Consider the following 45000-nt stretch of genomic DNA (forward strand, 5'->3'; position numbering starts at 1 on the left):
CCTCCTCAAAAAGATGAATCACACCGCCTCCCTCATGGGAATCCCCACGATTCAAGTTTCGGCCGAAAAGCTCTAGGGTGCGGTCGGGAGCTGCCCGGCGTGCCGCCGGGCGGAACGGGCTCGCAGGTCGCCCCGTCTTCATTGTCCATAGTCGCGGCGGAGAAAGTGGAGACGCGACGCGCCATTCTTTCGCCCGGCCGCGAGGTCGGGAAACCCCTACCATTGGACGAGGGCGGCCCTTTCCGTAATGCATCAAGGTGGCAAGGTTATCGTCCACCGCTCCGAGGAACGCCTTTCGGCTTCGCGCGGCCGGTGGCAACGGTGACAGGGTGACCGCCCTTCAGGCTTCCACCCGGCCGGGGATGGCGTCGCGGCGGGTGCGGGGCAGGGGCCAGTCGTCCATGTAGCCCATCGCCTGCTCCGCCGTCTCCACAAAGCGGAACAGCTCGAGATCGTCGGCGCCTATCGTGCCCGCCGCCTCCAGCGCCTCCCAGTTCACGACGCTACGCCAGAACGCCTCGCCGAAGAGCAGGAACGGCACGCGCTTCATCCGGCCCGTCTGGATCAGGGTCAGCGCCTCGAAGAGCTCGTCGAGCGTGCCGAACCCGCCGGGGAAGACGCAGACGGCCGCGGCGCGCATCAGGAAATGCATCTTGCGGATCGCGAAGTAGTGGAAGTTGAAACTGAGCTCCGGCGTCACAAACTCGTTCGGCGCCTGTTCGTGCGGCAGCACGATGTTGAGCCCGATCGACCGCCCGCCCGCATCGGCCGCGCCGCGGTTGCCCGCCTCCATCACGCCGGGCCCGCCGCCGGTGACGACGACGTTCTCGCGTCCGCCGGTCTCCGCGAGCGACCTCTCCGTGACAAGGCGCGCGAAGCGGCGGGCCTCCTCGTACTGCCCGGCCAGCTCCCGCAGCGTCTCGGTACGGGCGCGCGCTGCGTTCTCGGGCCGGGGAACGCGGGCGCCGCCGAACATGACGACGGTCGAATCCACGTCAGCCGCATCCATCACCTGCGTCGCCTTCATCAACTCCAGCTGCAGGCGGACGGGGCGCAGTTCGTCGCGGCACAGGAAGTCGTCGTCGGTGAAGGCGAGCCGGTAGGCGGGCGAGCGGGTCTGCGGCGTGTCGGGAACGGTGCGCGCGGTCTGCCGGTCCTCGCGGGCCTCGCGCAGGGGGTGGTTGCGGCTCTCTTGGGTCATCGGCTCGTCCTTGCGTCCACGTCTCGCCGCCGCTCTAACAGCCCCGAAGGCGAGGTGCGACATGGAACGACCGATGGATTGGCGGGCGGAGATCGGCGCGGCGCGGGACCGGATCGCGGGGCACGCCCGCGTGACGCCGGTGGCGCGGCTGACGCTCGGCGGGTTCGACGTCGAGGTGAAGCTCGAGCAGATGCAGCATACCGGCAGCTTCAAGGCGCGGGGCGCGTTCAACACGCTGCTGTCGTCGGACGTGCCCGCGGCGGGGATCGTCGCGGCCTCCGGCGGCAATCACGGGGCGGCGGTGGCCTATGCAGCCTCCGAACTCGGTCATCCGGCACATGTCTTCGTGCCCGAGGTGGCGGGGCCGTCGAAGATCGGACTGATCGAGCGGGCCGGCGCGACATGCCACGTCGTGCCCGGCCTCTATGCCGACGCGCTGGCCGAGGCGCGGGCCCACGAGGCCGAGACGGGCGCAATGCAGGTCCATGCCTACGACGCTGTGCCCACCGTGGCGGGGCAGGGCACCTGCTTCGCGGAATGGGAAGCGCAGGGCCTCGCGGCGGACACGGTGCTGGTGGCGGTGGGCGGCGGCGGGCTGATTGCCGGAGCGCTCGGCTGGTTCGGGGGCGCGCGCAAGGTCGTGGCGGTGGAGCCCGAACAGGCCCCCGCCCTCCACGCGGCGCTGGCGGCCGGTGCGCCGGTCGATGTCGAAGTGTCCGGCGTGGGGGCGAACGCGCTCGGAGCGCGGCGGATCGGGGAGATCTGCTTCGGGCTGGCGCAAGGCATGGCGAGCGTGACCGTGACCGACGCGGCCATCCTCGAAGCGCAGGCCGTGCTCTGGCGCGAGGCGCGGCAATGGGTGGAGCCGGCGGGGGCCTGCGCGCTGGCCGCGCTGCTTTCGGGCGCCTACGTCCCGGCGGAGGGCGAACGCGTCGCGGTGCTCGTCTGCGGGGCGAACCCGGCACCGGACCCGTTGGCCTGAGCCGCGTGCCCCGCGGCCGCGCGGGGCTATGTGCAAGCCGGACTTGCAACGAACGGAGACCCTGACATGGCCACGAGCGAGATCGTCGACACCGCCTTCGGCACGCCCTGCCCCGATTTCGTCCTGCCCGATCCGGAGGGGCGGACCTACACGCGCGACGATCTGAAGGGGCAGAACGGATTGGTGATCGCGGTGATCTGCAACCATTGCCCGCACGTGCGAAAGCAGATGGCGGCGCTGGCCGAGGACCTCGCCGCGCTTGCCGCGGAGGGGATCGGGGCGTGCTGTATCATGCCGAACGACTGGTCCGTCTATCCGTCGGACGCGCCCGACCACATGGACGCCTTCGCCGCCGAATACGGCCTGACCGTGCCCTACCTCGTCGACGAGACGCAGGCGGTGGCCCGGGCGCTCGGCGCGGTCTGCACGCCCGACCTGTTCGGCTACGGTCCCGACCTCACGTTGCGCTATCGCGGGCGGCAGGCGGAATTGCGCGCGGCGATGCGGGCAGTGGCTGCCGGGCGGGACGTGCCGGACCAGGTTGCCGGCATGGGCTGCTCCATCAAGTGGCGAGCCTGATGGTCTGAGGTCGTGGACAGTTCGCGTCGCCCGGCGGAACGCAGGGGAGCCTCACCGCGCATCTGAGAGCGAATTGACGTCAGAACCGCGACAGGACCAGTCCGCCCCCGACCATCAGGCAGGCCAGCACCCGCGTCGGCGTCACCGCGTGGATCGGCAGGCCGAACGCCCCCGTCGCGTCGAGGACGAGGCCCGAGGCGAGCTGACCCAGGATCAGCGCGGCGAGCGCGGTGAGGATGCCCACCGTCGGTACCGACCACAGCATCGCCCAGACGACCAGCGCCCCGAACAACCCGCCGATCCAGTAGATCGGGGCGACGCCGCCCGCCCGCGCGAGCGCGCCGCCCTGTCCGAAGGCGAAAGTCATCGCGAGGAGGGCCACGAAGCCGACCCCGAAGGAGATGGCCGCCGCCGCCACGCCGCCGCCGATGAGCCGGCCGAGCGCGGCGTTGAGCGGGGCCTGCACGCCGAAGCCGAGCCCGGCGGCGAAGACGACGATGACGGATACGAGAAGGGGATTGGGCATCGACGGGCTCCGGCGGCGAGAGGGCGGGATTGCCCCGTCGCGGGCTGGCCGATATGAGCGCCGCAATCAAGCCCGACACCCGGAGTCCGCATGCCCTACCAACAGCTCGAAGCCGTCATCGACGCCGCCTGGGAGGCCCGCGACACCGTCACGCCGCAGACCACCGGCGAGACGCGCGAGGCGATCTCCGCCACGCTCGACGCACTCGATTCCGGCGAGCTGCGCGTGGCCGAGCGGGGGGCGGACGGTACCTGGCACGTGAACCAGTGGGCCAAGAAGGCCGTCCTTCTGGGCTTCCGCCTGAAGGACATGGAAGTGCAGACCGGCGGGCCCCAGGGCGGGTCCTGGTGGGACAAGGTCGACAGCAAGTTCCACGGCTGGAACTCTGCCAAATGGGACAGCGCGGGTTTCCGTGCCGTCCCCAACTGCATCGTGCGCCGCTCGGCCTATATTGCGCCGGGCGTGGTGCTGATGCCGTCCTTCGTCAACCTCGGCGCCTATGTCGACAGCGGCACGATGGTCGACACCTGGGCCACGGTCGGCTCCTGCGCGCAGATCGGCAAGAACGTGCACCTTTCGGGCGGCGTCGGCATCGGCGGCGTGCTGGAACCGCTGCAGGCCGATCCGACGATCATCGAGGACAATTGCTTCATCGGCGCCCGCTCGGAGGTGGTCGAGGGCTGCATCGTGCGCGAGGGCTCGGTCCTCGGGATGGGCGTCTTCATCGGCAAGTCGACCCGGATCGTGAACCGCATCACGGGCGAGATCACCTACGGCGAGGTGCCGCCCTATTCCGTCGTGGTGGCGGGCTCGATGCCGGGCAATCAGACGATGGGCAACGGAGAGGCCGCGCCGAACCTCTACTGCGCGGTGATCGTCAAGCAGGTCGACTCGCAGACCCGGTCGAAGACGGCGATCAACGAGTTGCTGCGCGCCTGAGGCCGCCAAGCGTCCGTCACGGCCCGTCGGCATCGGGCGGCGCGTAGGGCAAGCCCTCCCGCGCGATCCGATCCGCCTCGAGCGCGTCCATCATCTCGAGCGCGCGCCGCTTCCGTCCGAGGCTCCGCCACATCGCCCGCCGCCAGGCGCGCGCGGCCGAGCGGGGGGCCCATTGCAGCTTCGCGGTAGCGAGCCAGGCCCGCAGTTCGGCGGGCAGGTGATCGTACTCGTTCATCAGCTCACGCCGCGCGTGCGACGCGCGCAGCTCGGCCGACGGATTGGGGCGTTCCGACGTCATGTCACCTCCGATGCGGAAGGATGGTCCGCCTGCCGGCCCTGTCAAACAGGCGCGGGGAGGGGGGAACCGCCGGGCAGGGTGCGACGTTCCGTCACCGGAGCACAACCTGAACGAAGGATCGATTCTATGGCTGGTATCGGCTGGATCATGAGCATTATTCTGGGCGGCCTGGCCGGCTGGATCGCCGAGAAGATCATGCATTCCGACATGGGTCTTCTCATGAACATCATCCTGGGCATCGTCGGCGCCCTGGTCGCGAACTTCCTGCTGGCGCTCGTCCTCGGCGACACGGTGGGCGAGGGGAGCTGGCTCATCCAGCTGATCGTGGCGGTGATCGGCGCCTGCCTGCTGATCTGGGTCGTCCGGATGGTGCGCGGGCGGACCTGACACGGGTCGCGAGCGTATTGGAAGGGCGTCGCATCGCGGCGCCCTTTTTCATGTGCGTTGATGCCGCGGCGCTTGGTTGACACGAGGCCCGAGGGAACGGAGACGACGCGTATGTCCGAGAAGCCCAAACGCCCGCACCACGTCTATACCCTCCTGGTCGAAGTCGGCCGCCGCAAGGAGGACGGCCTGCCTGAGGGCGCGTCCGGCGCGGCGCTGATGTGCTACGCGAGCGGTGTCGACGAGGACGAGGCGGTGCGGGAGAGTGTCGCCGTCCTCAAGACCGCCGGGATGAACGTGCTCGAGGTCACGGGCTACGGCACCCTCGAGGAGCGGGAGGCGGACGGCCACGACATCGAGGCCGACGAACGCACGCTGATGGCCCGCGCGCTCGAGGAGAACGCGGTGATCGTGGCGCAGACCACCGTGTTCCGCGAGGACGACGCATGATCGACCCGGTGGACCTGACCGCGCGGCTCGTCCGCTGTCCCTCGGTCACACCTGAAGAGGGCGGGGCGCTCGCGGCGTTGTCGGAGGTGTTGTCGGCCGCGGGCTTCGCGTGCACGCGTGTCGACCGGGACGGCGTGCCGAACCTCTATGCCCGCTGGGGCGCGAAGGGCCATCCGCGCACGATCGGGTTCAACGGCCATACCGACGTGGTCCCCGAGGGAGACCGTGCCGCCTGGACCCATGACCCGTTCGGCGCGGAGATCGAGGCGGGATGGCTCTACGGGCGGGGCGCGACGGACATGAAGTCGGGTGTCGCCGCCTTCGCCGCCGCCGCGGTGGATTTCGTGACCGCGACGCCGCCCGACGGCGCGGTCGTGCTGGCCATCACCGGCGACGAGGAGGGGTCGGGGACGGACGGAACGGTCGCGCTTCTCGACTGGATGGCCGAAACGGGCGAACGCATGGACGTCTGTCTCGTCGGCGAGCCGACCTGTCCCGAGCGGATGGGCGAGATGATCAAGATCGGCCGCCGCGGCTCGCTCTCGGCCTGGTTCACCTTCCGGGGCGTGCAGGGCCATTCCGCCTACCCGCATCTCGCGCGGAACCCGCTGCCGGCGATGGCGACGCTGATGGCGCGGCTCGCGGCGTACGAGCTCGACCGTGGGACGGACCATTTCGATCCATCCACGCTCGCCGTCGTGACGATGGACACCGGCAACGGGGCGACCAACGTGATCCCGGCCGAGGGCCGTGCGACGGTCAACATCCGGTTCAACGACGTGCATACAGGGGCGAGCCTGATCGCCTGGCTCGAGGACGAGGCCCGCAAGGTCGCCGCCGAGACCGGAATCGAGATCGGCGTCGAGGCCAGGATCTCCGGCGAGTCCTTCCTGACGCCGCCCGGTGCGCTCTCCGATCTCGTCGCCGGCGCGGTCGCGGCGGAGACGGGCGTGACGCCGGTCCTGTCCACCACCGGCGGCACCTCGGACGCGCGCTTCGTGAAGGACCACTGCCCGGTCGTGGAGTTCGGCCTGGTCGGACACCGGATGCATGCGGTGGACGAGCGGGTGCGGGTGGAGCAGATCGAACAGTTGAAGGCGGTCTACGCCCGCGTGCTGCGGGACTATTTCGCGGCCGGGTAGAGTATTTGGACCAAGAAGAAGCTCAGGCGGCTTCTCTGGCCTGGTCGGGGCGAAGGAAAACCGGCGTCTCGCGCGTCGAGCGGTCGGGTTGGTACTCGTAACCGCCCGACGCGAAGGCGCGAAGGTCGGCGGGGTCGTCGATCCGGTTCTCCAGCACGAAGCGCGCCATCGCGCCGCGCGCCTGCTTGGCGAAGAAGCTGACGATCTTCGGTCCGCCCGGCTTGTCCTCGAGGAAGACCGGCGCGACGACCGGCAGCGCGAGCGCGTCCCGGTCCACGGCAGCGAAGTATTCCCGGCTGGCGCAATTCAGGAGCATGCGCGCGCCGACCGCCTCGGCCTCCGCGTTCAGCGCTCGGGCGATCCGGTCGCCCCAGAAAGCGTAGAGGTCGCGCCCCCAGGGCCCCGCGAGACGTGCGCCCATCTCAAGCCGGTAGGGGCGGAGCGCGTCCATCGGACGAAGCAGGCCATAGAGCCCGGAAAGAATGCGCAGATGCCCGTTAGCGTAGCGCACCGCGTCGTCGGAGAGGGTCGCGGCGTCGAGCCCGGTATAGGTGTCGCCGGCGAAGGCATGGATCGCGGGCGTCTCAGGCGCCGCCTCCCAGTCACGGAACCGGTCGCGGTTCAGGCGCGCGAGCGGCTCGCTGATCGACATGAGCCGGCGCAGGTCGTCGACCCCGAGGGCGCGGGCGGCCGCCACGAGCTTGGCCGTCGCCTCGGGAAAGCGCGGAGCGGTCGTCCGGGCCGCCACGGGGGCGAGGTCGAGCTTCTTGGCGGGAGAGAGGACGGTCAGCATCGGGTCATTCCTGCCGCAGGATTTCGAGGAAGGCGTCGCCGAACCGCTCGGCATGGCGCGTGCCGAGGATCCGGGCGATGTCGTCCGCATCGGGCCGGGCGCGGGCGACCTTGGCGAGCTGCGACGAGGAGCAGGACATCGGCTTCTCCAGCCCCGTCGCCCCCCGCGCGAGGTCGTTCTGCACCGACAATAGCCGGTCGTAGACCGCCGCCTCGCCGCGCCCGGCGAGCTTGCGGCGCGCGGGGTGAACCTCGTCCGGCGTCTCGCCGGTGATCACCGCGAGGAAGTCCGCCCCGTAGCGTTCGAGCTTGGTCGCGCCGACGCCCGAGATCCGCGCCATCGCGTCGAGCGTGTCGGGGCGCGTCTCGGCCATCTCGATCAGGGTACGATCGGTGAAGACCACATAGGCCGGCACGCCCTGCCGTTCGGCCAGGGCGCGGCGCTTGGCCTTGAGGGCCGACAGGAGCGGCGCGTCCTCCTCGGCGACGAGTTGCTTGACGGCGGGGCGGCGCTCGGCCCGGCGGATCGTGTCGCGACGGAGCGTGACCTCGGCCTCGCCGCGCAGGATCGGGCGGGCGGGCTCGGTCATGCGAAGCGCGCCATGCCGCGCGGGGTCGGGGCGCACGAGGTCGAGGCCCATCATCTGTCGGAAGATCGCCTGCCACTGGGGTTTGGCCACGTCGGACCCCACGCCCCAGGTCGGCAGGCTCTCGTGGCCGAAGCGGCGGGTCTTGTCGGTTTCCGTCCCGGTCAGCACGTCGATCAGGTGGCCGGTGCCGAACCGCTCCTCGGTCCGCAGCATCGCCGACAGCGCCTTGCGGACTTCCGTCGTGGCATCGAAGAGCTCGGGCGGATCGGCGCAGAGGTCGCAATTTCCGCAGGGCTCGGTCGCCTCGCCGAAATAGCGAAGTAGCGTCACGCGGCGGCAGACCTGCGCCTCCGCCAGCCCCAGAAGCGCGTTCAGCCTGCCGTGATCTGCGGCCTTCATCTCCGGCGGGGCCAGCCCCTCGTCGACCTGCTGGCGGCGGTAGCGGATGTCGTCGGCCCCGAACAGCGTCAGCGTGTCGGCCGGCGCCCCGTCGCGGCCCGCGCGGCCGATCTCCTGGTAATAGGCCTCGATCGATTTCGGCAGGTCGGCATGGGCGACCCAACGGATGTCGGGCTTGTCGATCCCCATGCCGAAGGCCACCGTGGCGACGACGATCAGCCCGTCCTCGCGCTGGAACCGCGTCTCGACCAACCGGCGGTCGTCGGCCTCCATGCCCCCGTGGTAATGGCAGGCGGCGTGGCCGTCGTCGCGCAGCGCCTTGGCGAGCGCCTCGGTCTTCGCACGGGTGCCGCAATAGACGATGCCGGACTGGCCCTTCCGCGCGGCGGCGAAGGACAGGATCTGCCGGCGCGGCCCGTCCTTCGGCTGGAACGCGAGCGCGATGTTCGGGCGGTCGAATCCGTGGAGGAAGGTCTCGGGCGTCCCGTCGAAAAGCCGGGCGGCGATCTCCGCCCGCGTCTCGGCATCCGCGGTCGCGGTGAAGGCGGCGAGCGGCACGCCGAGCGTCCGGCGCAACTCGCCGATGCGAAGATAGTCGGGGCGGAAGTCGTGGCCCCACTGGCTCACGCAATGCGCCTCGTCCACGGCGATGAGCCGGGTGTCGGCGCGCTTCAGCATCCGCTCCGTCGCGGTGGAGGCGAGGCGTTCCGGCGCGATGTAGAGGAGCTTCAGCCGGCCATCCTCGATCGCCTGCCAGACGGTTTCCGTCTCCTCCTCGGTATTGCCGGAGGTGAGCGCCCCGGCGCAGACGCCCGCCGCCTGCAGCGCCCGGACCTGATCGCGCATCAGCGCGATGAGCGGGGAGATCACCACGGTGAGACCCGGGCGGCAGATCGCCGGCAGCTGGTAGCAGAGCGACTTGCCGCCGCCCGTGGGCATGATCGCGAGTACGTCACGCCCCGCCATCACGGCCTCGACGATCTCCGCCTGTCCGGGGCGGAAGGCGTCGAACCCGAAGACGGATTTGAGGAGGTCGACGGGCGCGGCCGCGACGGGAGTGCTTTCGTCCTGCATTCGGGCGAAATCCCACATGGCTTCGCGCGGGACAAGGGGGCGGACGCCGCCCTCGGAGACCCGGCGCCCTTGGCACGAGCAAGACCTCGTGATAGCCGAGACACCCTGTCGCAACATATGGGGACGCGCCCATGTCGCTTCTTCGGTCAACCCTGCTGGTGCTGGTCCTTGCCGCCCCGGCCGCGGCGCAGGAGGTCACGCTCCGGTTCCAGCATTTCGTGAACCCGGCCTCGGCCAATCCGACCTACTTCATGCAGCCCTGGGCCGACGCCATCGAGGCGCAATCCGACGGACGGATCGCGGTCGAGATCTACCCGTTCATGCAGCTCGGCGGCTCGGCGGCGAACATGTACGACCTGATCGCGGACGGCGCGGTCGACGGCGGCTGGGTCATTCCCGGCTACCAGCCCGGCCGCTTCCCCGAGGCGGAGGCGCTGGAGCTGCCCTTCATGACGCCGAAATCGGCGGAGGCGGCCTCGGTCGCGGCGTGGGCGTTCACGCAGGACCACCTGATGGACGATTTCGCGGATGTCCACGTGATCGCCGCGCACATGCACGGGCCGGGGCTCGTCCACCTGAAGGGCGACGCGCCGGAAAGCGTGGGCGATTTCCGCGGCCTCAACCTGCGCGGGCCGACCCGGATGGGCACGCTGCTTCTGGACGAGCTCGGCGCGAACCCGATCGGCATGCCGGTCCCGGCCTTCCCGGAAGCGCTGGCGAAGGGCGTGCTCGACGGGGGGCTGATCACGTGGGAGCAATCGCCGTCGCTGAAGCTCGACGAGCTGGTCGACAGCCACACGGACGTCGCGGGCGAGGACGCGCTCTACAACCTCTATTTCCTCTGGGCGATGAACAAGGACGTCTACGAGGGCCTGCCCGACGATCTGCGCGCGGTGATCGACGCCAATTCCGGTGCGATGGCGGCGGCCTGGGCGGGGCGGGCGCATGATACGGGCGATGCCCTGGGGCGTGAGATCATGGCGGCGTCGGGCAACCAGATCGCGGAGCTTTCGCCGGAGGTGACGGCGGAGATCCGGGCGCTGGGAGACGCGGTACGGGACGCGTGGATCGCGGAGATGGACGCCAAGGGCTTCGACGGCGCGGCGCTGGTCGAGGATGCCGGGGCGGCGATGGCGGCGGCAGCGCAGTAGCCTTCCGCGTTTTTCCGACTTGCCGCCCGGGCGAGAGGTTCGTGCTGTCCACTTTGGAAGGAGGGCGTGATGTCCGTCACGCCCGCGCGAGCGTCACGACCGTGTCGCCGTAACGGCGCTGGTCCAGGACGGTCAGCCCCTCGGTGACCGGCGGTCGCCCCTCCTCCCAGACGATCAGTGCCCCCGGTGCGATCCAGCCTTCGGCACGCAGCGCGGCCATCGCCGCCTCGCCCAGTCCCTGTCCGTAGGGCGGATCGAGAAACACGAGGTCATGCGGGGCGCCGGGCCCCGGGCGACGGGCGTCGCGGGCGACGATCCGTGCGTCGGCCTGCAGGAGCGCCACGTTCTCCCGCAACAGGACCAGCGAAGCCCGTCCCCATTCGAGGAAGGTCGCCCGCGCCGCCCCCCGGCTCAGCGCCTCGAGCCCCAGCGCGCCGGTCCCGGCGAAGACGTCGAGCACCGCCGTTCCGTCCAGCGCCTCCGCGTATCCCCCGTTCAGCAGCAGGTTGAAGATCGATTCCCGCACCCGATCCGTCGTGGGCCGCAGATGCGCCGCCGCGTCGCCCTTTCCGACCGAGGCGAGTCGCCGCCCGCGCCAGCGCCCTCCGACGATCCTCACCTGCTGCGCCCCATAGGCGACGGTCGCGGCGTCGCGATCCGCGCGTCGCATCCGGGGTCGTTCACGATAAAAGCCATGGCGTCTCCACTGGAGCCTGCGGCTTCGACAGCTATAACTCGGCCACACGCGTTGCAAACCCCCGAGGAGTCCGACCATGTCCATCACCACCGGCGACAAGCTGCCCGAAGCCGACCTCCTGCGCATCGGGGCGGACGGCCCCGAGACGGTTCCGCTCCGCGACCTCGCCGCGAGCGGCAAGGTCGCGCTTTTCGGCGTTCCGGGCGCCTTCACCGGGACCTGCACCACCGCGCACATGCCGAGCTTCGTGCGCAACAAGGACGCTTTCGCCGAGAAGGGCGTCGACACGATCATCTGCGTCGCGGTCAACGACCCGTTCGTGATGAAGGCCTGGGGCGAGCAGACCGGCGCGGCCGAGGCGGGGCTGCACCTGCTGGCCGATGCGGACGGCGCCTTCACGCGGGATCTAGGATTGCAGTTCGACGCGCCCGCCGCCGGCTTCCACGGCCGGTCCCGGCGCTATTCCATGCTGGTCGAGGACGGCGTCATCAAGGCGCTGCATGTCGAGGATTCGCCGGGCACCTGCTCCGCCTCGGCCGGCGAGGCGCTGCTCGAGGACGTCTGACCACGGGGTTCGCGCCGGCCGACCATTCGTGTCATCAGGGACGCGAACGGCATTCGGAGGCCCCATGACCCGACCCATCACCCTGATCGGCGCGCCGGTGCAGACCGGCGCGTGGCGGCGCGGCTGCCTCATGGGGCCGGACGCGCTGCGCACCGCCGGGCTCGGCCGCGCGCTGCGAGAGCTCGGTCACGAGGTGCGCGACCTGGGCAACCTTGCGGCCGAGGAGATGCAGGTCCCGCCGGCGCCCAACCCCGCAATACGCGACCTCGACCTTTGCGCCGGCTGGGTCGCGGCGCTGCAGGCGGGGGCGGGGGCGCTCGACGCCGAGACATTCCCGATCTTCATGGGCGGCGATCACCTGATGGCCGCGGGCACCGTGCCCGGAATGGCGCGTCGCGCCGAGGCGGCTGGGCGGCCGTTCTTCGTGCTCTGGCTCGACGCCCATTCCGACATCCACGATCTGGAGAGCACCGAGAGCGGCAACCTGCACGGCACGCCGGTCGCCTACTTCACCGGACGGGCCGACTTCACGCCGCACTTTCCGGCACCGGTCGCCACGGTGGACCCGGGCAACATCTGCATGATCGGCCTGCGCTCCGTCGATCCGCACGAGAAGCAGGCGCTGAACGCGGCCGGGATCGACGTGGCCGACATGCGCGCCATCGACGAGCACGGCATCGCCACGCCGCTGCGCGTCTTCCTCGAACGGGTCGCGGCGGCGGAGGGGCATCTGCACGTGAGCTTCGACATCGACTTCCTCGATCCCGGCATCGCGCCCGCGGTCGGCACCACGGTCCCGGGCGGCGCGACCTTCCGGGAGGCGCATCTGGTGATGGAATGGCTCCACGATTCCGGCCTCGTCACCTCCCTCGACATCGCCGAGCTCAACCCGTTCATGGACGAGCGCGGGCGCACGGCGACGCTGATGGTGGATCTCGTCGCCTCGCTCTTCGGCAAGGCCGTGCTCGACCGGCCGACGCGGGCGCGGACATGAGGGTCGCGCCGCACGACCTCGCCCCGTCCGAGCTGGCGTTCGTGCCCTTCGTCTCGGTCGAGAACATGATGCGGATCGTCCACGACGCGGGCGTGGCCGAGACCATCGCCGCCATCGCCGACCGGATCGAGGCGGACTTCCTGCGCTGGGAGAGCTTCGACAAGACCCCGCGGGTCGCCGCCCACAGCGAGGAGGGGGTGATCGAGCTGATGCCGACCTCGGACGGCGAGTTCTACGGCTTCAAATACGTGAACGGCCATCCCGCCAACATGGCCCGCGGCTTCCAGACGGTGACGGCCTTCGGCGTGCTGGCCCGCGTCGACAACGGCTATCCGGTGCTCCTGTCGGAGATGACGGTGCTGACCGCGCTGCGCACCGCCGCCGCCTCGGTCGTGGCCGCGCGGCACCTCGCGCCGGAGGACGCGCGCGTGATGGCGATGATCGGCAACGGCGCGCAATGCGAGTTCCAGGCGCTGGGCTTCCGTCACTGCCTCGGGATCGAGGAGGTGCGGCTTTACGACATCGACCCGGCCGCGACCGCGAAGGCGGCGCGTAATCTCGCCGGAACCGGCCTGACGGTCACGTCCTGCGACAGCGCGGAGGCGGCGATGGAGGGCGCGCAGATCGTCACCACCTGCACCGCCGACAAGAAGCAGGCGACGATCCTGACCGACAACATGGTCGGCGCGGGCGTGCACCTGAACGCGATCGGCGGCGATTGCCCGGGCAAGACCGAACTGCACCGCGACATCCTGCTGCGCTCGGACATCTTCGTGGAATATCCGCCGCAGACGCGGGTGGAGGGAGAGATCCAGCAACTCGACCCCGACCATCCGGTGACCGAGCTCTGGCAGGTGATCGCGGGGAAGGCGCCGGGCCGGACGGGGCGGGACCGGATCACCCTGTTCGACAGCGTGGGCTTCGCGACCGAGGATTTCAGCGCGCTGCGCCATATCCACGCGGAGGCGCTGCGGACCGGGCATTACGTCGATCTCGACATGCTGGCCGATCCCGACGACCCGCGCGACCTCTTCGGAATGCTCGCGCGGGCGAAGGGCTGAGGTCAGTCCTCGCGGATGACGTGGACGGAGCGCTGCGGGAAGGGGATCTCGATGCCGGCGGCGTCGAGGGCCTGCTTCACCTCGCGGTTCATGTCCTTCCAGAACCCGAAGAACTCGGTTCGGGGAACCCAGGCGCGGACCAGGAAATCGACGCTGGAGGCGTTCAGTGCGTCGACCTTGATGGTGGGCTCCGTGTCGCCCATAAAGCGCGGATCGGCGGTGATCGTGTCGCGGATCACCTGCTCCGTCAGGCCGAGATCGGCGCCGTAGCCGACGCCGAACACCCATTCCGCCTGCCGGGTGTCGTAGGCCGAGTAGTTCGTGATCGTGTTGCCCCAGACTTCCGAGTTCGGAATGATGATCTGGACATTGCCGATGCTGGCCAGCTCGGTGAAGTTCAGGTTGATGGCCTTCACGGTCCCGCTCTCGCCGTTGATCGTCACGTAATCGCCGACCTTGAGCGGGCGGAAGAAGATGAGCATCACGCCCGCCGCCACGTTCGACAGCGTTCCCTGAAGCGCCAGGCCGATGGCGAGGCCGGCCGCACCGATCACCGCGACGAGCGAGGTCGTCTGGATGCCGAACGTGTTGAGCACGATCAGGAAGCACAGGCCCAGGATCGCGTAGCGGGCGAGGTTGGCGAGGAAGTCGAACAGCGTGTCGTCGAGCCTGGCGTGACGCTTGGACAGCGCCTCGATCCGCCGGGCGACCCAGCCTGAGATCACGAAACCGGCGATGATGACGAGGACGGCCGAAAGCAGGCTCCCGAAGATCGCCACCAGGAACTCCAGCGACACGAAATCGCCGAGCGTGCGTCCGTCGTAGATCGGGGCGTCGAGCAGGTCGTCCATATTCGTCTCAGGCCAGTTCGTTGATCCGCAGGGCGAGGGCGGTATCCCGCTCCGTCAGGCCGCCTGCATCATGCGAGGTCAGCCGGATGTCCACCCGGTTCCAGCTGTTCGACCAGTCCGGGTGGTGGTTCGCCGCCTCCGCCAGAAGCGCCACGCGCGACATGAAGGCCCAGGCCTCCGAGAAGTTGCGGAGCTTGAACCGGCGTTCGATGCCGCCGTCGCGTTCGGTCCAGCCGTCGGGTATGGTCATTCCTGTTCCTCCACGTCCGCGCGTCGGAACGGGCCGAACGCGGTCAAGACCTCGATATCCTGCTCCACCGCCCGCGCCTCCGCCTCGAGGAATTGCGCCACGGCGCGGCGGAACCCCTCGTTCGGGATGTGGTGCAGGCTGTGGCAGGTCACCGGGAGGTAGCCGCGCGCGAGCTTGTGCTCGCCCTGCGCGCCGGCCTCGACACGGCTCAGGCCGCGGGCGATGGCGTGGTCGATGGCCTGATAGTAGCAGACCTCGAAATGCAGCATCGGATGGTGCTCCACGGCGCCCCAGTAGCGCCCGTAGAGCGTGTCGCGACCGATGAAATTGAGCGCCCCCGCCACCGCGCGCCCGTCGCGCTCGGCCAGGACCAGCAGGACGTCGTCGCGCATCGTCTCCTGAATCTCGTCGAAGAAGGCGCGGGTGAGGTAGGGACGGCCCCATTTCCGGGCGCCCGTATCCTGATAGAAGCGCCAGAACGCGTCCCAGTGTTCCGGCCGGATGGCGTCGCCGGTATAGGCGTTGATCGTGCCGCCGAACTCGGCCGCGACCTTGCGCTCGCGGCGGATGGTCTTGCGCTTGCGGCTCGACAGCGCGGCGAGGAAGTCCTCGAAGCTGCCATAGCCGTCGTTGACCCAATGGAATTGCTGGCTCGACCGGGCCATCAGGCCCATCCCGGCGCCCGCCTCCCGCTCGGCCTCGGTGCAGAATGTTATGTGCAGCGAAGAGAGGTCGTTGCTCTCCGTCACGCTGACCGCGCCCTGCACGAGGGCGGAGAAGCCGACCTCCTCGTAGCCGGGCCGGACGAGGAAGCGCCGGCCGGTGGCGGGGGTGAAGGGCACGGCGATCTGCAGCTTCGGGTAATAGTCGCCGCCCGCCCGTTCCCAGGCATGCGCCCAGTTGTGGTCGAAGATGTATTCGCCCTGGCTGTGGCCCTTCGCGTAGAGCGGCGCGCAGGCGATGACCTCCCCGTCCGCCCGCGCGACCAGGTATTGCGGCTGCCAGCCGGTGCGCCCGCCGACGCTCTCGCTCGTCTCCAGCGCGCGCAGGAAACGGTACGTGGTGAACGGATCGTCGGGCGGCCCGCCATCCGCGGCCTCGGGGCAGGCGCAGGCATCCCAGGTCGCGGCGTCGAGGCCCGACAGGCTCGGAAGGATGCTGATCTCGACTTCCGTGGTGTCGAGGTCGGGGGTGATGCGCTCATTCATGGGGGACAGGTGGGGCCATCCCGGGCTCGGGCAAGTAGCCCTCGAAGGTCACGCCGTCGGCAATCCGCCGCACCATGGCCTCCTGCGCGGCCGAGCGGACGGTCCAGCACAGGACCGGCAGGCCGGCGGCCTTGATCTCCGCGATGCGCGGCATGTCGAGCGCCTCGGCCTCGTGGCTGACGAAGCCGGCGCCGACGCGGTCCAGATCGGGGATGCCGGCGAGCCGTTCGCGCGTCGCCTCGGTCAGGTGCGGCCATGTCCGGGCGTGGAAGGCCGCGGTGACGAGGCCGCGCGGCAGATGGGGGGCCTCGTCCTGGAAGCAAGCGACGGAATGCGGGTTGAACGACATCACCGCGACATCGCCGGCATAGCCGTCGAGCGCGGCGATCACCGCCCGTTCCAGCGGGCCGACATCCGGCCCCATGTCGCCGTCGCGATCCTTGATCTCGATGAGCAGCGGCACACGGCCCGCCACGTGATCCAGCACCTCCGCCAGCCGGGGGATGCCATCCCGGCCGCCACGCAGAGGCAGGCGGGACAGGGCGTCGGCTGTCAGGCGGTCCACCGGGCCGGTCGCGTCGGTCAGCCGGTCGAGCCGGGCGTCGTGGAACGCCATCGGCACGCCGTCGGCGGAGAACTGCGTGTCGAGCTCGATCGCATAGCCACGCGCCAGCGCCGCCTCGTACGCGGCGATCGAGTTCTCGATCCGCCCCGCGCTCCGGTCGTGCAGGCCGCGATGCGCGATGGGCCTGGTCAGAAAGCCCTGCGGAAGCCTCATCTCAGGCGGAAGATGCCTTCGATCTCGACCGCGACGCCGAAGGGCAGGTTGGCGCCCACGGCGGAGCGGGAATGCCGCCCGGCCTCGCCCAAGACCTCCACGAGGAAATCCGACGCGCCGTTCACGACCGCGGGCATGTCGCCGAACTCCGGCGTGCAATTCACGAACCCGGTCAGCTTCACCACGCGGTCGAGCCGGTCGATGTCGCCGTCGCAGGCCGCGCGGACCTGCGCCAGTAGCGAGATCGCGCAGGCACGCGCGGCGGCCGCGCCGTCCTCGACGCTCATGTCGGCGCCGAGCCGTCCCTTGATGAGGCCGTCCGCGCCGCTCGACACCTGTCCCGAGACGAAGAGCAGGTCGCCCGAACGCACGCTCGGCACATAATTGGCGGCGGGCGCGGGCGCGTCGGGCAGGGTGACGCCCATCTGGGACAGTTTCTCGGCAATCGACATGGGACAGGCCTCCGGTTCGGGTCCGGGCCTAGCTGCCATGTCCGCCCACCGGTGCCAAGGCGGGCAAACCCGACCCTATTCGCGGAACGCCCGGGTGAAGTAATCCGTCAGCGGCTTGGTCAGATAGGCCAGCGGCGTGCGGTCGTCGGTGCGCAGGAACGCCTCGACCGGCATGCCGGGCAGCAGGTTCTGACCCTCGAGCCGGTCGACCTGCCCCTCGTTGAGCAGGATCTCGGCCTGGTAGTAGGTCTGGCCGGTCGCTTCGTCCGTGAACGCGTCGGGCGAGACGCGGGCAATCTCGCCGAAGAGCTCGGGCGTGGTGCGCGCATCGAAGGTCGGCAGGCGCAGCGTCGCGGGCTGGCCGGGATAGACCGTGTCGATATGGATCGGGTCGACGCGCGTCTGGATCACCAACGGCTGATCCTGCGGAACGATGTAGAGGACGGGCTCGGCCGCGCGGATGACCGAGCGGTTGGCGAAGACCTGCATGTCGTAGACGACGCCCGCGACCGGGGCGGTCACGTCGAGGCGGCCCATCCGGCCGGTGATGGCGCGGTACTGCTCGGCCAGCTCCAGCTCCCGGAAGCGCAGGTCGCGGAGTTCCGAGATGGCCTCCTCCCGCGCGCGGTTGCGCAGGTTCAGGATCTGCAGGTCGATCTCGGTCGCCCGGCCCTCGAGCTCGGCCACGGTCGCGGCGAACTCGCCGACCTGACCCAGAAGCCCCGCCTCGTCGCGCTGCAGCGCCAGCACGCGGGGCGCCTGCGCCAGACCGCGGTCGAGCAGGCTCTGCTGCGCGCCCATCTCCTCGCGGATGAAGGTCAGCTGCTGGTCGACCGCCTCGGATTGCGCGCCGATCCCGTCGACCTGAGAGGAGATCTGGTCCTTGCGCCGGTCCAGCTGGTCGACCTCGCGGGCACGGGATTCGCGACGAGCGTCGAACAGGTTGCGCTGTCCCTCCAGCATCTCGGCCACGTCCGGCGTGTCGGCCTGCAACAGTTCCTCCGGGAAGGCGATCTCGTCGGCATCGTCGCGCTCGGCGATCAGCCGGGCGGAGCGGGCCGCGATCTCCTGCAACTGGCCGCGCAGGATCTCGGCTTCGGAGCGCAGATCCGTCGGGTCGAGCCGGATCAGCGTCTCGCCGGCCTCGACCTCGTCGCCCTCGCGCACGAGGATCTCGGTCACGACGCCGCCGTCGGGGTGCTGCACGACCTGCCGGTTGCTCTCCACCGCGACGCGGCCCGAGGAGATGATCGCCCCGGAGATGTTGGCGAGCACCGCCCAGGATCCGAAACCGCCCACGAGGAGCGCCAGTCCGACCAGTCCGAGGAGGATCGGTTTGCGCGCCGACCAGCCACGGCCGGAGACGGGCACCGCGGCGGGCTTCGCCACCTCGGCCGGCAGCTTGGCGGGGCGGGCCTTGCCCAGGGGAGTTCCCGACTGCTTGTTCATGTCACGCCTCCGGGCGCGGGTTCGCGCGTGATCTCGGAATGGTTGCGCACCATCTTCTTGAGGACTTCCTCACGGGGGCCGAAGGCCACGCGCGCGCCGGCCTCTAGCATCAGCAGGGTGTCGCATTCCTGGATCGCCGCCGGCCGGTGCGCGATGATGATGACCGAACGGCTTTCGTCCTTCATCGTCCGGATGGCCTGATTGAGCGCCTGCGTGCCGATATTGTCCAGGTTCGAGTTCGGTTCGTCGAGGACGAGGATGGCCGGGTCGCCGAACATCGCCCGCGCGAGGCCGATCCGCTGGATCTGTCCGCCGGAAAGCCGCCCGCCCACCGCCGAGACCTTGGTGTCGTAGCCCTGCGGCTGCTCCAGGATCATCTCGTGCGCGGCGGCCTTCTTCGCGGCCTCGACGATCTTGGCGGGATCGGCATCCTCCTGCAGGCGGGCGATGTTCTCCGCGATGGTGCCGTCGAACAACGTCACCGTCTGCGGCAGGTAGCCGATATAGGAACCGAGCACGTCCGGATCGTACTGGTCGAGCGTCGCGCTGTCGAGGCGCAGGCGGCCGCCCGCGGGCATCCACGCCCCCGTCACCGCCTTGGCAAGCGAGGTCTTGCCGGCCCCGGACGCGCCGATGACGCCCATCGCATGGCCGGGCTTCAGGACGAAGGACACCGCGCGGAGCGAGGCCTGCTGCGCGCCGGGTGGCACGATCGTGACGTTCTCGGCCACCAGCATCGCCTGCGGGCGCGGCAGCGGGGTCCGTTCCGTCTCGGGCGGGATCTGGTCGAGCAGGGCGACGACGGCGGCGCGGCCCCGCATTGCGGCGACGACGAGTTGCCATTGGCCGATGACCATCTCGATCGGCGCGAGCGCGCGCCCCAGCAGGATGGAGCCCGCGATCATCGCGCCAGCCGTGAGCTCGTTCTGCAGCACGAGCCAGGCGCCGAGGCCCAGCATCGCCGATTGCAGGAACAGCCGCAGCGTCTTGGTCGTGACGGTGTAGAAGCCCGACCGGTCCGAGAAGGCCATCGACTGGCTGAGCGAGACGCTTCTCGCCTTCATCCAGCGGGCGAAGGCCGCGCCGCGCATGCCGAGCGACTGCACCAGTTCCGCCTCGGAGGCGAGCTGCTGCGCGGTCACCTCCGACTGCGCGGCGGCCTGGTTGGCCTGCGCCATCGGCCCCGAAGTCGTCCACTGGTTGAGGAGCGCGATGCAGACGAGGACCGCCCCGCCGCCCACGGCCAGGAGGCCGAGATAGGGATGGAAGATGAAGATCGCGCCGATGAAGAACGGCGTCCACGGAACGTCGAACAGCGCGAGGAAGACGGGCGAGGCCAGCAGCCGCTGCACTGCCTCGACGTCGCGCAGCGGGTTGCGCCCGCCCGCGCCGCCGGGCGTGGCGGCCGCGCGGCGCAGATGCGCGGAGAAGACCCGGCCGTCGAGGGCCGACTGGAACCGCGCGCCGACCCGCGCCATCACCCGTCCGCGCGCGTGGTCGAGGACGCCCATCATCAGGAACAGGAACGTGACCAGCACCGACAGCGCGATCAGCGTCTCCTCCGAGCGCGAGCCCAGCACACGGTCGTAGACCTGCAGCATGTAGAGCGGCCCGGTCAGCATCAGCAGGTTCACGAAGACCGAGAAGACGAAGGCCATGGTGAGCAGGCCGTTCATCTGGCTGCGTACCTGCGTCACCTCCTCCTTGCCGGAGGGTCGGTTCGTGGGGCGGGGAAGTCTCATTTCGCGGCGATGACCTCTTGGATGCGTCCGCGTGGCATACAGAACGTGAAGATTGCGTCAATTGAGATGCAATCACGTCTCAGTTCCGGCGGAAAATCCCCCCCAGCACGTCCATCAGGACCCGTTCGGCGATGTTGGGCTCATCCTCTCGGGGCGGCGACGACCGCGGCGCGATCTCGCGCCCGGCCACCTGCGGCGCGGGACGTGTCTCCAGCGCCGGATCGATCATCGGCAACGGCGTCACCGGCAGGCCCTCGTGGACGCGCGCCATCGTCTCGCGCCAGATCTCGGCCGGGAGCCCGCCGCCGGTCACGCCGGTCAGCGGCGTGTTGTCGTCGTAGCCCATCCAGACGCCGGCCACGTAATCGCCGGTGAAGCCCACGAACCACGCGTCGCGGGCCGCCTGCGTCGTGCCGGTCTTGCCGGCGGCGGGCCGGCCGCTCGGCAATTGCGCGCGGGTGCCGGTGCCGCGCTCGATCACCTGGGACATCATGTAAACGAGCTGCCGCGCGGCGCCGTCGGTGATGACCCGCTCGCCCAGCCCGCTGTCGTGATCGAGAAGCGCCCGGTCGTCGCCCCTGAGCGACAGCGACGACAGGCCGTAGGGCGTGACGCTCGTCCCGCCGTTCAGGATGCCGGCATAGGCGCCCGTCATCTCGAGAAGCGTGCTCTCGGACACGCCGAGGGCGAGCGCCGGCCCCTCGGCCAGATCGCTCTCGATGCCGAATTGCTGCGCCACGTTGCGCACGACGTCGCGGCCCACGTTCTCCGACAGGCGAACGGTCGCGGCGTTGAGCGAATGGGTCAGCGCGTCGGTCAGCGTCACCTCGCCGTAGAACCGGTTGGTGTAGTTGCTGGGCGAGTAGATGCCCGAGCCCGGCACGTCGATGGCGAGCGCCGAGTCGAGGATGATCGAGTCGAACCGCCAGCCGAGGTCGAGCGCGGCGGCATAGACGAACGGCTTGAAGCTCGACCCGGTTTGCCGCACGGCCTGGACTGCGCGATTGAACTGGCCGCCGCCGCGGGTATTGCGGCCGCCCACCATCGCGCGGACCGCGCCGTCGGCGGACATCACCACGATCGCCGCCTGCGCCTCCGAACCGGCGCTCACCTTGGTCTCGAACACCTCCTGCAGCGCGCTCTCCGCCGCGCGCTGGATACGCTGGTCGAGCGTGGTGCGCACGATCACGTCCTCGGTCGTGTCGCCGGTCAGGAAGTCCGGCCCGTCCGACATGACCCAATCCGCGAAATAGCCGCCCGTGTCCTCCCGCGCCGCGGGCGACAGCGTCGCGGGGCTCGCCACCGCAGCCGCGAAGTCCGTGTCGCCCAGCATGCCCTGGTCGTGCATCAGCGTCAGCACCGTCCGCGCGCGGTCCTGCGCGCGTTCGAGGTTGCTCGTCGGCGCGTAGTAGCTCGGCGCCGGAAGCAGGCCGGCCAGCATCGCCGCCTCCTGCGGGTTCACGTCCGCCACCGACGTCCCGAAATAGCGCTGGCTCGCCGCCGCGAAGCCGCGCGCGCCCGCGCCCAGATAGGCGCGGTTGAGGTAGATCGAGAGGATCTCCGCCTTGGTGAACTTCATCTCCAGCGCGAAGGCGTAGGGGATCTCCTTGACCTTGCGCCAGACCGACCCGGCCCGGCAATCGGCTTCGAACGCGGCCTCGGAGATGCCGGTGGCGGGGTCCCAGTCCGTGCCGAGGCAAAGGAGCTTCGCCACCTGCTGTGTGATCGTCGACCCGCCCGAGCCGGAGAAGGGCGAGCGTCCGGCCTGCACGTTGTTGCGCATCGCGCCCAGGATGCCGCGCGGGCTGACGCCCAGATGGCTGTAGAAACGCTTGTCCTCCGAGGCGACGACGGCGTTCTCGAGATACGGCGAGACGCCGTCGAGCGTGATCAGTCCGCCGAAATTGTCGCCGCGCCAGGCGAAGGTCCGACCGTCGCGGTCCTGCAGCGTGACCGATCCGCGGGCGCGCCCGTCCGACAGGCTCGCCATGTCGGGCAGCCCCGCATAGTTGTAGATCGTCGCAAGGGCGAGGAGCGCCGCGATCGCCACCGTACCGCGCCAGGCCACGGCCCAGAAGATGCGTGCCGCCAGCCGGAACGGCCATGTCAGCCAGGACCCGGGCCCCCGACGGCCTGTCGCTGCGGCACGGGGCTTCGCGGTCTTGGACTTCGCCCGAGGGGCAGACGCGCGTCGCCTGTCGGCCACCAGCCGCGTCTTCGTGGGTTTCGCCATGACTGCCCGTCCCGTCTGGGGAATGTTTTGCGCGCGAAGATAGGCGCTGCCGACTCGCTTGTGGACCCCACCTGACGAACGGATGTCCGAATACCCGCTTAACGTTCCGCCTATTAATGAGGCGGTGCCTGCATTTTAGGCGAAAAACGCGGCAAACGCTTTTTTCGTCGCGGCGGAAAGCGGTTCCCGGGCCGTCCTCCCCGTGGCCACCCCCCTCGAATCCCGGCATCCGAGATCGAAAGACCGCTACGACGAGGGGGATTCTGGTGAAACTCATTATTGCAGCCATCAAGCCGTTCAAGCTCGAGGAGGTGCGCGAGGCGCTCACCGCGCTCGGCGTGCGCGGCATGATGGTCACGGAGATCAAGGGCTTCGGCAGCCAGTCGGGTCATACCGAGATCTATCGCGGTGCCGAATACGCGGTGAACTTCGTGCCGAAGGTCAAACTCGAGATCGTCGTGTCCGCCGCGATGGCCGACCAGGTCGTCGAGACGATCGCCACGACCGCAAAGACCGACAAGATCGGCGACGGCAAGATCTTCGTGCTCGACGTGCAGCAGGCCGTCCGGGTCCGCACCGGCGAACTCAACGACGACGCCATCTGATTGACGAGGGGACAGGACAAATGAAATTGCACAACATTCTCGCCCTGGGGGCCGCGCTCGCCGTGCTCCCGCTCGCGGGCTTCGCACAGGAGGCGGCCGAGGTCGTCGAGGAGGTGGCGCCCACCTTCGACGAGATCGGCCCCTACATCATGACGACGCTGCTGTTCCTCATCGGCGGCTTCCTCGTCATGTGGATGGCGGCCGGCTTCGCCATGCTGGAGGCCGGGCTCGTCCGCTCCAAGAACGTGACGACGCAGCTGACGAAGAACATCGCCCTCTTCTCGATCGCGGCGATCATGTACTGGCTCGTCGGTTTCAACCTGATGTATCCGGGCGACGGCAACTGGCTCAGCGACGGCTATCTCGGGCCGCTCTTCGCGATCACCTCGCTCGAACCGGTGGGCCTCGCGGCCGCGGACGCCTCGCTCGACTACGCCTCGGTCGCCTCGGACTTCTTCTTCCAGCTGATGTTCTGCGCCACCACCGCGTCGATCGTCTCGGGCACGCTGGCCGAGCGCGTCCGGCTCTGGCCCTTCCTGTTCTTCACCGTGATCCTGACCGGCTTCATCTACCCGATCGAGGCGTCGTGGCAGTGGGGCGGCGGCTGGCTCTCGGAGGCCGGGTTCTCCGACTTCGCCGGCTCGACCCTGGTCCACGCGGCGGGTGGCTTCGCGGCGCTGGCCGGGGCCCTCGTGCTCGGCCCGCGGATCGGGAAGTATGCCCGTGACGGCCGCGTCGTGCCGATGCCGGGCTCCAACCTTGCGCTGGCCACGCTCGGCACGTTCATCCTGTGGCTCGGCTGGTTCGGCTTCAACGGCGGCTCGCAGCTCGCCGCGGGCACGGTGGGCGACATCACCGATGTGGGCCGGATCTTCGCCAACACGAACATGGCCGCCGCGTCGGGCGCCGTCGCCGCGCTGATCCTGACGCAGGTGACCTACGGCAAGGTCGACCTGACGATGGTGCTGAACGGCGCTCTGGCGGGTCTCGTCTCGATCACCGCGGGCCCGCTCGACCCGACGCTCTTCGGTGCGCTGTGGATCGGAGCCGTGGGCGGCGTGATCGTGGTCTTCGCGGTGCCGCTCCTCGATCGCCTGAAGATCGACGACGTGGTCGGCGCCATTCCGGTCCACCTCGTCGCGGGGTTCTGGGGCACGCTGGTGGTGCCGGTCTACACCGAGGGCACCTCCTTCGGGACGCAGATCCTCGGCTTCGCGGCCATCGGCGCCTTCGTCTTCGTCGTGAGCCTGATCGTCTGGTTCATCCTGAAGGCCCTCGGCGGCATCCGCGTCAGCGAGGAGGCCGAGATCAACGGGCTCGACATGGCCGAACTCGGCATGGAGGCCTATCCGGAGTTCGCGCGAGGCTGATCCTCCTCCCTTGAGGTCTCGTGCAACACGGCCCCGGGCAATTACGCCCGGGGCCGATATCTTTTCCGGCTTACGGATATGCCGGGTGCGCAAAAGAAACGGGCGGGGTTCCTGCGAACCCCGCCCGTTGCATGTCGTCGACGAAGTGCGGTCAGGCGGCGCCTTCGATCCAGTCCTTCAGCGCGGCCTTCGGCGCGGCGCCGATCTTCTGATCCACGGCCTCGCCGCCCTTGAACAGGAACAGGGCCGGAATGCCGCGGACGCCCATCTGCGCGGGGCTCTGCGGGTTCTCGTCAACGTTGACCTTCACGATCTTCACGCGGCCCTCGTACTCGGTCGAAAGCTCTTCGAGCGCCGGACCGATCTGCTTGCAGGGGCCGCACCACTCGGCCCAGAAATCGACGACGACGGGGATGTCGGACTGCTTGACGACCTCGTCGAAGGTGGCGTCGGTGGCGGAGATGGTGGCCATGGGAAACTCCTGTGCGTTTGCGTCCAGCGCGGGCACTCAGAGCTAGGCACCCGGCCCGACCGGGTCAATGGCCGGCGGCAGTGCCGCGATCACCTCCTCGGGCACCTCCATCAGATGCGGCCCCTTCGTCCACAGGATGGCGAGCGTGACCGCCCGCCCGGGCCAGATCGCCGCCGCCGCTTCCCCGTAGGCCGCCATCTGCCGCAACACGCCGTCCGGGATGTCCTCGGCGCGGTCGGGCAGGGTGGCGTTGGTCTTAAAGTCGACGATCGTGACCTGGTCCGGCGCGACGATCAGACGATCCATCGTGCCGACGATCGCGGGTCGTGCGGCCGTCGCCGGCAGCGCGAAGGGCACTTCGGCCAGCGTGCCGGGCGCGAAGACCTGCGCGAGGTCGGGGGCGTCGAGCACGGCCATCGCTTCCGCGATCTGCGGGTCGGCGTCGAAGTCCGGCGGCAGGTCGGCATGGGCCGCGAGGATCGCCGGTGCGCGGGCGCGCCGCTCCGCCGGGGGCAGGCCAGGCAGATGCTCGAGCAGGGCGTGGACCGCCGTGCCCACGCGCATCGCCAGTTCCGTGTCCAGACCGCTCTCGCCGGGCAGGGCCTTCGCGCCGGGCAGTTGCGACGGCGCGATGCGACCGATCGCGCGCGCGGGCTTCGGCGCGGCCTGTCCGAGCCAGTCGGGCGCCTCGGCCATCTCCACCGCGTGTACCGGTACGGGCGCGGCGGCGGACCAGTCGCCCCGTTCGAGCCGCAGGCCTCGGCCGCCCGCGAAGTCATGCGGCACGGCGTCCCACGCCGTCATCCCGGCTTCGACCGCCCGGTACCAGCTTGCATTCGGCGCGTCGCCGACCTCGCCCGCCGCGGCGACGATCAGCCAGCTCTCCGCCCGCGTGAGCGCGACGTAGAGCAGGCGGTCGCGTTCCGCGCGGGTGGCGGCCACGGCGCGCTCGTTCGCCGCGTGCATCGCGGGCGACCAGTTCGCCTTGACCGGCATCCAGACCGGCACGCCGTCCGGCAGCCGCTCGACCCCTGACAGGGTGCGTGGCTTGCGCGTCGCGGTCTCCGGCAGGATGACGACCGGCGCCTCGAGCCCCTTCGCGCCGTGGACCGTCATCACCCGGATCGAGCCCTGGCCGCCCTGCCGCTTCAACTCGACGGCCGCCGCCTCGATCCAGCACAGGAACCCGGTCAGGCTCGGCACCTCGAGCTGTTCGTAGTCCAACGCTTGCCGCAGGAGCGCGTCGATCGCCTCCGCCCGTTCCGTGCCGAGCCGCGCCAGCAGGCGGCGGCGCCCGTCGTGGTGGATCAGGATGCGCTGCAGGAGCTCGTAGGGCCGCTCGTAGCCGGACGCGCCCAGAAGGTCGGACAGCATCGCCTCCGCCGTCCGGTCCATCCCCGTCGCGCGCAGCCGCGGCCAGAGCCGGCCCTCCCGGCCATGCGCGAGCGCGAAGATCCCGGCCTCGTCCAGATTGCCCAGCGGCGAGCGCAGCACGGTGGCGAGCGACAGGTCGTCGTCGGGCATCGCGACCCATTTCAGGAGCGCGATCAGGTCGCGCACGGCCAGATCCTCGGTCACGACGAGCCGGTCGGCCCCCGCAAGGTCGAGGTCGCGCCGCTTGCAAGCCCGGATGATGTGATGGAACAGCGCGTCCCGCCGCTGGACCAGCACGAGGATGTCGCCCGGCTGGACCGGACGCCGGCCCGCGCCGCGCCCGACCGGCACGCGCTCCGCGATCATCGCGCTGATCCCCTCGGCCACCTGCTCGGCTAGCAGGACTTCCGCGTCGTTCGGCGCGGGCCGGTCGACGGGCTCGAACCACTCGCGGTCGGATCGGTCCTCCGTCTGCTTCGGGACAACGGGCCAGAGATCGACGCGCCCCGGCATGTCGGGGTGGAAGGCGATGTGTTCGGGCGCGTCCCCCAGTCCCCCGCCCTCGGCGAAGACGGCGTCCACGAGGTCGAGGATCACGGGCGAGGAGCGGAACGAGAACAGGAGCGCGTGGTCCTTGAACGGCATCCCGCCCTCCGGATGCATTGCCGCGAAGGTATCGCGGATGCGTCCGTAGGCGTCGAGGTCGGCGCCCTGGAAGGCGTAGATCGACTGCTTGCGGTCGCCGACGACGAAGATCGTGCGGTGCGCGTCCGGCCGCGCGCCCTGACCCGCGCCGAACTCGGCGGCGAGCCGGGTGATGACCTCCCACTGGTCCGGCGAGGTGTCCTGCGCCTCGTCCACGAGGATGTGGTCGATCCCGCCGTCGAGCTTGAAGAGCACCCATTGCGCCATCGAGGAGGTGGAGAGCAGGTGCCGCGCCCGGGCGATCTGATCGTCGAAGTCGAGCCAGCCGCGCGCCGCCTTCTCCGCCGCCACCCGTTCGATGAAGGCGGGCGCGAACGCGTGCAGCGCCTCGGTCTGCGCCAGCGCCTCCAGCGCGGCGATACGGGTCACGCCATCGGCGATGCGGGTCGCCAGCTCGGTGTAGATCTCGACCAGGTCCCCGTGGTCGCCGGCCAGCACCGCCTTCGGCCAGCGCCCGGTCGAGCGCGGCGCGTCGGCGCTCGTCAGGCAGGCCGCGCGGAGTTGGTCGAACCGGTCCCGCGGCGCGCTGTCGAGCGCCGCGTCGAGTGTCTCGACGATTCCCGCCAGCGTCTTGCCGGGGGCCGTCCGCGCGCCGTCCAGGAAATCCACCATCAGTTCGCGCGTGGACGGGCCGAGGACGTCGGCCAGAACCTCCTCGGCATCGCGGTCGGCGATGCCCAGGGCCGGGCGCAACGCCTCGACGGACATCGCCGCGAAACCGGGGCCGAGCCGGGCCACCGCGGCAAGGAACTCGGTCGGCTCGTTCCCCGTCAGGCGGCGGGCGACGCCGTCGACCAAGGGTTGCGTCGCCGGGTCAGCCGCCATCGCGTCGAGAACCTCGGCGTGCAGCCGCGCGGTCGCGATCTCGTCCATCTCCGAGAAGTTCGGCGACACGCCCGCTTCGAGTGGAAAACGCCGCAGGAGCGAGGCGCAGAAGGCGTGGATCGTCTGGATCTTCAGTCCGCCCGGCGCCTCGATGGCGCGGGCGAAGAGCGTGCGGGCGTGGCGCAGCCGCTCGGGCGAGATCGTGCCGCGCGCCGCGCCGAGCCGGGTGATCGCCGCGCGAAGCGCGTCGTCGGGCAGCATCGCCCACTCGCTCAGCCGCTTGAACAGGCGGTTCTGCATCTCGCCCGCCGCGGCCTTGGTGTAGGTGAGGCAGAGGATGCGCTCGGGCGACGTCCCCTCGAGCAGGAGCCAGGCGACGCGGTCGGTGAGGACCCGCGTCTTGCCGGAGCCGGCATTTGCGGCGAGCCAGACCGAGCCCGACGGATCGGCGGCGGCGATCTGCGCGGCACTGGCCGGGTCGGGGCGCATCATCCGGTTCACGGCCGGCCCACCGGGATCACCGTCGCGGGCTGGGTGTCGTCCCATTCGCCGTAACGGGCGAGATGGTCGTAATCCCCGTCATAGGTCAGCAAATCCGGCGCGAGCCGCGCGATGAAGGGCGTGCCGGTCGCGTAGCCCTGCATCAGCCGGACGAGCTGGTCGCGGGTCGCGTCGATCGCTTCCGCGTCGAGAGCCGCCGGCGCGACCTCGCCGTAGGTGTTGCCGACCCGCAGGTAGGCGGCCTCCTCCACCGGCAGGTCGGGCACGCCCTCGAACGCGCCGTCGGCGACCATCATCGCTTCGAGCAGGAGCTGCTTGGCATAGGCGTTCTGCTGCTTGGGGGAGGGCGGCGTGCCGGTCTTGTAGTCGTAGATCGCCACCGCGCCGTCGCGTAGGTCGATCCGGTCGGCCCGCGCGGTCAGCGTGAACCCCGCGCCCTCGAACCTGCGTCGGCCCTGCCCCTCGACGAGGAGGGGCGTGCCGAGGCCGCGACGCGTGGTTTCCGCCGCGAGGAAATCCGGAATGACGCGGTCGAACTTGCCCAGCCACATCCGCCGCATGCCGGGCCAGGGCGCCGTCTCCTCCAGCGTCGTCTCGAAGGCCCGGCGCAGGAGGTCCGCGGCGTCCGGGGGAAGGTCGCGGCCGTACAGCCGCCGGGTGAACCGCTCCATCGCGTCGTGCACCGCCGAGCCGCGCAGGGCCGCGTCGGGGCCCTGCCGCAGCGGGGCCAGCGGACGCAGGCGAAGGATGTCGCGCGCGTAGATGTGGTACGGGTCGCGGATCAGCGTCTCGACCGCGGTGACGGAGATGCGGTCGAGACGCACCCCCGCGGGAAGCTTCGGTGCGGGCCGCGGGGCGGGCCCGGTCGGCAGGCCCGCCGGTTCGTCGAGCAGGGCCGCGACGCGGAGCCAGTGCGCGCCGCGCGCCCGCATGCCGGCGAGCGCGGTTTCCCCCTCCGCGCCGATGCCGCCCAACAGCCCGACGATCCGGTTGAGCCACCGGGCGGGCACGGTCTCCGTCTCCGCCGTGCGCGCGGCACGGCTCAGCCAGATCTCGGGCGCGGCGGCGGCCTGCTGGAAGTCGTGAGCCGAGAGGCCGACCGTCCGCTCCGGCGGGCGCAGGCCGCAGGAGCGGCGCATCGCGCGGTTGAGCCACGGGTCGGGGCTCGGCTGGGCGGGCCAGACATCCTCGTTCAGCCCCCCGAGGATCACGAGGTCGGCATGGCGCACCCGAGCTTCCAGCGCGCCCCAGATCATGATCCGGTCGGACGTGCCGTAGGTGTCGCGCACCTCCTCGCCCGAAAGCATGGTCTGGAGGATGCGGTTGAACTCCTGCGCCGGGACCGGCTCGCCGCCGCGCTCCCCGGCCCCCGCCTGTATTTGCTCGATCACACGCAGCGCGGCCTGCCCGGCGGGCCCCTCCCAGACCGCGTCTGCGGAACTGCCGGTGCCCCGGGCGGCGCGTTCGACGAGGGCGAGATGGCTTCGCGCGTGTTCGGCCAGCGGCGCCATGCGCGGCTGCGACAGCAGGTCGTCGACGAGGCCGCAGAGCCAGTGGCTCCAGACTTCGTCGGTTTCCGGCGTGGACGGGTCTTCACACCAGACCTCGATCGCGTTGCGGTTCGGAAAGGGCAGGGGGTCGCGACGCAGCAGCGCGACTTCCAGCAGGCGCGCCTGCCGCAGGTGCTCGGCCCGGTCGCCGCCGATCTGCGTGAGCGGGTGGTTCAGCAGGATCGCCAGCCCCTCGGCCTCCACCGGCCGGCCCCGCATCCCCGCGAGGTGCAGCAGAAGGCGCCCCGGTGCGCTCTGGTTGAGCGGCTGGCCGGCGGATTCGTCGGGCAGGATGTCCCAGCGTTCGAGCTGCGCGCGCACCTCCCGCGCCAACGTCCGGTCCGGCGTGATCAGCGCCGCTCGCTTGTCCTGCGCCAGCGCGTCGCGCAGGCCGCAGGCGATGGCGGTGGCCTCCGCCCCGGGCGAGGGCGCGGTCAGGAGCGTGACGTTGCGACAGGCGCCGGCGACATCGGTGAGCGCCGGCCCCTCGGCGAGCCAGGCATCGGTCGCGGGGGCGGGCCGCAGCGCGAGCGAGACGAGCGCGTTGCGCGCCGGCACGGCCGGTTGCACGCTGTCGTCCCAACGGCGGATCGCGTCGCGCGGCACGTCCAGCATCTCGAGAAGCGCGGCGTGCCTGTATTGCGGGTGGTCGTGATGCGCCGCGCCGGGCGTCAGGTCCGCCCAGGCGTCGTGCGGCATGTCGGAATCGAGCCCCGGCAGGACGACGACGCCCTGCGGCAGTGCCAGGACCTCCCGGATCAGCCGCCGTGTCGGCGCGCGCGAGGCGGTGGAGCCGGCGACGATGACCGGATCGGTCGGCGGGGTCGCCGTCCAACGGGCGCAGAGGCGGTCGAGGGCGCGAATCTGCGCGCCGACCGGCGTCAGTTCGCCGATATGTTCGAGCCAGTTCGTCGCGATCCGCAGGAACTCGAGATTGCGCTGCCAATGCTCCGACAGATCGCCCGTCTCCATGCAGTCGAGCGCGTCGGGCAGCATCTCCTCCTCCTGCATCTCGGAGAGCAGGGTTTCGAGACCGCAGGCGAGGTCGAAGGCGGCGGCGCGCGGCGACAGGTCGGGCCGGACGCGCAGCAGGCTTTCGACCAACTGCGTCAGTCGCAGGCGGATCGCCAGCTTGGACACGCTCGCCACCGGCATGTCCCCCGGCGGCAAGAGCGGGGCGAAATCGGTGACGAGGCCGATCTTGGGCAGGAGCGTCGCCCCGTCCGCCATCAGCGCGGCCTCCAGCCGGCGGGCCATGCGCGAGGTGTTGACCAGCACGGTGACGCGCGCCAGCGCCTCCGGCGGCGCGTCCGCCATCCGCGCGCGCAGACCGCGGGCGAGCGCGACGCTGAAATCGACGCCGAGGGGCTCGTAATAGAGGCCGTGCATCAAACCCGCGCCGCCAGCATCGCCTCCGCCGCGGCGATGCCGTCCGGCGTTCCGACATCGGCCCAGCGTCCCGGGTGGAGGACGCCATGCAGCCGCCCCCGAGCGGCCATGTCGAACCACAGGTCGCGAAGCGAGAACACCTCGCGCGAATCGTCGGCCAATGCGTCGGTCTTCACGATACCCGCTCCCGTATAGACGTGCCCTTCCGGGTCGCGCTCGAGCCTCCCACCCGCGCGCATCCCGAAGCTGCCCTTGGCCGGTCCGACGGCGCGGGACAGGGGCACGAGGAGGAGGAGTCCATCCATCCGGTCCGGCGCCCAGGCTGCCGAGAGCGTGGCGAATGCGGTCGGTCCAGTCCAGACGGCATCGGCGTTCATCGTTAACGCTGGTCCAGCGCCCAGATGCGGCAGCGCGTTGCGAAGGCCGCCCCCGGTGTCGAGCAGCGTCGGCGTCTCGTGCAGGATCCTGACGCCGCGCGGGGCGAGGTGGGCGATCAGCCGGTCCGCATGGTGATGGGCGTTGACGACGATCGGCCGGGCGCCCGCGACCTGCTCGAGCGCATGATCGACGAGCGCCCGGCCCGCGACGTCGACGAGCCCCTTCGGTCGGTCGTCCGTGAGCGGCCGCATCCGCGTGCCGAGCCCGGCGGCGAAGACCATCGCCCCGATCATTCGGCCCCCGCGTGATCGCGTCCGTGCAGCGTCCCGGCCCGCGCTTCGACATCCGCGAGCCAGCGCGCATCCGGTTCCGGCAGCAAGCCGTCCAGAGCCCGGCGGACCGGTGCGAGCGCGGGGTGGCGAAGCTCGCGCTGCAGCGCGGCCCAGGTGGGCGGGATGAAGCGAAGATAGGAGGTCCGGCCTGAATGCAGGCAAAGACGGGTGAAGACCCGCCCGATGATCCGGAGCGAGCGCTGCACGGAGCAGATCGCGATCCGCGTGGCGGTCGTCTCGGCGTTAGCGCCGCTCGCGTCCAGATACGCGCGGGTCGCTGCGGCGACGGCCGCTTCGGCGACCGTCCGGCGCGGATCGTGGATCAGCGAGGCGAGGTCGTATTCGGCGGGCCCGCGCATCGCGTCCTGGAAGTCGAGCACGCCGATCCGGGCGGTTCCCCTGCGATCCGGCAGCCAGAGCAGGTTCTCGGCGTGGTAGTCGCGGTGGACGAAGACCTCGCTTCCGGTCAGATGCCGGTCCACGACGTCGGCCAGCGCGTCGCGAATGACGCCACGATGCGCACGGGCGTCCGGTGCGTACCAGTCCACCACGGTCGCGGCCAGCTCGGGCATCTCGTCGAGATAGGAGGGCCGGTCCGGCGGGTCGGGGCGGTGCAGTTCGACGAGAAGCCGTGCCGCCTCGGCGTAGAGATCCGGCTCCTTTTCCGGGGATCGCGTCGCGCGTCGAGCGAGCAGGTCGTCGCCCAGATCCTCCAGAAGCAGGAGGCCGGCCTCGATGTCGCTGGCAAGGATTCCGGGCGGGGAGGCACCGTTCCGGGCCAGCCATTCCGCGATCTCGAGAAAGGGTCGGACGTCTTCTCCGGTCTCTGGCGGTGCGTCCATCAGGATCGCACGGGCATCGCTGCGAACGAGCCGGACATAGCGGCGCAACGAAGCGTCGCCCGCGAGCGGCACACGCGCCGCGTCTTCCCAGCCGGCTCCGTGCAGGAACGCCGTGATCTCTGTCGTGCGATCCGTCATGCCGTCACCCCGAACGCAGGCGCCAACCGCCCGGCCAATGCCGGCTGGGCCTCCACAGACAAGTGGCGCGTGTCGCCGTCGTCGGCGGTGAAGGTCAGCGTTGCCGCGCCCGGAGGCCGATCGCGCCCCAGCCGGTCTGGCCATTCGACGAGGCAAAGCGCCTCGCGAAACGCGTCTTCGAGCCCGAGTTCGAGCACTTCGGCCGGATCGGTGATCCGGTAGAGATCGGCGTGCCAGGTCTGGAACGATCCGGTCTCGTAGGTTTGCACGAGGGTGAAGGTCGGGGACGGGACGTCCTCCGGCGGCAACCCCGCCCGCTGACGAAGGGCACCGATCAGGGCACGGGCGAAGGTCGTCTTGCCGGCCCCGACCGGACCATCGAGCAAGAGCACGTCCCCCGGGCCCAGGCATGGCGCAAGCCGGGCGGCAAAGGCTTCGGTCGCTTCCGGTGTCGGAAGGGTCAGGGCGAACGGCGCATTCGGCATCGGCGGACGTTAGCCACGCCGTTCGTCCCCGTGCAAGGGGCGGCTCAGGCCTGCAGCGCCTGCCGTATCTGCGCCGGACCCAGGGCGACCACACCGTTGTCGTCAGGGAACGAGAAGGTTACGGAGACGCGGCGCTTGGGCACGGGTTTCACGACCATCTCCAGACTCCGTCCGTTCGGCAATCCCAGCACTGCGGACCATTCGGCCCGAACGCTTCGCGTGCGCGCCTCTCTCTGCAGATCGGCCCAGGCCGAATTCGGTGCCGTCCTCGCGGACCAGAGCCGGATGCACCGTTCGAGCGTATCCGGCAGATCCTCGGTCTTGTCGTCGAGCCACAGCGACTTCAGCGCCGCGTTCGCGAGCAGAAGGCTGCCATCCGTGTCGAAGATCGCCATGCCGGACGACATGTCCTCGAACATTCCGAGCAACACGTTCTGGCAGTCGCGATCGGATCGTGCGTTCGTCAGTTCGTCCGTGATGTCCTCGAGCATGAGCGTGATGGCACCATCGCCCTGTGACCGCCCGGTCAGTCGGTACGTCGCGTTCCCCGGCATCGTCCAGGTCTCGACGTAGGGCTCGGATTTTCCGTTCTTCCCCAAAGTCGCAATTGCATCGCGCCAAGCCTTGTAGTCGCGCGGCTCCGGCATCTTGCGCGCGTCGCGAAGGGTGTCGAGAAACTCCTTCAGGCGCGGTCGGCCGGAGAGCCACGCCCCGTCGAGACCGGTCATGTCCAGCAGGGTCGGATTAAAGAGGGCAAGCTGTCCGTTCTTGTCGAAGATCGCGATGCCAGTCGTCAGGAAGGCGAAGCTGGTCGTCAGCGTCTGGTTGAACCCACGCAGGGATTCCTCGGCCTTGATCACCGCGTCGAGCGACAGGGCGTGCATCAGACGCAGCTTGTTGTCGCTTGCCGGCGAGGACGTGACCTCGAACCAGTGTTCCTGCCCGCCGCCATCACGGACCTTGCGGCGCGTCCGCACGGGTCCGACGCCCTCGTCCTCCGCGAAGAGGGGGTGCAACGGCCAGCCCCGCGCGGCATCGGTGCCGACGAAGCGTTCGACGACCGCAAGATAGGCGGCATTGCACCAGACGATCCGGCCTTCGGCGTCCACGGCCCAGCCGAGCGCCGGGCTCGTCTCGTTCGCACGCGAAAGCATCGCAATCTCGTCCTCCATCGCCTGCAGGCTGGACAGGTCGATGCGGACGGCGGTCTGCTGCTCGCCGGCGGCCGAAACCGTGATGCGAAGGTCCAGACCGTCGCGGCGGCCCAGGATCACGACCTGATCCGTGCCGAAGGTCCCGGTCAGTCTGAACGGTTGGCCCGTCTCCTCGAGCGCCCGAAGCGCCGCTGGTGCGCCTTCGTGGATGTCGCCGAGCGAGTCGCGGAGGTCGTTCCACGCCGTCAGATTGTCGATCGGCGAGGATATCAGGAACGAGACGTTGTCCGAGTGTTCCGTCAGATACCCGTTGCGGAACTGAAAAATGCGCGGCTCCGAGAGGAATTCCGCATTCGTGATCGGCGGTTGCGTGCGTGGACGCGGTCCGAAGAAAAGGACGGCAACTAAGGCTCCGATGCCGGAAGTGAGACCGACGAAGAAGGGCACGGCGACCGACAACATCGCGAACATGGCGACCTCTTTAGGATTTGTCGCAGGGTGTCGCATTTTGGTTAAGTTGCCCTTAACGCCGTCCGTTCGTGCCGCCGTCTCAGGGCATGATCGGTAGGTTTTCGCCGAGTGATCCTGTCTCGGGCGCCGCGATGGCGGCGCGGGGCCAGACGACCTCGGCAATCGCTCCCCCGCGCGTGCGGGGCCGATGCCGACCGGATTGCGATCCGTTGCGGAAATCGATGCTGGCACCGGTCCGTTCGAGGAGCGTCTTGGCGATGAACAGGCCGAGCCCCATCCCGTCATAGCCCCGGCGCCGTCTTGTCCGGACGAAGGGGCTGCCGAGGCGATGAAGCACGTCAGGCGGATAGCCGGGCCCGTCGTCGAGCACGCGCACGACGATCTCGCCCTCCGACCAGCGCAGGTCGATCCAGACCTCGTTCGCCGCGAAATCCACGGCGTTCTGGATCAGGTTGCGAAGTCCGTGGATGATTTCGGGGGAACGGCGCACGAAGGGACGCCGGGACACGCCGCCGTCGAGCGAGGCGAGGTCGTAGTGGATCGTCGTTCCACGACCTTCGTGCGGTTCGGCAGCCTCGCGCAGGACGGCTTCGAGAGGGGCGGCGCGGAGATGCTGATCCGACTTGCCGGCCCGGCCCATCGAACGCAGGATGTCGCGGCAGCGATCGGCCTGTTCTCGAATCAGCTTCGCGTCGTCGAGCAGATCCGGGCTGCCCTGCAATTCCTCGGCCAGCTCCGACGAGACGAGCTTTATCGTCGCCAAGGGCGTCCCCAGTTCGTGTGCGGCCGCCGCGACGACGCCGCCCAGATCGTGAAGCTTCTGTTCGCGTGCCAATGCCGTCTGCGTGGCGAAAAGCGCATCGGACATTCGCTGCGTCTCGCGCCGAAGCCGGAAGGCGAAGCTCGACAGGAACAGCATTCCGAACAGGATCGCGAGCCAGAAGCCGACCATTTGCAGATCGGACAGGAGAAGCGTCGTTCCGTCCGACAAGCGGAGCGGCAGATTGTAGCGGGCGAGCAGGCTGACCAGAATGGCGGCAAGCGCGGCATGTGACAGTGTGGAACGAAGCGACAATGCGGTGGCCGAGATCGTCACCGGCGCGAGGATCAGAAGCGCGAACGGATTGTGCAATCCGCCCGTCAGGAACAAGAGGGCCGCGAGCTGGACCAGATCGAAGGTGATGATCCCGAACGCCGCGCGCTCGGTCAGCCGCGCGGTGGCCGGATATGCGATCATGGTCGTAAGGTTCGCAACCATGCCGGCCCCGATCACCAGCAGGCACAGGCCGATCTCCAGCGTCAGCGAGAGCACGGTGCCGACGACGATTACCGCAACGGCTTGCCCAAGCAGGGCCAGCCAGCGCAGGTTGACCAGCGTCACGATCCGCACCCGGGGGCCGGTCGTCTCGGGCGGCAACAGGGTTCGCGTCGGCTGGGTCGGCATTCGGCAGCGTCTCCGCGCATTTGACGAGGCAGGGTGGCGAGTTATCTCCTTGCGAGCAAGCATGTCGCGGAGAGCACGGATGGTGGATAACGAGGCCAGGATCGGATCCGATCCCTCCCTTCTCCTCGTCGATGACGACGAGCCGTTCCTGCGTCGGCTGGAACGCGCGATGGAGAAGCGCGGCTTCGCGGTCGAGGGCGCCCAGTCGGTTGCGGAGGGTATCGCCAAGGCCACGGCGCGTCCGCCTGCCTACGCTGTCATCGATCTCCGCCTGCAGGATGGCAATGGCCTCGACGTCGTGGAGCGCCTGCGCGAGAAGCGTCCCGACGCACGGATCGTGGTGCTGACCGGCTACGGCGCGATCGCCACGGCGGTGGCCGCGGTCAAGATCGGAGCGACCGACTACCTGTCGAAGCCTGCGGACGCGAACGATATCACCACCGCGCTCCTCAACCGCGAGGAACGTCTGCCGCCGCCGCCCGAGAACCCGATGTCGGCGGACCGGGTTCGCTGGGAGCATATCCAGCGGGTGTTTGAGCTCTGCGATCGCAACGTATCCGAGACGGCACGGCGATTGAGCATGCATCGGCGCACGTTGCAGCGCATTCTCGCGAAGCGCTCGCCGCGTTGAGGCAGGTCGTGACGCTCGTCATGATCCTGGGTGGATGCCAAGCCGCAACGCCGACCGTCCCGCCCGCGAATGATCTGTCGCTCGTTCCTGCGCCTGGTGGTCTGGACGTAGCGGGATCGGGTGGGCGCGAAATCGGGTTCGGTCGGGATCGTATCGGCGTCCTGGAAAGCGTGACGCGTGTCGAGGCGCGGCATCCTCGGTCGGTTCCCTGTTTGCCCGGGCGGGACGCGTTCGAGACCGCGAGCGGGTTGAGGCTGGTCTTCGCGGGCAACACGTTCGTGGGGTGGGAGAGTCCGGCCGGTAAGGCCGGACGCGGTTGTGTCTGACAGTCTCGTGCGGGTGTCTGCGGAAGACTCGTCACAGGCGGTGTATCAGGACGCTCTGACCTGTTCCGGGCGCGACCTCCGAGGCGTCCTCGAACCCGCGTGACCGGTAGTAGATGTGTGCGCCTTCGTTTCCGATGGCGGTTCGAGCGACGATCCAGCGAAGCTCCAGTTCGCGTGCCGCATGGCGCGTTGCGTCGAACAGGGCGGAGCCGACCTGCAAGTCGTGTCGTCCTGGCGGTACGAAGGTCGCGATCTCACAGGTATGCGGTGGCATATGCGTGGCTGAACCGCACCATTGGAAGCCCTCTATACCGGTGTCGACCTCTGCCACGACCCAGATGTCACCTGTCCCCGCGATCCAGCCGCGCAGAAAGCCCGGTGTGAAGTCAGGTTCGGGCTGCGCGAGCTGTCCGACGATCGCCGCCATCGCGGCGGCATCGAAGGGGCGGGCCCGTCGGGTCATGACGCGCCGCACGTCGCGTCAGGGGCTTCGGGCGGCCATCAAGTCGCGGTGCCGCGCGAGATACGCCGCTCGAACCTCGGCCGGCGGGCGGAGCGTCAGTGCCAGATCGTCCAGAACGCCCGGGGGCGGCCGGCTGAAGAAACGGTTGGCCTCCGAAACGGAGAACCCGGCGATCCGCGTCGCCTCGAGCCAGGCGGAAAGACGGTCGGCGCGCTTGATCAGCCGCTTGAGCCTGTCGGGCGTCTTCGCGGGAAGGCCGAAGCGGAGGTTGATCGCCGTCTGCAGCTTTCCATCGAGCTCACCATAGGAGGGGCCGACGGCCGCCTTCACCGGCGAGATCATGTCCCCGATCACGTATTCGGGCGCATCGTGGAGGAGCGCGCAGAGCCGTGCGGCGGGATCGGCGGCCGGATCGAGACGGCCCAGCAGGTGCTCGACCAGCAGCGAATGCTCTGCCACGGAATAGGGCCAGTCGCCATGTGTCTGTCCGTTCCAGCGTGCGACGAAGGCGAGGCCGTGGGCAATGTCCTCGATCTCGATGTCGACCGGAGTCGGGTCCAGCAGGTCCAGCCTGCGGCCCGAGAGCATCCGTTGCCATGCGCGCGTCTGCCTCATGCCCGCTGTCCTAGCGGCCCGGCGCGGCGATGCAAGCCGCGCGCCGCCGCGGCCGTTGTGCGGGCAGGTGACGGCTGCTAGATCGCCCAAAACGGGCTTCGGCCTGATACAGGATCAGGAGATGCCGGGATGAAGGACTACGTCGTCAGGGACATTTCGCTCGCGGCCTACGGGCGCAAGGAACTGGACATCGCCGAGACGGAAATGCCGGGTCTGATGGCGCTGCGCGAGGAATACGGCGCAAGCCAGCCCCTGAAGGGCGCTCGGATCGCGGGCTCTCTGCACATGACGATCCAGACCGCCGTTCTGATCGAGACATTGGTGGCGCTTGGGGCCGAAGTGCGCTGGGCGTCCTGCAACATCTTCTCCACGCAGGACCACGCCGCGGCGGCCATTGCCGAGGGTGGTACGCCGGTCTTCGCCGTGAAGGGCGAAACGCTGGAGGAATACTGGGACTACGCCGACCGCATCTTCTTTTTCGGTGGCGAAGACGGCACGGCGAACATGATCCTCGATGACGGGGGCGACGCGACGATGTACGTCCTGCTCGGTGCGCGGGTCGAGGCGGGGGAGACCGACATCCTCGACGTTCCGACCTCGGACGAGGAGACGGCGCTCTTCGCGCAGATCCGCAAGCGGCTCGATGCATCGCCCGGCTGGTTTACCAGGCAGCGTGACGCGATCCGCGGTGTTTCCGAGGAGACGACGACGGGCGTGCATCGCCTTTATGACCTGCACAAGCGCGGCCTGCTGCCGTTCCCGGCGATCAACGTCAACGACAGCGTGACCAAGTCGAAGTTCGACAACAAGTACGGCTGCAAGGAATCGCTTGTTGACGGCATCCGCCGGGCGACCGACACGATGATGGCCGGCAAGGTCGCCGTCGTCTGCGGCTACGGCGACGTGGGCAAGGGTTCCGCGGCGAGCCTGCGCGGCGCGGGCGCGCGGGTGAAGGTGACCGAAGTCGATCCGATCTGCGCGCTGCAGGCGGCGATGGACGGGTTCGAGGTGGTCCTGCTCGAGGACGTGGTCGACAGCGCCGACATCTTCATCACCACCACCGGCAACAAGGACGTCATCCGGCTCGAGCACATGCGCGAGATGAAGGACATGGCGATCGTCGGCAATATCGGCCACTTCGACAACGAGATACAGGTCGCGAGCCTGAAGAACCACAAGTGGACGAACATCAAGGAGCAGGTGGACATGATCGAGATGCCTTCGGGCAATCGGATCATCCTGCTTTCCGAGGGCCGCCTTCTCAACCTCGGCAATGCCACCGGGCATCCGTCCTTCGTGATGAGTGCGTCCTTCACTAACCAGGTGCTGGCGCAGATCGAGCTCTGGGCCAAGGGTGAGGACTACGCGCCGGGCGTCTACATCCTTCCCAAACATCTCGACGAGAAGGTGGCGCGACTGCATCTCGGGCGGATCGGCGTGAAGCTGACGGAGCTTCGCAAGGAGCAAGCCGATTACATTGGTGTGACCGTGGACGGCCCGTTCAAGCCGGAGCATTATCGCTATTGAGCGGACGGGGAAGGTCCGCTCACAGACAGGCTGTGCCGACGATCATCCGTCGCCGGTCGCGGATGACGAAACGGACGGGAGGATGAGGATGAGCAAGCGCGACGAACTGATCGGGCATTACGCCCACGAGATCCGGGGCAAGCTGGGCGACGAGCCCGATATGGACCTGCTGCGGAAGGTGACGATCGGCTGCGGCCCCTCCATCTATAATCGGGACAGCGCCACCGTCGCGACAAGCCAGCCCAAGGAGATGGAGGCGGTCAAGAACAACTTCCTCATCAGGAAGCTGGGCCTGTCGGACGGACCGAAACTGAACGAAGGAATCGAGGCCGTCACGGAGAAGTACGGGCGGTCGAACACGACAAAGTACCGGGCGGTCTTCTACTACCTTCTCGTGAGGCATTTCGGAAAGGAAAGCGTCTACAAGTGACGCGGCTTCGGTTCGGGGGAGGGTGCCTTAGGGCGCCCTTTTTCGTGTCCGGGGAAGGGTTGCAGATAAGCAACAGCCTGCCCATCTCCTTCTCCGTAGGCCCGCCGAGGGACCGTGCCGATCCGGGCGGTTCGAATGGCGGGCGCTTGAATGAAGGAGACGGGGCATATGAACCTGGAGAAATTCACGGAACGCGCACGGGGCTTCCTGCAGGCCGCGCAGACGATCGCGACGCGCGAGGGGAACCAGCAACTGGTTCCAGAGCATTTGCTCAAGGCGATCATGGACGACGACGAGGGCATGGCGGCCAATCTGATTGCAGCCGCCGGAGGCGCGCCCGATCGGGTGAAGCAGGCCGTTGATGTGGCTGTCGCGAAGTTGCCGAAAGTGTCGGGTGATGCGGGGCAGGTCTATCTGTCGCGTGAGCTGACGCGCGTGTTGGACGAGGCGGAGACGGTCGCGAAGAAGGCGGGCGACAGCTTCGTGCCGGTCGAGCGGGTGCTGATGGCGCTGGCGATGGTCAAGTCGAAGGCCAAGGACGCGCTGGATGCCGGGGCAGTCAACGCGCAATCGCTGAACGCGGCGATCAACGAGGTCCGGAAGGGTCGGACGGCGGACTCGGCCAATGCCGAGGAAGGCTACGAGGCGCTGAAGAAGTATGCCCGTGACCTGACCGAGGCGGCGCGGGACGGCAAGATCGACCCGATCATCGGGCGGGACGAGGAAATCCGTCGCGCCATGCAGATCCTGTCGCGGCGCACGAAGAACAATCCCGTCCTGATCGGCGAGCCGGGCACCGGCAAAACCGCGATCGCGGAGGGCCTCGCCCTGCGGATCGTCGACGGCGACGTGCCGGAGAGCCTGCGCAACAAACGGCTGATGGCGCTCGACATGGGCGCCCTGATCGCCGGCGCGAAGTATCGCGGTGAGTTCGAGGAGCGGCTGAAGTCCGTCCTGAACGAGGTCACTGCGGCCGCGGGGGAGGTCATCCTGTTCATTGACGAAATGCACACGCTCGTCGGCGCCGGGAAGTCCGAAGGCGCGATGGATGCGGCGAACCTGATCAAGCCGGCGCTGGCGCGCGGCGAGCTGCATTGCGTGGGTGCCACGACCCTCGACGAATACCGCAAGTATGTCGAGAAGGACGCGGCCCTGGCCCGGCGCTTTCAGCCTCTGATGGTGGAGGAGCCGACGGTCGAGGACACGATCTCGATCCTGCGCGGCATCAAGGAGAAGTACGAGCTGCACCACGGGGTGCGGATCAGTGACTCCGCCCTCGTCGCGGCAGCGAGCCTATCGAACCGCTACATCACCGATCGCTTCCTGCCCGACAAGGCCATCGATTTGGTCGACGAGGCGGCGTCGCGGTTGCGCATGGAGGTCGATTCGAAGCCCGAGGAGCTGGACGCGCTCGATCGCGACATCCTGCAGAAGCAGATCGAGGCCGAAGCGTTGCGTCGCGAGGACGACCAGGCGTCGAAGGATCGACTGGAGCGGCTCGAAAAGGAGTTGTCCGAGGTGCAGCAGCGGAGCGCCGAGCTGACGGCGCGCTGGCAGGCCGAGCGTGACAAGCTGGACAGCGCGCGGAACCTGAAGGAACGTCTGGATGCGCTTCGGATCGAACTCGATCAGGCAAAGCGCGACGGTAATTTTGCTCGCGCGGGCGAGCTGCAATACGGCACGATCCCGGGTCTCGAAGCGCAGCTTGCCGAGGCGGAAGCCGAGGACGGCGACGTGATGGTCGAGGAAGCCGTGCGGCCCGAGCAGATCGCCAGCGTTGTCGAGCGGTGGACCGGCATTCCGGTCGCGCGGATGCTCGAGGGCGAGCGGGAGAAGCTCCTTCGTATGGAAGACGAACTCGGGCGTCGCGTCGTCGGGCAACGGCAAGCGGTGACGGCCGTGGCCAACGCGGTGCGCCGCGCCCGTGCCGGGCTCAACGACGAGGCACGCCCGCTGGGCAGCTTCCTGTTTCTCGGCCCGACCGGCGTCGGCAAGACGGAGTTGACGAAGGCGCTGGCGGAGTTCCTGTTCGACGATGACGGCGCGATGGTGCGGATCGACATGAGCGAGTTCATGGAGAAGCATTCCGTGGCCCGCCTCATCGGCGCACCCCCGGGCTATGTCGGCTACGACGAGGGGGGTGTCCTGACGGAGGCGGTCCGGCGCAGACCCTATCAGGTCGTGCTGTTCGACGAGGTCGAGAAGGCACATCCGGACGTGTTCAACGTGCTGCTGCAGGTCTTGGACGACGGTGTCCTGACCGACGGGCAGGGGCGCCGGGTCGACTTCAAGCAGACGCTCATCATCCTGACGTCGAACCTCGGCGCGCAAGCGCTCAGTCAGTTGCCGGACGGTGCCGATGCGAGTGACGCGAAGCGCGACGTCATGGACGCGGTCCGCGCGCATTTCCGGCCGGAGTTCCTGAACCGGCTGGACGAGACGATCATCTTCGATCGGCTGGCCCGTGGCGACATGGACGGCATTGTCGATATCCAGATCGCGCGGCTGACCAGACGTCTGGCCGGTCGGAAGATCAAGCTGGAACTCGAGGAGGGAGCGCGGAAATGGCTGGCGGAGGAGGGCTACGATCCGGTCTTCGGCGCGCGTCCGCTGAAGCGCGTCATCCAGCGCGCGCTGCAGAACCCGCTGGCGGAGATGCTTCTGGCCGGAGAGATCGGCGACGATAGCTTCGTGCCCGTGATGGCCGGCGCAGACGGCCTCGTGATCGGCGACCGGGTCGCCACATCCGAACGCCGTCCCCCCGAACATGCGGTCGTGCACTGACAATCTCATTTTCGTGGAAGGGGCGGTCGATTGGCCGCCCTTTCTCATTGGGTCTGGTCCATCTCTGTTAACGTTCCGGTGAAGGACGCTTGCGGTGCCGATTGTCGCCGGGCACGGTGTCGATGACCTGCATGATGGGTGGCGCGGTAAATGCTGCGTCGCCTTGCGGGATGGAATGGAACCGGACGTCGGGTGACGTGCGTCTGTTCGGTAAGCGAGCTGACGCGGAACGGGGCCCGCCTGGATCCGATCGACGAGACGAGGACCTGACATGTTCAAGCCCGACCTGACACGCGCCGACGTGACCCCGGAGCGCTTCTGGCTGAACAGGAGGAAGTTGATCGCTGCGCTCGGCGCGGGGTCGGTCGCAGGTGGCTTCGGGCTACGCGCCGCAGCGCAGGAGGGGCTGGAGCCGAATACCTGGGAGCAGATAACCAACTACAACAACTTCTACGAGTTCGGCATCGGCAAGGAGGATCCGGCGCAGAATGCCGGAGACATGTCTGTCGATCCGTGGCGTGTGACCGTGGACGGCCTAGTCGACAACCCGGACGAGTATGCGCTCGACGAGTTGATCTCCGACATTCCGACGGAAGAGCGGATCTATCGCTTTCGTTGTGTCGAGGCTTGGTCGATGGTCATTCCGTGGAATGGTTTCGAGCTGAACAAGCTGCTCGCGAAGTTCGGGGTTCAACCCGAAGCGAAATACGTCGCCTTCGAGACGGCGCTGCTACCCGATGTCATGGAGGGGGTGCAGTTCCCGGTTCTGGATTGGCCCTATACGGAAGGTCTTCGCCTGGATGAGGCCATGCATCCGCTCACGATCATGGCGACGGGAATCTACGGCCGTCAGATACCGAACCAGAACGGCGCGCCGATGCGGTTGGTGGTGCCGTGGAAATACGGGTTCAAGAGCATCAAGTCGATCGTCCGGATCAGCCTGGTCGCCGAGCAGCCGATCAATACGTGGCAGGAATCGGCCCCGTCGGAATACGGGTTCTATGCGAACGTGAATCCCGAGGTCGACCATCCTCGATGGTCACAGGCCACCGAGCGGGTGATCGGCGCAGGGTTCTTCGGGGGGCGCATCGATACTCTTCCGTTCAACGGGTATGGGAACGAGGTGGCGGCCCTTTACGAAGGCATGGACCTTCGGGAAAACTTCTGAGGCGTTGAACGCGATCACTGCATATGGCCCGCGTATCTCGGGCTTCGCGCGGCGAGTGCCATCATGGGTGGTCTATCTTCTTGGTTGTGTTCCGGGAATCTTCCTTCTCCTGCGGGGCATGAGCGGACAGCTCGGTATTGATCCGGTCGAAACGCTGGAGCACGAGCTCGGCCTTTTGGCGCTACAGTTCCTACTGGGTTCCCTGACGATCACCCCGATCCTTCGGTTCGCAAG

Annotated in this window: 42 protein-coding genes (1 of these 42 only partly in view); 18 read left to right on the forward strand and 24 right to left on the reverse strand. The window is 69.0% G+C overall.

Going from position 1 to position 45000, the window contains the following annotated elements; all coding sequences use genetic code 11:
• Positions 1-340: 340 nt before the first annotated feature.
• The gene (locus Q1A87_RS15350; RefSeq protein ID WP_299653031.1) at positions 341-1201 is read right to left on the reverse strand and encodes an LOG family protein; all 861 of its coding nucleotides are present in this window, start codon (positions 1199-1201) and stop codon (positions 341-343) included.
• Between the two features lie 73 nt (positions 1202-1274).
• On the opposite strand from Q1A87_RS15350, the gene Q1A87_RS15355 reads away from it, so the two are divergent.
• On the forward strand, positions 1275-2183 hold the full coding sequence (locus Q1A87_RS15355; protein WP_299653149.1) for a serine/threonine dehydratase: 909 nt from the start codon (positions 1275-1277) through the stop codon (positions 2181-2183).
• Positions 2184-2249: 66 nt separating this feature from the next.
• On the forward strand, positions 2250-2762 hold the full coding sequence (locus tag Q1A87_RS15360) for a thioredoxin family protein (RefSeq protein ID WP_299653034.1): 513 nt from the start codon (positions 2250-2252) through the stop codon (positions 2760-2762).
• A 79-nt stretch (positions 2763-2841) separates the two neighbouring features.
• Here the strand turns inward: Q1A87_RS15360 and Q1A87_RS15365 are convergent, their stop codons facing one another.
• Positions 2842-3288: a DMT family transporter gene (locus Q1A87_RS15365; RefSeq protein ID WP_299653037.1), complete on the reverse strand. Its 447-nt coding sequence runs from the start codon at positions 3286-3288 to the stop codon at positions 2842-2844.
• A gap of 90 nt (positions 3289-3378) precedes the next feature.
• Between Q1A87_RS15365 and dapD the strand changes: the two genes are divergently transcribed.
• Positions 3379-4227 carry a 2,3,4,5-tetrahydropyridine-2,6-dicarboxylate N-succinyltransferase gene (gene dapD, locus Q1A87_RS15370; RefSeq protein ID WP_299653040.1) on the forward strand — a complete coding sequence of 283 codons (849 nt, stop codon included), beginning with the start codon at positions 3379-3381 and terminating at the stop codon, positions 4225-4227.
• A 16-nt stretch (positions 4228-4243) separates the two neighbouring features.
• Here the strand turns inward: dapD and Q1A87_RS15375 are convergent, their stop codons facing one another.
• Positions 4244-4525: a DUF6525 family protein gene (locus Q1A87_RS15375; RefSeq protein ID WP_299653043.1), complete on the reverse strand. Its 282-nt coding sequence runs from the start codon at positions 4523-4525 to the stop codon at positions 4244-4246.
• A 126-nt stretch (positions 4526-4651) separates the two neighbouring features.
• Here Q1A87_RS15375 and Q1A87_RS15380 point away from each other — a divergent pair, with 126 nt between their 5' ends.
• The 3 genes from Q1A87_RS15380 (at position 4652) to dapE (ending at position 6501) form a co-directional block, all read left to right on the forward strand.
• Positions 4652-4912, forward strand: coding sequence for a GlsB/YeaQ/YmgE family stress response membrane protein (locus Q1A87_RS15380; protein WP_299653046.1), 261 nt, complete (start codon positions 4652-4654; stop codon positions 4910-4912).
• Positions 4913-5023: 111 nt separating this feature from the next.
• Positions 5024-5359, forward strand: a complete 336-nt coding sequence (locus Q1A87_RS15385; protein ID WP_299653049.1) for a hypothetical protein — start codon at positions 5024-5026, stop codon at positions 5357-5359.
• Positions 5356-6501, forward strand: coding sequence for a succinyl-diaminopimelate desuccinylase (dapE, locus tag Q1A87_RS15390; RefSeq protein WP_299653052.1), 1146 nt, complete (start codon positions 5356-5358; stop codon positions 6499-6501). The genes Q1A87_RS15385 and dapE overlap by 4 nt, the downstream gene beginning before the upstream one ends.
• A 22-nt stretch (positions 6502-6523) precedes the next feature.
• Here the strand turns inward: dapE and yaaA are convergent, their stop codons facing one another.
• Together yaaA and recQ are read right to left on the reverse strand one after the other, a co-directional pair.
• Positions 6524-7294 (reverse strand): peroxide stress protein YaaA, encoded by a 771-nt coding sequence (gene yaaA / locus Q1A87_RS15395; RefSeq protein WP_299653055.1) that lies wholly within the window; start codon positions 7292-7294, stop codon positions 6524-6526.
• 4 nt (positions 7295-7298) lie between these two features.
• Positions 7299-9356: a DNA helicase RecQ gene (gene recQ / locus Q1A87_RS15400; protein WP_299653058.1), complete on the reverse strand. Its 2058-nt coding sequence runs from the start codon at positions 9354-9356 to the stop codon at positions 7299-7301.
• A 131-nt stretch (positions 9357-9487) separates the two neighbouring features.
• Here recQ and Q1A87_RS15405 point away from each other — a divergent pair, with 131 nt between their 5' ends.
• Positions 9488-10507, forward strand: a complete 1020-nt coding sequence (locus Q1A87_RS15405; protein WP_299653061.1) for a TRAP transporter substrate-binding protein — start codon at positions 9488-9490, stop codon at positions 10505-10507.
• A gap of 76 nt (positions 10508-10583) precedes the next feature.
• Here the strand turns inward: Q1A87_RS15405 and rsmD are convergent, their stop codons facing one another.
• Positions 10584-11177: a 16S rRNA (guanine(966)-N(2))-methyltransferase RsmD gene (rsmD, locus tag Q1A87_RS15410; protein WP_299653064.1), complete on the reverse strand. Its 594-nt coding sequence runs from the start codon at positions 11175-11177 to the stop codon at positions 10584-10586.
• Between the two features lie 103 nt (positions 11178-11280).
• Here rsmD and Q1A87_RS15415 point away from each other — a divergent pair, with 103 nt between their 5' ends.
• The 3 genes from Q1A87_RS15415 (at position 11281) to Q1A87_RS15425 (ending at position 13824) form a co-directional block, all read left to right on the forward strand.
• Positions 11281-11769, forward strand: a complete 489-nt coding sequence (locus Q1A87_RS15415; RefSeq protein ID WP_299653067.1) for a peroxiredoxin — start codon at positions 11281-11283, stop codon at positions 11767-11769.
• Between the two features lie 64 nt (positions 11770-11833).
• Positions 11834-12763, forward strand: coding sequence for an arginase (gene rocF / locus Q1A87_RS15420; RefSeq protein ID WP_299653070.1), 930 nt, complete (start codon positions 11834-11836; stop codon positions 12761-12763).
• The gene (locus tag Q1A87_RS15425) at positions 12760-13824 is read left to right on the forward strand and encodes an ornithine cyclodeaminase (RefSeq protein WP_299653073.1); all 1065 of its coding nucleotides are present in this window, start codon (positions 12760-12762) and stop codon (positions 13822-13824) included. The genes rocF and Q1A87_RS15425 overlap by 4 nt, the downstream gene beginning before the upstream one ends.
• Positions 13825-13826: 2 nt before the next feature.
• Here the strand turns inward: Q1A87_RS15425 and Q1A87_RS15430 are convergent, their stop codons facing one another.
• The 8 genes from Q1A87_RS15430 to Q1A87_RS15465 form a co-directional block, all read right to left on the reverse strand.
• Positions 13827-14675 carry a mechanosensitive ion channel domain-containing protein gene (locus Q1A87_RS15430; protein ID WP_299653076.1) on the reverse strand — a complete coding sequence of 283 codons (849 nt, stop codon included), beginning with the start codon at positions 14673-14675 and terminating at the stop codon, positions 13827-13829.
• 7 nt (positions 14676-14682) lie between these two features.
• Positions 14683-14925 (reverse strand): 4a-hydroxytetrahydrobiopterin dehydratase, encoded by a 243-nt coding sequence (locus Q1A87_RS15435; RefSeq protein ID WP_299653079.1) that lies wholly within the window; start codon positions 14923-14925, stop codon positions 14683-14685.
• Entirely contained in the window at positions 14922-16133 is a 1212-nt protein-coding gene (locus Q1A87_RS15440) for a GNAT family N-acetyltransferase (protein WP_299653081.1), read from the reverse strand. The genes Q1A87_RS15435 and Q1A87_RS15440 overlap by 4 nt, the downstream gene beginning before the upstream one ends.
• Positions 16126-16911, reverse strand: coding sequence for a glycerophosphodiester phosphodiesterase family protein (locus Q1A87_RS15445; protein WP_299653084.1), 786 nt, complete (start codon positions 16909-16911; stop codon positions 16126-16128). The genes Q1A87_RS15440 and Q1A87_RS15445 overlap by 8 nt, the downstream gene beginning before the upstream one ends.
• On the reverse strand, positions 16908-17363 hold the full coding sequence (locus tag Q1A87_RS15450) for a RidA family protein (protein WP_299653087.1): 456 nt from the start codon (positions 17361-17363) through the stop codon (positions 16908-16910). Before Q1A87_RS15450 ends, Q1A87_RS15445 begins: the two co-directional genes overlap by 4 nt.
• A gap of 75 nt (positions 17364-17438) precedes the next feature.
• Positions 17439-18812, reverse strand: a complete 1374-nt coding sequence (locus Q1A87_RS15455) for an HlyD family type I secretion periplasmic adaptor subunit (protein WP_299653090.1) — start codon at positions 18810-18812, stop codon at positions 17439-17441.
• Positions 18809-20488 (reverse strand): type I secretion system permease/ATPase, encoded by a 1680-nt coding sequence (locus Q1A87_RS15460; protein WP_299653152.1) that lies wholly within the window; start codon positions 20486-20488, stop codon positions 18809-18811. Before Q1A87_RS15460 ends, Q1A87_RS15455 begins: the two co-directional genes overlap by 4 nt.
• Before the next feature lie 145 nt (positions 20489-20633).
• Positions 20634-22787 (reverse strand): transglycosylase domain-containing protein, encoded by a 2154-nt coding sequence (locus Q1A87_RS15465; protein ID WP_299653093.1) that lies wholly within the window; start codon positions 22785-22787, stop codon positions 20634-20636.
• A gap of 266 nt (positions 22788-23053) precedes the next feature.
• On the opposite strand from Q1A87_RS15465, the gene Q1A87_RS15470 reads away from it, so the two are divergent.
• Positions 23054-23392 (forward strand): P-II family nitrogen regulator, encoded by a 339-nt coding sequence (locus Q1A87_RS15470; protein ID WP_299653096.1) that lies wholly within the window; start codon positions 23054-23056, stop codon positions 23390-23392.
• A 20-nt stretch (positions 23393-23412) separates the two neighbouring features.
• Complete coding sequence (locus tag Q1A87_RS15475) at positions 23413-24762, forward strand: ammonium transporter (protein WP_299653098.1); 1350 nt, start codon at positions 23413-23415, stop codon at positions 24760-24762.
• A gap of 151 nt (positions 24763-24913) precedes the next feature.
• Here the strand turns inward: Q1A87_RS15475 and trxA are convergent, their stop codons facing one another.
• The 8 genes from trxA to regB form a co-directional block, all read right to left on the reverse strand.
• Entirely contained in the window at positions 24914-25261 is a 348-nt protein-coding gene (gene trxA, locus Q1A87_RS15480; RefSeq protein WP_363323008.1) for a thioredoxin, read from the reverse strand.
• Positions 25262-25276: 15 nt separating this feature from the next.
• A complete protein-coding gene (addA, locus tag Q1A87_RS15485; protein ID WP_299653155.1) occupies positions 25277-28630 on the reverse strand; it encodes a double-strand break repair helicase AddA in 3354 nt (1117 codons plus the stop codon).
• A 5-nt stretch (positions 28631-28635) separates the two neighbouring features.
• On the reverse strand, positions 28636-31578 hold the full coding sequence (gene addB, locus Q1A87_RS15490; protein ID WP_299653104.1) for a double-strand break repair protein AddB: 2943 nt from the start codon (positions 31576-31578) through the stop codon (positions 28636-28638).
• Complete coding sequence (locus tag Q1A87_RS15495; protein WP_299653107.1) at positions 31578-32249, reverse strand: nucleotidyltransferase family protein; 672 nt, start codon at positions 32247-32249, stop codon at positions 31578-31580. The genes addB and Q1A87_RS15495 overlap by 1 nt, the downstream gene beginning before the upstream one ends.
• Entirely contained in the window at positions 32246-33268 is a 1023-nt protein-coding gene (locus tag Q1A87_RS15500; RefSeq protein ID WP_299653110.1) for a phosphotransferase, read from the reverse strand. Before Q1A87_RS15500 ends, Q1A87_RS15495 begins: the two co-directional genes overlap by 4 nt.
• The gene (gene tsaE / locus Q1A87_RS15505; protein ID WP_299653113.1) at positions 33265-33753 is read right to left on the reverse strand and encodes a tRNA (adenosine(37)-N6)-threonylcarbamoyltransferase complex ATPase subunit type 1 TsaE; all 489 of its coding nucleotides are present in this window, start codon (positions 33751-33753) and stop codon (positions 33265-33267) included. The genes Q1A87_RS15500 and tsaE overlap by 4 nt, the downstream gene beginning before the upstream one ends.
• A gap of 44 nt (positions 33754-33797) precedes the next feature.
• A complete protein-coding gene (locus tag Q1A87_RS15510) occupies positions 33798-35378 on the reverse strand; it encodes a PAS domain-containing protein (protein ID WP_299653116.1) in 1581 nt (526 codons plus the stop codon).
• A 79-nt stretch (positions 35379-35457) separates the two neighbouring features.
• Entirely contained in the window at positions 35458-36822 is a 1365-nt protein-coding gene (gene regB / locus Q1A87_RS15515) for a sensor histidine kinase RegB (RefSeq protein WP_299653119.1), read from the reverse strand.
• Positions 36823-36901: 79 nt separating this feature from the next.
• Between regB and Q1A87_RS15520 the strand changes: the two genes are divergently transcribed.
• The gene (locus Q1A87_RS15520) at positions 36902-37453 is read left to right on the forward strand and encodes an ActR/PrrA/RegA family redox response regulator transcription factor (protein ID WP_299653122.1); all 552 of its coding nucleotides are present in this window, start codon (positions 36902-36904) and stop codon (positions 37451-37453) included.
• A gap of 357 nt (positions 37454-37810) precedes the next feature.
• Here Q1A87_RS15520 and Q1A87_RS15525 read toward each other — a convergent pair whose 3' ends face one another.
• Positions 37811-38242: a GNAT family N-acetyltransferase gene (locus tag Q1A87_RS15525; protein WP_299653125.1), complete on the reverse strand. Its 432-nt coding sequence runs from the start codon at positions 38240-38242 to the stop codon at positions 37811-37813.
• Positions 38243-38260: 18 nt separating this feature from the next.
• Positions 38261-38857, reverse strand: a complete 597-nt coding sequence (locus tag Q1A87_RS15530; protein ID WP_299653128.1) for an HD family hydrolase — start codon at positions 38855-38857, stop codon at positions 38261-38263.
• Between the two features lie 129 nt (positions 38858-38986).
• Here Q1A87_RS15530 and ahcY point away from each other — a divergent pair, with 129 nt between their 5' ends.
• From ahcY to Q1A87_RS15555, 5 genes are all read left to right on the forward strand, one after another.
• Positions 38987-40384 (forward strand): adenosylhomocysteinase, encoded by a 1398-nt coding sequence (gene ahcY, locus Q1A87_RS15535; RefSeq protein ID WP_299653131.1) that lies wholly within the window; start codon positions 38987-38989, stop codon positions 40382-40384.
• Positions 40385-40472: 88 nt separating this feature from the next.
• Positions 40473-40814 (forward strand): DUF2853 family protein, encoded by a 342-nt coding sequence (locus tag Q1A87_RS15540; RefSeq protein WP_299653134.1) that lies wholly within the window; start codon positions 40473-40475, stop codon positions 40812-40814.
• A 168-nt stretch (positions 40815-40982) separates the two neighbouring features.
• Positions 40983-43598 carry an ATP-dependent chaperone ClpB gene (gene clpB, locus Q1A87_RS15545; protein WP_299653137.1) on the forward strand — a complete coding sequence of 872 codons (2616 nt, stop codon included), beginning with the start codon at positions 40983-40985 and terminating at the stop codon, positions 43596-43598.
• 271 nt (positions 43599-43869) lie between these two features.
• The gene (gene msrP, locus Q1A87_RS15550) at positions 43870-44766 is read left to right on the forward strand and encodes a protein-methionine-sulfoxide reductase catalytic subunit MsrP (protein ID WP_299653140.1); all 897 of its coding nucleotides are present in this window, start codon (positions 43870-43872) and stop codon (positions 44764-44766) included.
• A 118-nt stretch (positions 44767-44884) separates the two neighbouring features.
• A protein-coding gene (locus Q1A87_RS15555) for a ferric reductase-like transmembrane domain-containing protein (RefSeq protein ID WP_299653143.1) crosses the window boundary here: on the forward strand, positions 44885-45000 show its 5' portion. It continues 385 nt past the right edge of the window; only the first 116 of its 501 coding nucleotides appear in the window; the start codon lies at positions 44885-44887; its stop codon lies off the right edge, out of view.

The organism is uncultured Jannaschia sp., assembly GCF_947494055.1.
Classification (GTDB): domain Bacteria; phylum Pseudomonadota; class Alphaproteobacteria; order Rhodobacterales; family Rhodobacteraceae; genus Jannaschia.

Excerpts from the sequence above, each read along its gene's own strand:
- Q1A87_RS15525 (WP_299653125.1), bottom strand. The coding sequence starts at position 38,242 with ATGACCCGACGGGCCCGCCCCTTCGATGCCGCCGCGATGGCGGCGATC.
- regB (WP_299653119.1), bottom strand. The coding sequence starts at position 36,822 with ATGCCGACCCAGCCGACGCGAACCCTGTTGCCGCCCGAGACGACCGGC.
- Q1A87_RS15460 (WP_299653152.1), bottom strand. The coding sequence starts at position 20,488 with ATGAACGGCCTGCTCACCATGGCCTTCGTCTTCTCGGTCTTCGTGAAC.
- Q1A87_RS15500 (WP_299653110.1), bottom strand. The coding sequence starts at position 33,268 with ATGACGGATCGCACGACAGAGATCACGGCGTTCCTGCACGGAGCCGGC.
- addB (WP_299653104.1), bottom strand. The coding sequence starts at position 31,578 with ATGCACGGCCTCTATTACGAGCCCCTCGGCGTCGATTTCAGCGTCGCG.
- recQ (WP_299653058.1), bottom strand. The coding sequence starts at position 9,356 with ATGCAGGACGAAAGCACTCCCGTCGCGGCCGCGCCCGTCGACCTCCTC.
- Q1A87_RS15355 (WP_299653149.1), top strand. The coding sequence starts at position 1,275 with ATGGATTGGCGGGCGGAGATCGGCGCGGCGCGGGACCGGATCGCGGGG.
- rsmD (WP_299653064.1), bottom strand. The coding sequence starts at position 11,177 with ATGCGACGCGCGGATCGCGACGCCGCGACCGTCGCCTATGGGGCGCAG.
- Q1A87_RS15380 (WP_299653046.1), top strand. The coding sequence starts at position 4,652 with ATGGCTGGTATCGGCTGGATCATGAGCATTATTCTGGGCGGCCTGGCC.
- Q1A87_RS15495 (WP_299653107.1), bottom strand. The coding sequence starts at position 32,249 with ATGATCGGGGCGATGGTCTTCGCCGCCGGGCTCGGCACGCGGATGCGG.
- Q1A87_RS15405 (WP_299653061.1), top strand. The coding sequence starts at position 9,488 with ATGTCGCTTCTTCGGTCAACCCTGCTGGTGCTGGTCCTTGCCGCCCCG.
- Q1A87_RS15435 (WP_299653079.1), bottom strand. The coding sequence starts at position 14,925 with ATGACCATACCCGACGGCTGGACCGAACGCGACGGCGGCATCGAACGC.
- Q1A87_RS15465 (WP_299653093.1), bottom strand. The coding sequence starts at position 22,787 with ATGGCGAAACCCACGAAGACGCGGCTGGTGGCCGACAGGCGACGCGCG.
- Q1A87_RS15375 (WP_299653043.1), bottom strand. The coding sequence starts at position 4,525 with ATGACGTCGGAACGCCCCAATCCGTCGGCCGAGCTGCGCGCGTCGCAC.
- dapE (WP_299653052.1), top strand. The coding sequence starts at position 5,356 with ATGATCGACCCGGTGGACCTGACCGCGCGGCTCGTCCGCTGTCCCTCG.
- Q1A87_RS15540 (WP_299653134.1), top strand. The coding sequence starts at position 40,473 with ATGAGCAAGCGCGACGAACTGATCGGGCATTACGCCCACGAGATCCGG.
- Q1A87_RS15350 (WP_299653031.1), bottom strand. The coding sequence starts at position 1,201 with ATGACCCAAGAGAGCCGCAACCACCCCCTGCGCGAGGCCCGCGAGGAC.
- Q1A87_RS15475 (WP_299653098.1), top strand. The coding sequence starts at position 23,413 with ATGAAATTGCACAACATTCTCGCCCTGGGGGCCGCGCTCGCCGTGCTC.
- Q1A87_RS15455 (WP_299653090.1), bottom strand. The coding sequence starts at position 18,812 with ATGAACAAGCAGTCGGGAACTCCCCTGGGCAAGGCCCGCCCCGCCAAG.
- Q1A87_RS15365 (WP_299653037.1), bottom strand. The coding sequence starts at position 3,288 with ATGCCCAATCCCCTTCTCGTATCCGTCATCGTCGTCTTCGCCGCCGGG.
- Q1A87_RS15385 (WP_299653049.1), top strand. The coding sequence starts at position 5,024 with ATGTCCGAGAAGCCCAAACGCCCGCACCACGTCTATACCCTCCTGGTC.
- Q1A87_RS15445 (WP_299653084.1), bottom strand. The coding sequence starts at position 16,911 with ATGAGGCTTCCGCAGGGCTTTCTGACCAGGCCCATCGCGCATCGCGGC.
- yaaA (WP_299653055.1), bottom strand. The coding sequence starts at position 7,294 with ATGCTGACCGTCCTCTCTCCCGCCAAGAAGCTCGACCTCGCCCCCGTG.
- Q1A87_RS15440 (WP_299653081.1), bottom strand. The coding sequence starts at position 16,133 with ATGAATGAGCGCATCACCCCCGACCTCGACACCACGGAAGTCGAGATC.
- dapD (WP_299653040.1), top strand. The coding sequence starts at position 3,379 with ATGCCCTACCAACAGCTCGAAGCCGTCATCGACGCCGCCTGGGAGGCC.
- Q1A87_RS15430 (WP_299653076.1), bottom strand. The coding sequence starts at position 14,675 with ATGGACGACCTGCTCGACGCCCCGATCTACGACGGACGCACGCTCGGC.
- addA (WP_299653155.1), bottom strand. The coding sequence starts at position 28,630 with ATGATGCGCCCCGACCCGGCCAGTGCCGCGCAGATCGCCGCCGCCGAT.
- Q1A87_RS15450 (WP_299653087.1), bottom strand. The coding sequence starts at position 17,363 with ATGTCGATTGCCGAGAAACTGTCCCAGATGGGCGTCACCCTGCCCGAC.
- Q1A87_RS15425 (WP_299653073.1), top strand. The coding sequence starts at position 12,760 with ATGAGGGTCGCGCCGCACGACCTCGCCCCGTCCGAGCTGGCGTTCGTG.
- Q1A87_RS15415 (WP_299653067.1), top strand. The coding sequence starts at position 11,281 with ATGTCCATCACCACCGGCGACAAGCTGCCCGAAGCCGACCTCCTGCGC.
- tsaE (WP_299653113.1), bottom strand. The coding sequence starts at position 33,753 with ATGCCGAATGCGCCGTTCGCCCTGACCCTTCCGACACCGGAAGCGACC.
- Q1A87_RS15520 (WP_299653122.1), top strand. The coding sequence starts at position 36,902 with ATGGTGGATAACGAGGCCAGGATCGGATCCGATCCCTCCCTTCTCCTC.
- Q1A87_RS15360 (WP_299653034.1), top strand. The coding sequence starts at position 2,250 with ATGGCCACGAGCGAGATCGTCGACACCGCCTTCGGCACGCCCTGCCCC.
- Q1A87_RS15530 (WP_299653128.1), bottom strand. The coding sequence starts at position 38,857 with ATGAGGCAGACGCGCGCATGGCAACGGATGCTCTCGGGCCGCAGGCTG.
- rocF (WP_299653070.1), top strand. The coding sequence starts at position 11,834 with ATGACCCGACCCATCACCCTGATCGGCGCGCCGGTGCAGACCGGCGCG.
- msrP (WP_299653140.1), top strand. The coding sequence starts at position 43,870 with ATGTTCAAGCCCGACCTGACACGCGCCGACGTGACCCCGGAGCGCTTC.
- ahcY (WP_299653131.1), top strand. The coding sequence starts at position 38,987 with ATGAAGGACTACGTCGTCAGGGACATTTCGCTCGCGGCCTACGGGCGC.
- clpB (WP_299653137.1), top strand. The coding sequence starts at position 40,983 with ATGAACCTGGAGAAATTCACGGAACGCGCACGGGGCTTCCTGCAGGCC.
- Q1A87_RS15510 (WP_299653116.1), bottom strand. The coding sequence starts at position 35,378 with ATGTTCGCGATGTTGTCGGTCGCCGTGCCCTTCTTCGTCGGTCTCACT.